The organism is Paenibacillus hemerocallicola, assembly GCF_006265175.1.
GTDB classification, from domain to species: Bacteria; Bacillota; Bacilli; order Paenibacillales; family NBRC-103111; genus Paenibacillus_AB; species Paenibacillus_AB hemerocallicola.
Map to the genome: position 1 here is coordinate 57672 of NZ_VDCQ01000018.1, position 57671 is coordinate 115342.

Annotated in this window: 38 protein-coding genes and 3 pseudogenes (1 of these 41 only partly in view); 17 read left to right on the forward strand and 24 right to left on the reverse strand. The window is 56.0% G+C overall.

The annotated features are described in order from the left end of the window. Positions 1–23: 23 nt before the first annotated feature. The 6 genes from FE784_RS14835 (at position 24) to FE784_RS14860 (ending at position 3834) form a co-directional block, all read left to right on the forward strand. Positions 24–761 (forward strand): SDR family oxidoreductase, encoded by a 738-nt coding sequence (locus FE784_RS14835; RefSeq protein WP_139602990.1) that lies wholly within the window; start codon positions 24–26, stop codon positions 759–761. Between the two features lie 153 nt (positions 762–914). After that, positions 915–1205 carry a hypothetical protein gene (locus FE784_RS14840; protein WP_139602991.1) on the forward strand — a complete coding sequence of 97 codons (291 nt, stop codon included), beginning with the start codon at positions 915–917 and terminating at the stop codon, positions 1203–1205. A 48-nt stretch (positions 1206–1253) separates the two neighbouring features. Continuing rightward, complete coding sequence (locus tag FE784_RS14845) at positions 1254–1631, forward strand: hypothetical protein (protein WP_139602992.1); 378 nt, start codon at positions 1254–1256, stop codon at positions 1629–1631. 195 nt (positions 1632–1826) lie between these two features. Then, on the forward strand, positions 1827–2645 hold the full coding sequence (locus FE784_RS14850) for a hypothetical protein (protein ID WP_139602993.1): 819 nt from the start codon (positions 1827–1829) through the stop codon (positions 2643–2645). 28 nt (positions 2646–2673) lie between these two features. Further along, positions 2674–3468: a hypothetical protein gene (locus FE784_RS14855; RefSeq protein ID WP_139602994.1), complete on the forward strand. Its 795-nt coding sequence runs from the start codon at positions 2674–2676 to the stop codon at positions 3466–3468. Between the two features lie 60 nt (positions 3469–3528). Continuing rightward, positions 3529–3834: a hypothetical protein gene (locus FE784_RS14860; protein ID WP_139602995.1), complete on the forward strand. Its 306-nt coding sequence runs from the start codon at positions 3529–3531 to the stop codon at positions 3832–3834. A 641-nt stretch (positions 3835–4475) separates the two neighbouring features. Here the strand turns inward: FE784_RS14860 and FE784_RS14865 are convergent. The 4 genes from FE784_RS14865 to FE784_RS14880 all read right to left on the reverse strand — a co-directional run bounded on the left by FE784_RS14865 (position 4476) and on the right by FE784_RS14880 (position 12745). Beyond that, positions 4476–5114: a response regulator transcription factor gene (locus FE784_RS14865; RefSeq protein WP_139602996.1), complete on the reverse strand. Its 639-nt coding sequence runs from the start codon at positions 5112–5114 to the stop codon at positions 4476–4478. A gap of 6 nt (positions 5115–5120) precedes the next feature. Continuing rightward, entirely contained in the window at positions 5121–8285 is a 3165-nt protein-coding gene (locus FE784_RS14870; RefSeq protein WP_139602997.1) for an ATP-binding protein, read from the reverse strand. Between the two features lie 19 nt (positions 8286–8304). After that, positions 8305–8919: a C40 family peptidase gene (locus FE784_RS14875; protein ID WP_139602998.1), complete on the reverse strand. Its 615-nt coding sequence runs from the start codon at positions 8917–8919 to the stop codon at positions 8305–8307. 895 nt (positions 8920–9814) lie between these two features. Continuing rightward, on the reverse strand, positions 9815–12745 hold the full coding sequence (locus FE784_RS14880) for a TIM-barrel domain-containing protein (protein ID WP_139602999.1): 2931 nt from the start codon (positions 12743–12745) through the stop codon (positions 9815–9817). 237 nt (positions 12746–12982) lie between these two features. Here FE784_RS14880 and FE784_RS14885 point away from each other — a divergent pair, with 237 nt between their 5' ends. The 5 genes and pseudogenes from FE784_RS14885 to FE784_RS14900 all read left to right on the forward strand — a co-directional run bounded on the left by FE784_RS14885 (position 12983) and on the right by FE784_RS14900 (position 17877). Continuing rightward, positions 12983–14923, forward strand: a complete 1941-nt coding sequence (locus tag FE784_RS14885; RefSeq protein WP_176706226.1) for an alpha/beta hydrolase family protein — start codon at positions 12983–12985, stop codon at positions 14921–14923. 29 nt (positions 14924–14952) lie between these two features. Beyond that, positions 14953–16299 carry an ABC transporter substrate-binding protein gene (locus tag FE784_RS14890; protein WP_176706227.1) on the forward strand — a complete coding sequence of 449 codons (1347 nt, stop codon included), beginning with the start codon at positions 14953–14955 and terminating at the stop codon, positions 16297–16299. Positions 16300–16341: 42 nt separating this feature from the next. After that, positions 16342–16464, forward strand: a pseudogene (locus FE784_RS42840) (hypothetical protein); the annotation flags it as partial. Further along, positions 16454–16699 (forward strand): annotated as a pseudogene (locus tag FE784_RS42845) (DUF6807 family protein); the annotation flags it as partial. The pseudogenes FE784_RS42840 and FE784_RS42845, both read left to right, overlap by 11 nt. Before the next feature lie 248 nt (positions 16700–16947). Beyond that, positions 16948–17877, forward strand: a complete 930-nt coding sequence (locus FE784_RS14900; RefSeq protein ID WP_139603003.1) for an AraC family transcriptional regulator — start codon at positions 16948–16950, stop codon at positions 17875–17877. 71 nt (positions 17878–17948) lie between these two features. Here FE784_RS14900 and FE784_RS14905 read toward each other — a convergent pair whose 3' ends face one another. The 7 genes from FE784_RS14905 to FE784_RS14935 form a co-directional block, all read right to left on the reverse strand. Beyond that, positions 17949–19928 carry a hypothetical protein gene (locus FE784_RS14905; protein WP_139603004.1) on the reverse strand — a complete coding sequence of 660 codons (1980 nt, stop codon included), beginning with the start codon at positions 19926–19928 and terminating at the stop codon, positions 17949–17951. 28 nt (positions 19929–19956) lie between these two features. Further along, positions 19957–21303 carry an ABC transporter substrate-binding protein gene (locus FE784_RS14910; RefSeq protein ID WP_139603005.1) on the reverse strand — a complete coding sequence of 449 codons (1347 nt, stop codon included), beginning with the start codon at positions 21301–21303 and terminating at the stop codon, positions 19957–19959. 226 nt (positions 21304–21529) lie between these two features. Continuing rightward, the gene (locus FE784_RS14915) at positions 21530–21928 is read right to left on the reverse strand and encodes an SGNH/GDSL hydrolase family protein (RefSeq protein WP_139603006.1); all 399 of its coding nucleotides are present in this window, start codon (positions 21926–21928) and stop codon (positions 21530–21532) included. A gap of 574 nt (positions 21929–22502) precedes the next feature. Beyond that, positions 22503–22694 (reverse strand): hypothetical protein, encoded by a 192-nt coding sequence (locus FE784_RS14920; protein ID WP_139603007.1) that lies wholly within the window; start codon positions 22692–22694, stop codon positions 22503–22505. A 161-nt stretch (positions 22695–22855) separates the two neighbouring features. Beyond that, positions 22856–31261: a DUF8202 domain-containing protein gene (locus FE784_RS14925; protein WP_176706228.1), complete on the reverse strand. Its 8406-nt coding sequence runs from the start codon at positions 31259–31261 to the stop codon at positions 22856–22858. 767 nt (positions 31262–32028) lie between these two features. Beyond that, positions 32029–33627 (reverse strand): MATE family efflux transporter, encoded by a 1599-nt coding sequence (locus tag FE784_RS14930; RefSeq protein WP_139603009.1) that lies wholly within the window; start codon positions 33625–33627, stop codon positions 32029–32031. Between the two features lie 176 nt (positions 33628–33803). After that, complete coding sequence (locus FE784_RS14935) at positions 33804–35900, reverse strand: family 20 glycosylhydrolase (protein ID WP_139603010.1); 2097 nt, start codon at positions 35898–35900, stop codon at positions 33804–33806. A 68-nt stretch (positions 35901–35968) separates the two neighbouring features. On the opposite strand from FE784_RS14935, the gene FE784_RS14940 reads away from it, so the two are divergent. Next, positions 35969–36787, forward strand: coding sequence for a helix-turn-helix domain-containing protein (locus FE784_RS14940; RefSeq protein ID WP_139603011.1), 819 nt, complete (start codon positions 35969–35971; stop codon positions 36785–36787). 4 nt (positions 36788–36791) lie between these two features. Here the strand turns inward: FE784_RS14940 and FE784_RS14945 are convergent, their stop codons facing one another. The 5 genes from FE784_RS14945 to FE784_RS14965 form a co-directional block, all read right to left on the reverse strand. Beyond that, positions 36792–38087 carry an ABC transporter substrate-binding protein gene (locus tag FE784_RS14945; protein ID WP_176706229.1) on the reverse strand — a complete coding sequence of 432 codons (1296 nt, stop codon included), beginning with the start codon at positions 38085–38087 and terminating at the stop codon, positions 36792–36794. A gap of 324 nt (positions 38088–38411) precedes the next feature. Beyond that, positions 38412–40661 carry a helix-turn-helix domain-containing protein gene (locus FE784_RS14950; protein ID WP_139603013.1) on the reverse strand — a complete coding sequence of 750 codons (2250 nt, stop codon included), beginning with the start codon at positions 40659–40661 and terminating at the stop codon, positions 38412–38414. Continuing rightward, positions 40658–42304, reverse strand: a complete 1647-nt coding sequence (locus FE784_RS14955) for an extracellular solute-binding protein (RefSeq protein WP_139603014.1) — start codon at positions 42302–42304, stop codon at positions 40658–40660. Before FE784_RS14955 ends, FE784_RS14950 begins: the two co-directional genes overlap by 4 nt. Positions 42305–42417: 113 nt before the next feature. After that, on the reverse strand, positions 42418–43707 hold the full coding sequence (locus FE784_RS14960; RefSeq protein WP_139603015.1) for an ABC transporter substrate-binding protein: 1290 nt from the start codon (positions 43705–43707) through the stop codon (positions 42418–42420). A gap of 25 nt (positions 43708–43732) precedes the next feature. After that, entirely contained in the window at positions 43733–45115 is a 1383-nt protein-coding gene (locus tag FE784_RS14965; RefSeq protein ID WP_139603016.1) for an ABC transporter substrate-binding protein, read from the reverse strand. 360 nt (positions 45116–45475) lie between these two features. Here FE784_RS14965 and FE784_RS14970 point away from each other — a divergent pair, with 360 nt between their 5' ends. After that, on the forward strand, positions 45476–47239 hold the full coding sequence (locus FE784_RS14970; RefSeq protein ID WP_218103777.1) for a glycoside hydrolase family 55 protein: 1764 nt from the start codon (positions 45476–45478) through the stop codon (positions 47237–47239). A 385-nt stretch (positions 47240–47624) separates the two neighbouring features. Here FE784_RS14970 and FE784_RS41915 read toward each other — a convergent pair whose 3' ends face one another. The 4 genes and pseudogenes from FE784_RS41915 to FE784_RS14985 form a co-directional block, all read right to left on the reverse strand. Then, entirely contained in the window at positions 47625–48365 is a 741-nt protein-coding gene (locus tag FE784_RS41915) for a hypothetical protein (protein WP_246132030.1), read from the reverse strand. Beyond that, positions 48359–48658: pseudogene (locus FE784_RS42850) on the reverse strand (hypothetical protein); the annotation flags it as partial. The pseudogene FE784_RS42850 and the gene FE784_RS41915, both read right to left, overlap by 7 nt. A gap of 98 nt (positions 48659–48756) precedes the next feature. Further along, on the reverse strand, positions 48757–49662 hold the full coding sequence (locus FE784_RS14980; RefSeq protein WP_139603018.1) for an AraC family transcriptional regulator: 906 nt from the start codon (positions 49660–49662) through the stop codon (positions 48757–48759). Between the two features lie 363 nt (positions 49663–50025). Next, positions 50026–50922, reverse strand: a complete 897-nt coding sequence (locus tag FE784_RS14985; protein WP_139603019.1) for an AraC family transcriptional regulator — start codon at positions 50920–50922, stop codon at positions 50026–50028. Positions 50923–51134: 212 nt separating this feature from the next. Here FE784_RS14985 and FE784_RS14990 point away from each other — a divergent pair, with 212 nt between their 5' ends. The 4 genes from FE784_RS14990 (at position 51135) to FE784_RS40875 (ending at position 54666) form a co-directional block, all read left to right on the forward strand. Next, positions 51135–51899: an AAA family ATPase gene (locus tag FE784_RS14990; protein WP_139603020.1), complete on the forward strand. Its 765-nt coding sequence runs from the start codon at positions 51135–51137 to the stop codon at positions 51897–51899. A 223-nt stretch (positions 51900–52122) separates the two neighbouring features. Then, positions 52123–53685 carry a sigma-70 family RNA polymerase sigma factor gene (locus tag FE784_RS14995; protein WP_139603021.1) on the forward strand — a complete coding sequence of 521 codons (1563 nt, stop codon included), beginning with the start codon at positions 52123–52125 and terminating at the stop codon, positions 53683–53685. 52 nt (positions 53686–53737) lie between these two features. After that, positions 53738–53881: a hypothetical protein gene (locus FE784_RS40870; protein WP_176706231.1), complete on the forward strand. Its 144-nt coding sequence runs from the start codon at positions 53738–53740 to the stop codon at positions 53879–53881. A gap of 200 nt (positions 53882–54081) precedes the next feature. Then, on the forward strand, positions 54082–54666 hold the full coding sequence (locus tag FE784_RS40875) for a hypothetical protein (RefSeq protein WP_176706232.1): 585 nt from the start codon (positions 54082–54084) through the stop codon (positions 54664–54666). An 875-nt stretch (positions 54667–55541) separates the two neighbouring features. Here FE784_RS40875 and FE784_RS40880 read toward each other — a convergent pair. The 4 genes from FE784_RS40880 to FE784_RS15020 form a co-directional block, all read right to left on the reverse strand. Further along, a complete protein-coding gene (locus FE784_RS40880; protein WP_176706233.1) occupies positions 55542–55766 on the reverse strand; it encodes a hypothetical protein in 225 nt (74 codons plus the stop codon). Between the two features lie 235 nt (positions 55767–56001). After that, positions 56002–56427, reverse strand: a complete 426-nt coding sequence (locus tag FE784_RS15010; RefSeq protein ID WP_246132031.1) for a RidA family protein — start codon at positions 56425–56427, stop codon at positions 56002–56004. After that, positions 56424–57557 carry a hypothetical protein gene (locus FE784_RS15015; protein ID WP_246132032.1) on the reverse strand — a complete coding sequence of 378 codons (1134 nt, stop codon included), beginning with the start codon at positions 57555–57557 and terminating at the stop codon, positions 56424–56426. Before FE784_RS15015 ends, FE784_RS15010 begins: the two co-directional genes overlap by 4 nt. Then, positions 57554–57671 carry the end of a creatininase family protein gene (locus tag FE784_RS15020; protein ID WP_246132033.1) on the reverse strand. It continues 665 nt past the right edge of the window, so only the last 118 of its 783 coding nucleotides appear in the window; its start codon lies beyond the right edge, outside the window; the stop codon is at positions 57554–57556. Before FE784_RS15020 ends, FE784_RS15015 begins: the two co-directional genes overlap by 4 nt.

Here is a 57671-nt window from a genome sequence, read left to right on the forward strand (position 1 = left end):
GGATTTCGAAGGGAGCAGCGGGAATGAAACTTGCGGAGCATACGGTGCTCATTACGGGTGGCGCCTCGGGCATCGGTTTGGCGCTTGCCCGGACCTTGACGCGGATGGACAATAAAGTGATCGTCGTCGGTCGGGACCGCGGGAAGCTGGCGGACGCGCAAGAGAATATACCGGGCCTGACGGCCCTGTCTTGCGATATCGGATCGGAGGAGCAGCGCGAATCGTTGGTGTCCTTGCTCGAACGGGACTATCCGCGTCTGAGCGTGCTCGTCAATAATGCGGGAATTCAATGCCATAGCCGGTTCGACTCCGCTCCGCCATCCTTGGAGACGATCGCCCGGGAGGTCGAGATCAACTTCATCGCCGCCGTGCGGCTCGACGCCATGCTACTTCCCCTCTTGCGGCAGCAAAAGGAAGCGGCCTTGATCCATATATCGTCCGGCCTCTCCATCGCCCCGAAGGCGGACGCTCCCGTCTACTGCGCCACGAAGGCCGCTCTATCCAGCTTCGCCAGAGCATTGCGTTATCAGCTGGAGCATACCCCGGTCCGCGTATTCGACGTGCTCGCCCCGCTAGTCGACACTGCCATGACGGAAGGTCGGGGCCGCGGCAAAATAAGTCCCGAAGCGTTCGCAAGCCGACTCGTCGCAGGCTTGGCGGGCGATCGCTATACGATGCGCATAGGCAAGACGAGACTGCTGTATGCGCTTCATCGACTGGCGCCCGGCCTGGCCTATCGGATCATGAAAGACGGCTTGTAGCGACGGGGGAAAATAGGATTTGGGTTGGATTTGCGTCTCTTCCATCTTCAGGTATAATTTGGGATGGGCAGCTTGCCCCCTATGATATGGAAAGAGGCCTTAGCGTATATGGCCCGAACTGCTCCGCATTTTCATTGGATGAGAGGATTCCCTGTGATAACTAAAGTAAACCAAGTAAGTCTTGATGATTTGGAAAAGATTAACCCTTCGGATATTACTCCCGTATTAATTGAAAATAAAATAAGCGATCCAAAGCTCGATCTCTTGAGAAATTTGATTAGAAGAAATGACGAGATCAAAATCGCTTTGGTCGTTGACCCCGCTGTTGTGAAAATGGACGGGGAATCGGCAAACTTGGAAATCGTCAAAAAACTTGGGAATGTAAAATATGTAAGCCTATTGTGTTTTGCTTCCGAAGCACTTGAAAGCCTAACAGAACTATAAGGTATCGATACGCTGGTTTCTTTTACAGGATTTTGAGTTTTCCCCAACATGAGAAAGTTCAGTTTCAGCCATGCCAAGGGAATGCAGTCATTCGATTTTATTTCAACGTTTAAAAGCCTGGAAGAGCTGTCGGTCGGATATACTACAAAACTCGTTAAACTTCCGCAGGTGGCGAATCCGAAAAAAATCATAAGCCTTACTTTGATAAACACGCCCAAATTCAATGATATGGAAGGAATTCTTCAATACGAAAATCTGGAGAAATTCGTAATGAATGAACATACGGTAATTCCATTTGAAGAAATAACCAAGTTGGAAAAACTGAAAAAACTGAAGAAGGTTTACCTGAATTTCAAAAAGGAAAGCGACCATCGGCTATTTGAAGAACTGGTTCATAGAAACGGCTGGATCAACAATAATTTGTAACGGTATGCATAAAGGAAGCGGTCAGCTCTTGCATGCAAATAAGCCGGGCGTAGTGAATTCCCTACGTCCGGCTATTTTTATCTCCTTCCGCTTCATGACCTCCCCTGACTTTTCCATGACCGAAGCATGACCTCCGGTCACTACTCTCTTCGCGCAGCTCCGCTTATGATTTGAACAGAAGGAGGTGAATCAAACATGATTCCCGAAGGAGAATCGGCTAATGCCGTCTCCCGTATACCCGGCCCGATGGATCTGACGGAGAGGCTCGGCTTGATCGGCGCCGTAAGCCTTCGCTATCCCGAACTGACGGGGATCGCTCTCTCAGGGGACGCGGAACCAGCCGCGGTCCGGGCCGACAAATCGTGCGGCTCCTCCCATGTATGCGCGGGGAGTCTGGTCTCCATCGCCGCCGGTATTTGCGACGAGCATCGGGATGACGTCCTCGATTCCACGCTGTTTGCCCAATTTGCGGCCAACGGCCGTTATCAGAGGGATACCCAAACCGATCAATGGTACTCGGTCTATGTCCAAACTTTAAATTTGCTCGGTTGGAATACGGTCGGATTCCGCTTTCAAAAGTACGCGCATTTGCCGGAACAATTTCAATTGTACGATACGATTCTCGAGCTGACCTCCGGCCTATGGACCAAAAGCGCGCAGGACAGCCTGACTGCCATGCTTCGGGCGCTCGGCGGCCTCAAAAGCACGGATCGTCGCATCCAACTGTTGGGCGGAAGCTCGGTCGCCGCGAGCGCGGGCAATTTTCAGCTGGGAGTCGCGGAAAATGCCAAGAGCGATCAAATTCAAATGCAGACAATGGCCGTACTCTTCAATAGCCAGGGAATCCCTGCCGATTTTTTATTCGATCGATACACGGCCGCTTCCATGAATTTGTTCGTGTCGTCGCAAACGATGGCGCTGAACGACAACATTTACAGCCGCATGAGAAGCACCGTCAGGAGCAGGTTGAATACGCAAATTAGCCAATTCATCGTTACGATTCCATTAAGCTGATCCAGCGAAAATTACGGGAGGTATCATTATGAAAATTGCCGACGTACAACAATCGATCGCATTCATTCAATCCGTCAAGCTGTCGATTCCCGACCTTGCTCCGCTTGCCTTGACAGGCGCGAACGCTGCCGGGAAGCCATCCATCGCTCAAGATGAGCACGGCAAAAAAGACTCTTCGGCCGATATTACGGCCGGGAGCGTAATCTCGTTCGTAAGCGGCGTATCCGGGCAGAACCGTCAGGACGTGCTCGATTCCACCCTGTTCGCCCAATTTGCGGCCAATGCCAGCGCGAATCGCGAAACGGACGCGCAAGCCTGGTATAGCACTTATTTGAACACGCTCGGGGCTTTGGCCTGGACCTCCCAAGGCTTCGACTTTCAGCAGTATAGCGTATCCAGCAGCTCGTTCCAGTTGGACGATGTCGTGCTCGATATTGTGAAGGCGGCATTTACCGCCGACGAATACGCCGTCGTCAAATCAAGCATCGATGCGCTGAAGAAGCTGAAGGACGACGACGGCCGGATCAAGCTGTTCGGCCATAATGCGGTCAGCAGCAATGCGGGCAATTTCCAGATCGGCGCGGTTACGGAAACGAACGGAGCGCTGGCGATGCATACGTTGGGCGCTTACTTCAGTTCCTCCGATACGCAGACCGACTTCCTGTTCGCCCACTACAAAAGCTCCAGCACTACGATCTATAAGGGCGTCCAGACGATGACTCTGAACGAAAGCCAGTATGCCAACGTCAGAGACGCCGTGCAGAAAAGACTCGGCAAAAATATCGAGGATTTTGTGTTGAACGTACCGTTGTCCGTTAACTGAGTATCAGCTTCCGGATGACAAGATACGTAACCCTACTTATTCATAAAGGAGATGCAGCGCATGCATATCGCCAAAATGATTCAATGCCAAACTCCGAGCGGCGCGAAAATAGCCGTCAACATTTGCATCACGGACAGCGCCTGGGGCAAATGCAACGATGATACGCAGAAGGGCGTGCAGCACATTCTGGACAATGAGCCGATTCAGCTGCTGGCGCAGGGCGGCAAAGGAAACGGCATCAAATACGAAGGCGCCTACTGGGTATTCCATACCCAAACGAAGCAGCGGCTTGCCACAACGGAAAATGTAAGCTGGGACTCGCTGCCTCTTCAAGGGCTCACGTTCGATAAAGTGTACAATCATTAAGGCTGACGAAGCCGAAAAGAAACGCTATTCCCTGCCGGAATGAGGCGGTACAAGCGGTGGCGCTCGAATTCGTCCCCGGATTTTCATCGAATCGGGACCTATTCGATCCGAAAGAAAATCCGGGAACAGCGGGCGTTCGGTGACACACATTCCGAGCTCGGAGCGGGGCGATGCACCGACCAACCTTCCTTCCGAAAAGTCGGTGAATCACTCGAAGTAGCTGGAAAATACGAGGCTGTTGAAAAAGTCTGCAAGGAGAGGAAGCGCCGGGGACAAGAGGTGGGGAATGCGCTCCACATCCGTTAAAATCGTGTTGTTTTAAGATTTTAGCGATTACAACACGATTTTAAAGTCAACCGCTTCGCTTTCCGCACATTTCCCCCACCTCTTTTTGTATGACAACTCTCTCTTTTTGACTTTTTCAACAACTGGAAAATACGCAGTTATTTTTTGGGGGGAGTGCTTGTAGTCCGTTGTTAGCTGGAAAATGCACAGTTATTTTCGCCCATTTTCGCCCATTTGACCGTTTGGTGGTGCTTTAACTGCATGTTTTCCATCTATTTCTCTTAATTTCTCTTTTACCTGTAATTAACTGTACCATTTCCGTTTATTTTGTGAGAACTGAACATCTGCTCTTCCGCCTACCGTATGCTTTTTAACATCGTGATCGCTTTCGCGCGATCGTTCGTCCCGAGCTTCTCGTAAATGACGCTGATATAATTTTTTACCGTCCCTTCGGTCAGGTAAAGCTCCCCGGCGATTTCCCGGTTGCTCTTGCGCTCGATGAGCCGCTCGATCACTTCGATTTCCCGGGGAGTGAATTCCTCCGCCAGCGGCGTGACGGCACCGGCCGACATCTCTCTCAGACGCCCGGCCAGCTTGGCCGCAATCGCCGAAGGGACGAAAAACTCCCCGTTGTCCGCTTCCCGGATAATCGACACCAGCTTCGCCGCATGCAGATCTTTCAGCAGAAAGCCGCTCGCGCCGTTCACCAGTCCGTCTACGATGTACTGATCTTCGGAGAAGGTGGTCAAGATGAGAACGATCGTGTCCGGGTAATCGTCCTTGATTTTTTTGGTGCTGGCAATGCCGTCCATCACGGGCATTTTAATGTCCATGAGCACGATGCGCGGACGCCATCGCCCAACGGACTCGTACGCTTCCAAGCCGTCCGAGCAGGCGGCGACCACCTCCATATCTTCTTGCATCCGGATAATCGCGACTAACCCGTCACGGACGATCGCTTGATCTTCGGCAATGACAATCGGGATTTTTCGCATGCCCGCTTACCTCCTTTCGATCGGAAGGATGATTTCGAGCCGGCAGCCCGTCACCCCGTCGGTGCCGATGTGGAATGTGCCATGCCAGCGCTCCGCTTGCCGCTTCATAGCGGTCAGACCGAGTCCGAGCTTGCCAGGCTTGTAGGGAAGCCCGTCGTTCTCCAGTACGAACTCGATATGACGGCCCGTCTGCCTTAACGCAAATTTGAACCACTTGCATCGGCCGTGACGGATGCCGTTCGTTATCCCCTCCTGAAGAGCGCGGTAAATCCATTTTTCCTGCTCGGGCGGCAGAGCGGGCGCGATAGGTTCGATATGTCGCTCAATGACGACTTCCGCGTATTTCTCCGTATCCTGAACGAGCTTGATCAACGAGGAGAACAAATCCAAATCATCCGATTGCTCGTACAGCATATGGACGGACTGGCGCATTTCCCGTAGCCCTTGGCGAGTCAATTCGCAAGCCGATTGCAGCTTCTCCGCCGCCGTTCGGACATCCTTTTCCGTCATCATCATCGCGACCTCCATCTGTACGATCGAAGCGGTAAGCGTATGTCCCACTTTATCGTGAATGTCCCGCGCAATGCGGCTTCGTTCCTCCAATACGGAAATTTCCGACAAGGCGCGCGCCGTTTCCCGCATTACGGCTTCCAATTTGTCCGTCCTAATCGTCAATTCCTTCTCCAATGAACGATTCCACTGGGCCAGTCGCAAATGCATGCCGATCCTGGCCAAAAGCTCCCGCTTGTCGGCCGGCTTCGGGATATAGTCGTTGGCTCCCAGCTCGAAAGCCTCGGTCAAATCGGCGATCTGGTTTTTGGCCGACAGGAACAAGACGGGCATCTCCCCCGAATTGTATTCGGTTCTGATCTGACGGCAAATTTCAAAGCCGGAAATATGAGGCATCATAATATCGAGCAAAACGATATCCGGCTTAACCCCTTCCCGAATCCAGCGGATAGCCTCCAGACCGTTGCATGTTTCCATGATTCGGTATGTTCCGCCAACAAAGTTGACGAGCACTTGAATGTTGATCGGATCGTCATCGACGATCATGACGGTAGGCGCTTCCGCCTGCCCGTCCCGCACGGGTTTCGCCGCCGGCGCGGGAACCGCTGCCGCTGTCTCTCCTTCCATCTCTATTTCAATCTCTTTTTCCGCCGCTACCTCCGACGCTGCGGGGATTTCGTCAGGCTCCGGGTGAAGCTCCTTCGGCGGAACGGCCGACGGCAATGTAAAGGTGAAGACCGAGCCTTTGCCTACGGTGGAATTAACCGAAATGCTGCCTTGCTGCAATTCGACCAGCTGCTTCGTAATCGCAAGTCCGATGCCGGTCCCGCCATGACGCTCCATCACCGAATCCAATTGCTCGAACGACTCGAAAATCCGGTTCAGTCCGCTTTCCGGAATTCCTATGCCCGTATCCGCGATCTGTACGGCGACATACGTGTCCCCTGGCTGTGCGGTCACGCTTATGAAGCCTTCGTCCGTAAACTTGATCGCATTGCCGATCAAATTATGCAAAATTTGCTGCATTCTATTCTCGTCCGCATGGACGAACAAGTCGACCGGGACGCGATTTTCCAGGGCAAGCCCCTTTTTGGAAGCGATCGGCTGCAGCAGCGCCAGTACAAGCTCCGTCATTCTAGCGACGTCCACCACGACCGGCCGGATATGGAGATCTTTATTTTTGAGCTTGGCAAAATCGAGAATGTCGTTGATCAGATGAGACAGCCGGCTGCCGCTCGTCCGGATCAATTGAAGCATCCGCTTGGCCTGAGGGGACGGTTCCCCCAGCGTGCCGTCCAGCAAAGATTCGGTTATGCCGATAATGCCGACGAGCGGAGTCCGCAGCTCATGCGACGTTTTGGCCAGAAATTCGTCCTTCAGCTTGTCCAGCGACAGCAATCGTTCGGACAACCGCTCGACTTGCGCAAACGATCTGGAGAAGCGGATCGACAAAATGACCGATTGCAAAAAGATGACGAAGAGCACCCCGTATTGCAGCAATGCCGGAGTCGGGATTACGGTCAGGCGCGACAACATATCGTTCAGCGCGGCCAGCAAAATGACGATAAAACCGGCAAGAAACAAATATGCCCCGTCCTGACGGGCCCGCGCCGCCCGAATGACGGCGTAGATCGAGTAAAGCATGAAGAGCAGCGCCGCGATTTCGAACGGCAGCAGCGTTATGTCGTACACGCGAATGCCGCTCATCGCTACGAGCAAAGCCAATGCGGTACAAAACCATTGCATAAACCGCGCTATCGATTTGGCTACGTGGGACGGAAACAAATGATAGATAAACGACGCGAGAGCGAACAGCCCGACATAAACGGTCAAATAAGACAGCTTGGCCCACCACGCCCAGGAAATGCCCGGATAAAGGTCGATCGCGAACCTGGAATTCGAGAGCAGGGTGCGGACGGCGATGCACAGACAAAACAGGGAGAAATAAAGCGGGGACTTGTCCTTTCGCCGCAGCGCATACAAAATAACATGATAGCCCGACATCATGAGCAGCGCGCCGAAAACGAGACAGTCCTCCATCACTTCCCGCTGCTTCATCGCATGGAGCCGCTCCGTTGTGCCGATAACGAATCCGCTGACGAGCCCGCCTTGGGGATTGTTGAAATTGGACAGCTGGATCACCATCTCGATCCGGTCGCCGACCGGGCCGATGTCGATGACCGAAGAGGAAGCGAACCGCGGCACTTCCTCTTGCCGGGTATGGCCGGGCTGGCCGAACGACCGCACCGGCTTGCCGTTCACCCAGATGTTGGCGGCGGAATAAGCATAGATCAGCTTGATGCCCATCTGCGCCTCGCTGCGATTGCCGGTAATGACAAGCCGGTAGGTGGCATAACCGTAGCGCGGCAAATGGCCGCCCTCCGCCGCATATTCGCTCCAAAACGAGGGCACGCCGATGAAACCGGTTATGGGCGGTCGGGAGTTCAGGAAATCATTCGGCGCCAGAAGCCGGTTCCAATACAACTCCCACTCCCCTTCAAGGGGAACCGGACCGTCCGAAGCCAAATCCCACTCGGACAAATTCAATACCCCTTCGCGTACCGAGGGGGGAACGGAGCCCCCGTTCGCCGCCTGAGCCTCCGCCGCTGTCGCAAACAAGACGATAAAGACGATCAGACCGGACATCCAGAAATGCTTCATATCCGCAGCCGGTCAAGCCTCATGGCGTTACCAGCATCTCCTCGCCCCAGCTGGCCCCGTTTTGCAGGCGAATATGGCCCGGCGATGCGAAATCCTTCGGTTCGTAGTCGTTGGGAACCCGTTCTTCGGACAGCAGCCCCATCCGGATATAGGTGGCCGCGACCAGCTTGCTGCAGAAAAAATCCGCATAAGACGTTTTGATGCCGACCTTCCCCTCCAACACCTCGAAGTACATTTTGGCCTCGCTGGGAAATACGGCATCGTGAACTTCGCCGATAAACGCGTTCAAGGCGTCGATCATCTCCGGGGAACGCTTAACGTTCAGCTTTCGGATGGCGAACAACGTATCCGTATTGTTGCTTACATCGGTCGCAATCCGGTCGATCAGTCGGACAAGCTGCGGACCCGTCTTCTCGACGTGGAACCGGACATCCTGCAATTGATCGGCCGTTGTCGATTCCCAGAGCAAATTTTGCCCGTCGGCCGTACGTACGACCATGCCCACATGCGACCATTGACAATCTTCCAGTTTTTCGACAAGCCGGCTTCCCGCCACGATCCCATGGCAAAATAAAAGATCGCCCGTTTCCAGTTGATCCGCAATTTGACTGTATGCAACCTTGTTGAGTTCCATTACGTTCCCCCTTCATCAGATTAGGATTCGACCACTCGCCTCTCGAGTGGATGATGCGATATCTCCCGCCTTTCCGCCTGTATTTTCCATTATATCACAGCTGCGTGAACTATCGCGCCGCCTAATGAAGGACGGCAGCCAAAGTCCGCCATCCCTCTGCGAGTAGTCTCATTAATTATGCTATAGCGGCGTCCGCGATATCGTGCTGCTCGTCATAGCCTTCGCCGGCAAAGAAGTGAGGATCGAGCAGTTGGACTAAGAGAGAGAGTGTGTGAGCTTCTCCCCCTTAAAGGCCGGTGGACAACTCGAGCGAACTGGAATACATGCAGTTATTTTGGTGAAGACTTGCCTGGCTGCCGTAGTGAACTGGAAAATGTACAGTTATTTCGATCGTTTACGCCCATTTCTCGGTGTGATGGCAATTCACCTGCATATTTTCCAGTTATTTCAGCAAATTTCGCGTTTTTCCTGAATATAACTACATATTTTGAGGCTATTGAAAAAGTCTGCAAAGCGAGAAAGCGCCGGAGACAAGAGGTGGAGGAAGGCGCTCTACATCCATTAAAATCGTGTTGTATTTAAAATTTTTTTACGGTTACAACACGATTGTAAAGTCAACCGCTTCGCTTTCCGCACATTTCCCCCACCTCTTTTTGTAGTGCAAATCTCTCTTTTTGACTTATTCAACAACCTGATATTTTACAGTTAGTATATGGGGGACGAGCTTCCGTTGGCGTAATTCCGTCGCTCTGCTTGGAGTTCATCGCCGCCGTTCCAAAAGTAGCGCGCCAAGCCCTTTCGCATCGCGCGCAGCTCCCGGCGCCGGTGTTTTACTGCATGATTGCGGTCGATCGACCACATGGCGACTGCTTCCCGACACGATAACGGTCGCGCCTCACTCGCGCTTCGGCTTGAAGCCCACCGGAGGGACGCCCCAATATTTGCTGAACGCCTTGGAGAAATTTCCGGCATCCTTGAAGCCGCAACGGGAAGCGGTCTCGTATACCTTATGGCCCGCTTCGAGCAGCTTCTTGGCCCGCGTCATCCGGATCGTCATGACGTAGTCGGAATAGGCGGCTCCGGTTTCCTTCTTGAACAGGCGGCTCAAGTGAAACGGGTGCAGGGCGAATCGCTCGGCCATCGTATTCAGCGACAAGTCCTTGTCCGGCTCGCGCTCGACGATGGCGACCAGCTCGCGGACGACCGGATGCTTCGCCGCAGGGCGGCGCTCTTCGGTGTGCCGGACGAGCCGTCCTAGGAGCCGCAGCAGCAGCTCATACCCTTGCTCGGGCGATTGGAGCTGCGCCAGCGCGGCCGTCGTATCCGCCGCTCCGCCGAATACGTCTCCGGCATCCCATCCGCTCCGCTCCGCGTGCCGGACGATCAGGTGGCAAGCATTCATGACATGCAGCGGCCAGATCGCGCTCGACGACCCGGTCTTCATTTTCGCCCTCCACCATGCCGCGAGAGCCGGTTCCGCATTATGCAGCACGCCCGTGTCCAAAGCGGCGACGAACGCTTCATCCGTTCCGTCTTCTCCTCTTCCGACGCCGCCGTCGACCGGCACTGTTCCGGAGCGACTTACGGCGGCGGGAATGCGCTTCGGCGGATGCACGATTTCGACGTACACTTCCGATTCCCCGGATCCGGCCTCTTCCACATGCAGTCTCACCGTTCCCGCAAGCCGGTCGTATCGCCAGCCGCGGAACGGATCCGCTTTGATCCTCCTAGTCTGATCCGGACGGCGCTGTCCGCCCACCCGGACAGCCGCGGGCTTGCCCTCCATATGGACGATCAGCTCGTAGCTGCGGTTGCGGACCATACCGGCATAAGCCCCCTCGCGTCGCGAAATGCGCACGGTCGTCGTCTCGCGGTTCGCCTCGCATAGCATTCTCGTTCGGGCGAAACCTCCGTCCAAATAGTCGAAGGTGGCTCCGTCGTCCTCGTATAGCACAAACTCGCCGAGCGGGCCGGGGTAAATATCCAGAGTAAGCGTCTCTACCCGCAATTGGCCGATATAGTCCATCGACGGCCACATCGGAACGATCGCTCCGGCGCGTACGAACAGAGGGCCGCCCGCTCCCGGGGGAGCGGTGTAGGCGATCCACTGCGGACCGCTGTAGCGCTCCCCGGTCCAGTAGTCGTACCAGTTCCCTTCCGGCAAATATACTTGATCGGTATACACGGCAACCAGCAAGGAATCCCCCAGCATGTATTGCCGGCTCAATTCTCGGCAATTCCGGTCATCGGGATACAGGAGAGGCATGGCGCGGGTAATCGGCATCCCGGTACGGGCGGCTGCATGCGCCGCCGAATACAGGTAGGGAATGAGACGATAGCGCAGCCGGGCATACCGCTGGAACAGCTCCTGCAGCGGCTGCTCCAGAAAATCCGGATGATGGAAATGATCCTGGCTGTGGATCCGCGACCATGCGAGCAAAAAATCGGAATGAATGCCCTCGCGGGTAATCAGGTGCATATTCGTCGACGCGTTGGCATGACCGGACAGCCCGTAATTCAATACGGCCGCGATCGCATGTCTGGCGTTATAAAACGTGCCCGCCGTACTGGCGACAAACTGCTGCATGCCCAAATAGCCTTTTTCCATATGAATGACCGGCCGCTTGTTCGTCTGCCGGCGGAAGCCGAGATGCATCTGCTTGCCGAGCAAAACCGGATACAGATGGTGAAGCTCCGCGCTCGTCATGCCGTTGCCCCATATCCGGTCCGGATGGCTGAACATCGGGTTTTTCATGCTGAGAACGAAGGCGGATATGCCGTCATCGACAAACTTGCGCAAATGATCGTACCACGCCTCCTCGGGTTCTTCGCACTCCCCGTCCGTTTTGTCCGCGGCCAACCGTTCCTCTAGCAAGGTCAGATCGTAATCGCAGCCCAGGGTCAGGCTGAGCTTGAAGCCCTGCTTCTGCAAGATGCCGATAAACGAGACTTGACGGAGAAGATCGTTCGTGCTCGTCGGGAACCGTTCCGGATGCCAGCGCTTGGCGGTCGAATAGTCGTTGACCGTCTCCATCCAATCCGCGCTCAGGCCGATCAGGTCGCAGGGCGTTCCGGACCGGCGAAATTTGATCGCGTCGTCGAGCACATCCCTGGCGCTCGACTTTACACGCGGGCAGAAGTTCAGACCGTACATCCAGATCGGCAACAGCTGCGGCTTTCCCGCAACGTCCGTATACGCTTCGAGCAGTTGGGCGTAGCCGGTTCCGACGAATAGAAACAGATCCAGCTCGCCCGACGGCCCTTCTATACTCAGAATGTCATCGGTCGCGGCGCCGATGTCGAACGTATGCCGCCACGTCGTATTCACCATGACGGCCCATCCCCCGGAGCTCATCAGAAAAGGAATGGGGGCGCTCGCCCACAAATCCTGCTCCGCCCACATCGGCACGCGCAAGCCGCGCCGATCCAACTGCTCGGGAACGACGTTGCCGAGTCCGTACAAGGACTCGTCGGCATTCAGCGAGAAGCGCGCTCCGAACCCCCCCGCCGAGCCGGACCAGGGCGGACAGCACGTGCGAAGCCGCTCCCTTCCGTCCGGACCGTACAGACGCAGCTGCCCGTCGTTCCCGTCGATTTGCAGCGTTGCCCGCCCGGCCCGTATAGTCGTGACGTCACCGCATACAACTGAGAGGCTCTCGTCTACCGACTCGGTGATAGCGTTTACAATTCGATACCGGATCAGCGGCGACTCCGGGAAAAGCCCCGTATCATTCATCCGAATCCGAAAGGTGCCGGAAGCGACTGCATCCGCCACGATCCATCCCCCGTTCTCCAACGAAATCCGGGCATCCGTCACTCTGTCCATCTCCACGCCCCCTTGGCGTTTTCCATTGCTTCCATCATAACATGCCGGCCAGAAAAATGTTATCGAATCACATGAAATAGCGATGCCAAATCAGTTATCAATTCACATCCGTTCGTTATGAAATACCATATACGAGACATCTCCGCATCTTCTATACTTGGCTTACCGCGGTATAAAGATATCGATTACCATTGCGGGGTCTTGAAAGGAAGGGAAGAAAAGGAGGGAGCGAGCCCAATGCTGCAAGATTGGGAGCAATTTCGAATCGGCATTCATGATGTAAAAGACCAGTTGAAGGATTACGTGTACGGCCATTCTTTGAAAGCGTTTGCGGATGGAGATCAAGCGCGCGATGCGGTGGCAAATACGGAGCAGCTGGAAGCCCGCCGACGGCATATGCGCGAGCTGCTGCTGGCCGGAATCGGCGGCCTTCCGACCCGGGATACGCCGCTTCGCCCGGTCACGACCGGAATTGCGGAGCGAGACGGCTACCGCATCGAGAAGGTTATTTTTCAATCCATGCCCAGCGTGTACGTGACCGCTCACTTGTATATTCCGGACGGCCGCGTATCGCCGGGCGGAGCGGTACTGTTCGTATGCGGCCACGGGCCGGAAGGCAAGCTGTACCCGAGCTACCAGAACGTATGCCAATGTCTCGTGCGCGCCGGACTCGTCGTGCTGGCCATCGACCCGATGGGACAGGGCGAGCGGCTTGGCTATCTCGACCGCGGAGACGACCGGCCGTTCGCGCGGCGGGTAGCGGAGCACGAGCATGCGGGCGTGCAGTGCTGGCCGCTCGGAGACGGACTGGCGCGCTATTTCATCCACGATATCGTGCGGGCCGTCGATTATTTGAGCTCCCGTCCCGAGGTCGATCCGGCCAAAATCGGCATGACGGGCAGCTCCGGGGGAGGCACGCAAACGGCGCTAGCGATGATCTGCGAGCCGCGGATCGTCGCCGCCGCTCCCGGGACGTTCATCATGAACCGGGAATCGTATTTATTCGCCGGACAGGCGCAGGACGCGGAGCAAATATGGCCGAACATGTCGGCTTGCGGCTTCGACCATGAAGATATATTGCTCGCCATGGCCCCGCGCCCGGTCATGGTGCTCGCCGTCACCGGCGACATCTTCCCGATCGAAGGCACGCGCAGGACGGTAGAGCGAAGCAAACGGTTCTGGGACATGTACGGCTGCGGCGACCGGTTGCAGCTCGCGGAGGACGAGTCGCCGCACATGTACACGATCCCGCTGGCCCGGGCGGCCGCCTCGTTCTTCTCTCTCCATCTGCTCGGCCAACCGATCGAGGTGAATACCGACGGACTCGTCACGGAGGAAGGAAGCGACGTATGGTGCACGGCGAGCGGGCAAATTGTCGACGATTATCCGGACGCGCGGAAAGTGTACCACGAGAACGGCGAGCGGCTGGCTCGACTGGAGCTGGCCCGCGAAGCATTGCCCGAAGCGGAGCGGCAGGCGAAGGCGCTCGCCTGGCTCGGCGGCCGGATACGCGATCCGCGCCCCGTCTGCGACCTGAACCCACGCCATCAGCGGATCGGCTCGTGGCAAGGACTGACCGTGCAGAGCAGCATCTGGTGGTCGCAGCCCGGCTTGTTCGGCCACGGCTTCCTGTTCGCCGCCGCGAACCCGGGCCCGGCGAAACGTCCGCTGACGATCGCGCTATGGGAGGATGGCACGACACGGCTGCAAGCGCACGAAGACTGGATACGCGGCCGCTGCGCCGCCGGGGAGGCCGTTCTCGTATTGGACGTCGTCGGCAGCGGAGCGCTCGCACCGAATGCGATCAACGGCAAGCCGCTGCGCGGCGTATTCGGCACCTTGCACAAGCTGAATATGGATTTGCTGTGGCTTGGCGACAGTCTGGCCGCCTTGCGCGCCTACGATGTGCTGCGTGCCGTCGAGTTTGCCCGCCGCCTGAACGACGTAGACGCGGCGAGAATCCGCCTGTATGCCGAGGGGCGTTTCGGCGTATACGCGGAATGGGCCCATGCGCTGCTTGAGGCGGATACCGTACCGCTGGAGATCGCACAGGAATGGGAATCCGTCGCCTCGTGGGTTCGCTCGGAGTACTACGACAATACCGGCATCGGCGAATACGTGTTGCCCGGCTTGCTGCGGCATTGCGATTTGCCGGACTTGCGGGGATGGCGGAAATAAGAACCATATTCAATCAGGGGGGAATCACGATGCTTGCCAAAAAAATGTCCGGAATCGCTCTATGCCTCGCGCTCGCTGCAGCGGTTACGACCGCCTGCGGCCGGGGAGACGCGGCCCCGCAACCAAACGCGGGGACCGAAGACGCCGCGCGGGAAGCGGCGAAGAAAGCGGCGGAAGGTCCCGCGGAGATCGTCTTTTACACGTCCAACGGGGACTCCGAAGAAAACTTCAACCGGCTGTACGGCGACGCGCTGCGCAAAAAGTTTCCGCAATACACGATCAAGTACATTTTGAGCGGCGCCAAGGGCCAGTCGCTGGAGACGCTGCTCGCTTCCAAAACCCGGTTCGACGTCTTCATGCAAGGTCCGGGATTTTTCGAATCTCAAGCGTATCCGGCCAGCATCCAGTACGATATGACGGCTCTGATCAAAACGCATCAACTCGATTTAAGCCGTCTGGACCAGGCGTCCGTGGAATACGTCAAGCAAAGCTCGGAGGGCAAAGCTTATTTTCTGCCCATTCAACTGGAAGGCATGGTGCTTTACTACAACAAGTCATTGTTCGACAAATTCGGCGTCCCTTACCCTACCGACGGCATGACCTGGGAGCAGATGTGGGACAAGGCGAAGCTGCTGACGCGCAAGGAAGGCGGGGTGCAATATTTCGGCTTCGGCACGAACTCGAGCACGATCCAGGGCATGAACCCGCTCTCCATTCCGCTCGCCGATCCGAAGACGGATACGCCCACGATCAACAAGGATGAGCGGTGGAAACGGTTCTATGACTATTTCTACGAGCAGCCGAACAAATTGCCGGGCTATCAGGATGCGATTCAGGCGATCAAAGGCTTCCCTACGCTCGATATGTTCGTCAAGGACCAGACGGTAGCGATATTCGCCTATCAGTCCGGGCTGATCAACGTCTGGGAGGAGCAGCTGAAGGCCTTGAACTGGGATATCGTCGCGCTGCCGCCAATGCCCGGACAGCCGGGAGTAGGCAGCATGGCGACGCCGAAGCTGTTCGGGATTACGTCCATGGCCAAGGACAAGGACGCGGCGATGATCGCCATCCAGTATTTGCTGTCCGACGAGCACCAGAAAGAGCTGGCGCGCAAGGGCATCACGCCGATCGTCACGACCGATGCGGTCAAGAAGGAGCTGGGCAAGGACTCCGTATACAAGGACCGCAACTGGAATGCGCTCATGCATTACAAGTTCGCCCCGCTTGCCCTCAGACCGGCTTATTACTCGCAGCTCAATGCGATTTACCAGAAGCATTTCAAAGCGGCCTCCCTCGGGCAGACCGATCTGAACAGCGCGCTGCGCGCCGCCGAGGAAGAATCGGTCAAAGCGATCGCCGAGTTCAAGAACAAATAAACGAGAACGAATTGCCAACAAGCAGTATAACCGGAATAAAGGTTGATCGATCTCGATTTCGAGATTAAGGCGGATCAAGACCGGGTCGAACTCGGAGCAACGAAAGAGGCCGGCCCGCTCGGAATCCGGGTCGCCGAGTCGATGAGGGCGGAAAATGGCGGCACGATCGTCAACGCTTTCGGCTCTGTCGGGGAGGGAGAAGGAATGCTGGGGGCAACGGGCGCCATGGTGCGATTATTATGGCGAAGCGGGGGGCATAACGCTTGGCATCGCCGCCTTCGATTATCCGGAGAACGAAGATTTCCTTTCCCGACCTATTGGCAAGTTCGCGATTTCGGCCTGCTGGGCGCGAATAACTTATATTTTTCCGGAGGCAATGTTCCGTAAAGGTCAATCGATCCATTACAGGCACCGCTTCTATTTTCACGAAGGCGATACGTCCACGAGCAAAGTCTCCGACAAGTATCGAGATTATATTCACCCGCCCGAGTATCGCTGGTCATCTCCTGGACGGAAATCTCTCCTATCGCGCCGTAATCCGAGCAATGCTCCGGACACGGCCTTTTCTTTTCCGATTTTACGACTTATTTGCAAATATATGTTACCATCGAAGCAAGACTGCGGTAAACCGGTCAGGGGGCGCTTGAATTGGCCAACGGGAGCGAAATCAGAGGTCGAAGACAGTATGCGCTTCAACGCGAGTTTTGTATCGACAAATTGTATACGTTTCACTACTACGAGCTGTCCAAAAGCTTTTATACGAAAGGGGAAAAGCACGATTTCTGGGAATTGGTCTACGTGGACAAAGGGAAGCTCGAAGTGTTTACGGACGACCGGCATTTCGTGATGACGCAGGGCGATATGACTTTGTATCACCCGAACTTGCATCACAAGGTCAGTGTCGAGCAGGCCACCAACCTGATGATCGTTTCCTTCGATATGACGGCGACGTGCATGTCGGCTTTGGTCAATCAGACCTTTCGTTTGACCCGGGAGGAGCGCTTTATACTGACGGAGATGCTGAAGGAAGGCTATGAAGCGTTCGACCCGCCGATCACTACATTATTCCAAATGTATTTGGGCAAAAGGGGGCAGTCGGCGTTCGGCTGCGAGCATCTCATCATGACCTATCTGGAGATGATGATCATCAAGCTGCTTCGCCGGGTGCAGTCGATCGAGGCGGGGGCCGATTCCATACCGCTGATCATGAATATGAATCCGACCGGACAAGGCTTGCTCGGCAATATAAAGTCCTACATGAAAAGCAACGTTTCGGAAAACTTGTCACTGGACAGCATCAGCGAGAAGTTCTACATTAGCAAAACTCGCTTGAAAACGCTGTTCAAAGAAGACGTGGGCATCGGGGTTATGCAATATTACAATCATTTGAAAATCGAGGAAGCAAAAACGATGATCCGCGAGGAAGCATACACGTACACGGAGATTGCCGAACGGCTCGGATACAGCAGCTCCCACTATTTCTTCAACACGTTCAAGAAGGCGACGGGAATGACCCCGACCGAATATGCCCAAACCGTACACTCGAAGATACGACGGCATGCCGAAGCGGTAAAGTAGCCGTATATGCGGATGGAACGGCAGAAGCCAAGACCGGTGCAAGTCTTGGCTTCTGCCTATTCGGGATCGGATCACAATAAATGAACGCCCTCGACCCGAATGTTGTACTGTCCGGAGACGGTTCCGTTCAACACGGTTTCCGCTTGCAGGATGGAGCCGGCCGGAACATAAGCAGCCGCGTTCAGAGCCGTGGCTGCCCCCGGCGCGGCCCGCATGCTAACGAGTTGTGCCGGATTGCCGACCCATCCGACCGAAAAGTCGGGAGTGCCTCCCGCAGGAGCCGCCGTCGGGGTGACGATGATTTTTCCGACGATCATGCCCCGGTATGGCGACTGATCGAACGTGTGAAACTGCCCGGACTCGACGTTCAAGGTCAAACCGCAGCTTAACGGATAGATCGCGTTGCTCAGCGTGTCGATTACGGCATTGTTCGAATAATACGCCGGGCTGGCAACGCGAAACTCCGGGCTGATCACGGTGTTGTTCCCGGATATGATAATCGCGGAGTGCATGGCGGCCGGGATCGATTTCACGACGGTCATTTTGCCTATCGTACAATTATGGCCTTTGACCAAAATGCCGGTCAGCTTATCCACTCCGGCATGATCCCCTCTTGCGACCAGTGTCAAATCGTCCACATAACAGTTGGTGGAGCCGGTCCACAACGCGACGGCGGAGCAGGCGGTATCCCCGTTCTGCAAAGGCCATGCCGTCAAGTTCATCCCCCAGCCGTCGACCGCAAGTCCCTTCACCGCCACTCGGGGCGTGCTGTTGAACGCCGCCGCATAGCGGGCCGCGCGGATGACCTGGTTGTCGATGAAATGCGCATTCATCCCGTGCTGGGTGCCGAATCCCGTTACGCAGTCGATAGCGGTGCAGCCGACGATCCGGTTCATCCACGTGCCGTCCCGCAGCTCTTCGGGAATGTTTGTCGACTGCTTGATCTGGAAAGAAGAATTGCCCGCCGTCCCCATATATTTTTCGGCGATGCAGCCGGAAATCTCGCATCCTACCGTACCGTTCATATCAAAGGCGTGTCCGGAATGATCGTAAACGTAACTGTGAAGCACCTTTTGCCCGGTCGTCTGCTCCCAGCTCCGATTCGTTACAATGTCGCCCGATTTGTAGCCGGGGCCGATCAGGACGAAGCCGAATTGGTAATGATCGAGCCGGCATTTGTCGAAGCCGCTGTTTTTGCTGCCGATCGACTCCCAAGCAAACGGCCTGTGCGTCACGCCGACGCCTTTGCCGCCGATGATCCAAGTGTCGTCGCATTCATAGAGGAGCACGGGCAAATCTTTGCCGTTCTCGACAATGAGGCCGGACAAGGTCATGTCCTTGCATCCGTTCAGCCGCAACGTGACGAGAATGCCCGCCCCGACGGCATCCTTCGCATCTTCGACCCGCATCCCTTGGATGGAGCCGCTGCAGTTGTCGAACACGGCGCTGTCCGCGTTATCGTGGACGAACACGAGCCCCGCTTCCGGACCAAATTCCGCGTCGATCGCCGCATCGGATACGGAAAACGGCCTGCATGGATAAGTGCCCGCGAATCGGACCGGAAATCCCGAAGCGAAAGCGAAGGCTACCCCGTCGGTAGGATCGGGGCCGACCGCTCCCAAGGCTTCGGCGCGGATTCTGCCCAAGACGATCGTTTCCCATCGCCCCGGCGTCCCGTCACCGCCAAACGGATCGTGCACCGCGCCACTTGACGGCTTCGCGCTGTCCGGCACCCAGCGCAAAAACTTTTCTCCGCCGTCCCCTGCCGCTCCATAACCGGCTATAAACACGATGCGCCCCGGCGTTCGAAGGTTCGGTGGCAAATCGAGCAGCTCCTCTACCGAATCCGCAACGAGAATAAGCTCGGGGAAGCCCGCGCCTCCGTTTCCTCCCGGGCCGTACATGTGATGGGTAACGGTTTCCATGAACGAGCTGGCTTGCGCCGGCCCGTCTCCTCCGGACAAGATGCCGCCTGCCGCCGCGGCGACGCCGGTCATTCCGATCGCGGCCAGCAGCTTGCGGCGCGTTATTCGGGAACTATCCGCCGACATAGATATTCCTCCCCCGTATTCGTAATGATTACCTTTTAGCCTCATCCAGCAATTTCTTCACTTCTTCCTCCGCTTCGCGAAGAGCGGTATTCATATCTTTCGAACCGGTAATCAACTGAAACGGAACATTATTCAGGACGTTCTGCACTTTCAGATTATATTTCGAATATGCAGGAAGGGCCGCGTAGTCGTTGTAATAGACCGCCTTCCAGTTTTTGTCCTTGTATTCGGATTCCTGTCCGTAGGCGTTTCTGACGGCTTCATCTTTAATGACCGGCATCATCCCCCTTTTGGAAAATTCGTCCTGATTTTGTCGGGATACGAGAAAACGAATGGCGTTCATCGCCGCTTCTTTCCGCTTCGAGATCGAGGTAATCGCCAATGTGAACGGGGCCGCGGCCATGCCGAGCTTCGGTTGTTCCTTGAACACCGGAAGCGAGACAAGGTCCCAATCGACATTTTTCATCTCCAGCGTAGTGAACGGGGTCTGCGAATTGTACACGAACATCGCCAAATCTTGACTGTTCGTGAAGTCTCTGATGTTGGGCAGACGTTTCAATTGAAACGACTTGCTCTTGTACGCTTCCTCGGCGCCCGGTGCCAGGAAATACGTTTGAATCAGCTTGCTCCACGCCTCATGCCCGAATGTCGGTTTATCCGTCGCAGGGTCGAGATAAGGCTGGGAGAGCTGATTGCCGCGAAACATGTGCGGAGGGGACGCGGAGAAGCCGAGAATTTGTTTGTCGTTGTCCTTGCGGGTAAGCTTGCGAGCCATCGCGGTCGTCTCCTCCCACGTCATGCCGTCGATCGGATAAGGGACGCCAAAGCGATTAAAAATCATTTTGTTGTAGAACATAACCTGAACCATGTTCGTTACCGGAAGCGCATACAACTTACCATTGCCGGAGAGGCGGATACCGTCAATCAAGGTAGGCTCGAATTGGCTTATATCGATTTGCTGCGTTTTGACCAGCTCCGCCATGTCGTATTCCAGCTTATTCTCCATGATCAATCCAAAAATATTGGAAATGGATGAGAATAAAACATCAACCGGCTGGTTTTGTACAAGCAGTTCTTCCAGCGTTTGCCCCTTTTTGGACTGAATGTACGTGATCGTATAGTTCGGAAATTTCTTCCTCAATGCGTTCCCGAACAAATTGTCGAACGCTTCGGGCGGATCTCCCGTGTTGGAGTGAAAGACGAGTTCGACCGGCTCGTCGTCCAGATTGGCCGCTTGCCTGCCTTGGCCGTCGGAGGCAGGCGGAATAGCAGGTTCGGTCGTGCCGGACGAGCCGCAGGCCGATAAGGCGATCGATGATGCCAAGACGGCCCAAGCGAATCGAAACGGCTGGAAGCGATGGGTGACACGGGTCATGGCGACCCCCTCCTTTTTCGTTATGGCGAGTTGCGCAACTCTTCTTGTAGCGTAAAGGAAAAGAAAGGAGATTACACTACGGAAAAGGACCGTATTTGTGCAATTTCAGTCCCGGTTCGCAAACGAACAAAAACAAAAACAAAAAGGCAAGCCTGCGCTTACGCGCAAGCCCGCCGCCAGATATTCGGCACTATTCGTTATCCCTTATGCAAAAGCCCGACCGGATTTATGGAGTGCGAGCGTCGTCCCGTAACAGAGCGGCTAACGGCAGCCCCCGATCCCTTATTTCCTTGATAACAAGCTTGGCTACCTCCGTCGCACCGTACTCATTAAAATGGGAATCGTCCTTCTTGCCGTCCGGATAATTAGAATGCTCGCCCGGCGCAAGCCACAGAAACAGCCTTCGCGTCCATTCCTGGCCCAGTCTTGCGAACAGCGCTTCGCTAGAGGCGTTCAAATCTACCACGGCAACGTCCAGTTCGCGGCTCAGTTGTTTAACCGCTTCGACATATTCGGGCAGCGTCCGTACGAGATGCCCTTTCCCGTCAAACAGACATTTGCCGACCGGCGTGAGCAGTACGGGGATAGCTCCATGCTTGCGGGCGGTCTCGACGTATCGGGTCAAATACTCCCCCCGCCAAATAAATGGTTCGCTGTACGCTCGTCATCGGCATCTCCCTCCCTCCTTATCCTTATCCTTATCCGTATTTGCAATTAAGCGGATGAATTTCCGAGATTACGACGCAATCCTTACGCGTTGGCGAAAAGGAATACGAAACAGGTTGCGCAACTCCTCTTGTAGCGTAACGGAAAAATAGCGAAATGACACTCGACAAAAAGTCCCCATTTGTATAATTTCAGTCCGGATTCCGCAGCCGTTCCTCGCTTTTTGCAAAAACCTAATGGAAACGCCTCCATTAGTTGCAACAACCCGTTAGCGAAAATAATAACGGAACGCTTTTCCGCTAAGATCCCGATTTCCGCGACGCTTCCGAGAATAGCGGCACAGAGCTCCGTTATCTCCACTTTTCGGTGTGAAAAATCTCGTAAACAGCGGAATAACGGAACGCTGTTCCGCTATTTTGTTGTCGCCACCGGTATTCAGGCAAATAACGTACTCGAGTTCCGCTATCTGGCACCTTCTGTCTTCTACCAGACTGCCATTTTCGAAGCGGACAAAACGGGAGTAGGCTCCCGCATTAGGAAAAAAGTTTATCGACGTGCTTCAAGGATGAGCGACCGCGATTTAGCGCAAGCTCCTTCTCGATAAACAAGTAGGAGCAGACGAGTCCGATCTCGGGGACGGCCCGCAAGGTATTCCAGACGTTCCGGATTCTTGTCAGGAGCTGGGCCAGAGCCAGCCTCTCGTCGTCAACTAGTATTGCACGCATGAAATGATCTCCACCCCGGTACAGCCGTTTTGCGGGATTTAGCGGTTCCCGTCTCCATTTATCATGCTTATTTCGCGCTGCCGTCGCGAAAAAAACAGCCACCGCCGGCTTAAATCCGCCGGCAGTGGCGCTCGTGCATGCAAAAATCAATCCGTCATGCCTTAATCAATCAGTTTCGTCGTTTGCAGCAATCTTCTCATCAACGCGGCCGCTTCCGCACGCGTCATGCTGTCCAGCGGCTTCAGCAGCTGTCCGTCGCTTCCTTCGACGAGTCCGACCGCAACCATCCGGGCCACGGCTTCTCTTGCCCATCCCGAAATGTTGGCGGCATCGCCGTAAGGCTCGAGCAGCGCTTCGATTTCCGCCCCGCTCAACGCATTTTGCGGCGAGACCAAGCTGTAGGCGCGAGAGATCATGGCGATGCCTTGCTCTCTCGTAATCCGTTGGTCGCCGCGGAACAGACTGTCCTCGTACCCGAGCACGATGCCGAACTCGCTTGCGATCGTTACCGCGTCATGATACCATGCAGCTTTCGTAACATCGCCAAACATGTTTTCGGTCACGTTTTGGCGCATCAAGCCCATTCCCAGTGCAACGATCGCCGCAAATTCGGAACGGTTCACGTTGCGGTCCGGCGAGAACGTATTGTTGCCCGTCCCGGCCAAATCGAGTCTCGCCGCAATGTCGTTCACGGCGGCTCTCGCCCAGTGGTTTCTGACGTCATCGAAATCTTGCGGGTTCCAGATGACGGAATAAGTACCGCTGCTGCGCAAATCGTTAATCATCGCATAATAGCGGCTATTGATTTTCGTTACGACTGTCGGGACGTGAAACATCGTTCCGTCCGGATTGACGATTACGCCTGTCGTGATCCGGTTCGGATCGATCCCGTCGGGCAGAGCGATATATCTTACGCCATACCCATTCAGTTCGCCCGCTCCGACTGTCTGGCCTTTGTAGCTGTAGCTCAGCTCCAGATCGACCGGGTCGACCAGCAGCTCATAACCTTGTCCTTTCGCCTTATCCTTGGCGGTGCCGATCAACGCGTCGGATGCCCGCTTGATCCCGACATGGACCTCGATATCGCCAAACGGTGCATTGTTCCATTTCTGAGAGGCCCCATTCAAGTCCATCTGGCCGCCCGGAACCGGATAAATCGCGAGATGATTGCCGACTTCGAGACTTGACCCGCTGTCCGCCAGGCGTTTCACCTGCGCAGCCGTCAAGCCGTTCACTCCGACATCGCCGTCATTCGGAACCCGGATGGAGAGCTGTTGTCCGTTGCTTTGCGATAAAATATCATTCAGCTTGGCCGGATCGATCTGAACGGTCGTTTGCGTGCGACCCGCAGTTTGTCCCGCCGTTCCTGTTGCAAACGGAGCTTCATTTCCGTTCACGTTGGTTGCAATATCCGCCGATTTGCCGGATCCCGTGCCGGTTCCGGTAGTTCCGCCATTTCCCCACACGGAGGAGCTTGCTCTTGTTACGGTAATCGTGTATTGACGGAATTTTCCATTGCGGTCCGTGACTTGAACGACGAATGTGTTGTCGCCGACGAACAGTCCGTAATAAATGCTCTTCGCTCCACTCGCAACCGGTGTAAAGCTTTCGCCTCGAACACTGATTTCAATAGTCGCATTCGGATCGAGCGCAACCGGCGTCCAGGATAGCTCGTTAACGCCGTTGGATACTCTCATCGTATAAGCGCCGGTGTCCGGATTGAACGCCGGTTCGAGGTTTCCGCTCGAAGGCGTTAGCGAGACGAGCTTGCTTGTCGTACGCATGATTTCGATCGTATAGTCGTTTTTGTTGCTTTCCGGATCCGTCACTTCCACCTTGACCGTATTGAGGCCTTCCTTAAGCGGAAGCTTGCTCCAATCGGCTTCGGCCGCCGGTTGTCCGTTCAAGGATACTTTGATCGTGCTGTTCGGGGTATGCGCCGTCGGCACGATACCGACTCCATATACCGCATTCGATACGACTCCCGCATAGTTCAGGCTTTGGTTCGGATCGAATGCCGGAGACAACGCGACCGGCTTGCCGCTGTCGGCCTCGAAGACAGTCAACGCCGAAAGCTTTGCTCCCCTTGCAACGATATTTTTGCGGGCCGCGTCCAAGGCATCCCGTGCCGCATCGACTTGCTGCTGCGTGGCGTTCGGGTCGTTCAGAACGGCCTCCGCTGCGGCAATCGCCTGCTTCAGCGCGGCCAAGCTTTCCGGCGTATAATCGGCATCCCGCAAGTTCTCGCCTTTAACCTCGTTTACTTTTGCAAGCAGAGCCGCTTTATTGGCCGCAGGTACCAGCGCCGCGATTGCCGCCTCGAGCGATGCCTTCGCCGCATCGACTTCGGTCTGGGTTGCGTTCGGCTTCACCAATACGGCCCGCGCGTCGGTCAATACGACTTGCAGCGCTTGCCAGCTGTTGGCCGTGTAGACGGCTGCCGTCACCCCGGATGCCTCAGCTTCTTTCGCACGTAATCCGCTCAAATCGACCAATGCGCCTCTTGCCGCTTCCAGCTTGGATAATGCTTGTCCGAGCTCGCTCTCGGAAGCCGGCGGCGTACGATTCACCAGCGCCTCGGCTTCAGCGAGCGCTCCGTTCAAAGCTTGCCAGCTGTCTGCCGTATAATCGCCCGGCTTCAAAACTTCGGTACTGATTTCACCTTTAACGGCATTTACTTTGTTTTGCAGACCGGGAAGCGTGCTGCCAAGTCCCGCTATGGCCGCTTCCAATGCCGCTTTGGCCGCATCGACTTCGGCTTGCGTCGCATTCGGGTCGTTCAGTACGGCATCGGCTACGGACATAGCCTGTTGAAGAGCCGCCCAGCTTTCCGGTGTATAGTTCGCTTCCGTAAAGCCTTTCACTTCATTTGCTCTCGCCAACAGCGCGGTTTTATCCGCTCCCGGCACCAATGCCGCCCTTGCCGCCTCAAGCTCCGCTTTCGCCGCATCGACTTCGGCCTGCGTCGCATTCGGATTGGACAATACCGCACGCGCATTGGTCAGCGCTTGCTGCAGCGCCTGCCAGCTGTCTGCCGTATATTGGCCGGCCTGCAAATTCTCGCCGACAATCGCCGCTTCTTTCGCGCGCAGCTGGCTCAAGTCTACCAATGTGCCTCTGGCCGCTTCCAGCTTGGCCAACGCTTGTCCCAGCTCGACCGCCGTCGCTTGTGGCGTGCGGGCAAGCAGAGCTTTCGCTTCATCCAATGCCCCGGTCAGCGCTTGCCAGCTGCCTGCCGTATAATCGCCCGGTTTCAGGCTGCCGAGCGTAATTTCGTTTTGAACCTCGTCCGACTTCGCTTTTAGCTTGTCGGCTCCGGTACTCAGTCCTGCACGCGCGGCTTCCAAAGCGGCCAATGCGGCATCGACTTGCTCTTGTGTCGAGCCCGGATTGTTCAATACCGCTTCGGCGTTTGCAAGCGCATTTTGCAGTACAGCCCAGCTGTCAGGCGTGTAGTTCGCTTCTTTCAAGCTTTTGACTTCGTTTATTTTCGCCTTCAGCAAATTCTTGTACACTTTGGCGAAAGTGAATGTGGAGCCGTTAGCCAGCATGCTGCTGTCGATCGTAACTTGATCCGCTGCATCCAGCTTCATGCCCGTATTCGCTCCATCGATGACGAGATAGTACAGAACTGCCGGATTCTCTGCTGTCGTATTCAGCTTCAAAGTGATGTTCTTGTCCTGCCATTTCGTTTTCTCGACTTTAAATACGCGGTTCAACTGCTTCAGCGTATGACCCGGGATCTCCAGTACACTTTCTTCGTACTTGGCTATCGCCCCATTGTCGCTGAAAGTGAAGAAAGACATATCCGCATCGATCGTGTTCGCATTAAGCGGGTTGGTCAGCTGGATCGCATCGCCCAAGGCGATCGTGACGAGCGCTTCCTTATCCTGCGACTTCGATTGCTTTTGCAGCAACTCGCTGCCGTCGTCCCGGCCGATGCCGGTAATCCGGTTGCCGAAGCCGGCGTTATTGCCCGCCGTCCACATCGTATCGCTGCCGTTGCTTGCCACATAGTTCGACTTCCCGCCATTCAGCGTCATGCCGTACTTCAGCGCCAAATAACTTTCGACCCGCTGCTTCTCGAGCGGAGTATTGCTCGCCGGGAACAGCACGATTTCGGCGATATCCCCTTTATAATGAGACCAGTTGTTCGGACTTCCTCCGCCGAACGTACCTCCTATTACAGGAGTGAAATCGATTTTGTTAAACGAATTGTCTCCCGCAACGGTTTGGGCCGTTCCGTTCAATTTGCCTTGTGCAGCAATGTCTGCGGCAGCGTCGAACGATGCCATATAATAGCGGGAAGCGTCCTTGAAGGCGAAACCGCGATACTTGCTGTTCCCCCCGTTGCCGATATACGTTTTGCTGCCCCACTTCGTAAAGATGCCTACCCCGTAACCGCCCGCGCGAGGCGCCGCCGATCCGACGATCGTCCCGTCCTGCTGCTTGTATACGGCATATCCGTCCTGATACGCAATCGGCGTATCGCCCTTTAAGTACTCGTTCGGATTTTGACTTGGCGTGGTCGTATTGTGCAACGTCACGGCCGGATTGAAGTTGACTGCGTCCGCTTTAAAGGCAGGTGCGCCGTTTACGGTAAATTGGTTCGTACCCGTCTGATCGGTCCAGCCGGTAAGCTGTCCCGCTCCGTCAGCCGCAGCGTCTTTATCCGCCTTGATCCACAAGGAAGCGCCGTTTACGCCGCCCGGAGCTTTCGATTGCACGTTGGTCCGCGCGAATGTGAAGTAGCTGCCATCGGCCAGATCGGAGCTGTTGATCGTTGCTTTTCCGTCAACGAGCTGTGCCGTTTTCAACGTCCCGGTAAAGCCGGAGTCGCCGCCGATGATGACATAATTCAGTTGACCGGCTTGCGTGCCGTCGAGCTGCAAGGTGACATTGCCATCGTTCCAGTTCGTTTTGTCTACCTTGAACGTGCGCGCCATCCGTGTCAGGTTCGTACTGGCGATAAACGCGCTATATGCCGCATCTCCGCCGTCATCGCTGAACGTCAGGAACGAGCGGTCGTTCGTAATGGTGTTGTCCGGATACGCTTCATTGGAGGCTTTGATTTCATTGCCTGCGGCAATGGTCACGAGCGCCCCGCTTTCCTGCGACTTGGATTGTTTTTGCTCCAAGCCGCTCGCAGTATCTTTGCCGATACCGGTAATGCGCTTGCCGTATCCGGCGTTCTTCGCAGCCGTCCACATGTTTGTTCCGGTCGTACCGTTGAAGTTGCTGGCTACGTAATCCGTCGCGCCGTCGTTCAGCGTCAAGCCGTACTTGAGCGCCAAGTAACTTTCGATCCGGCTCCGTTCATCCGCCGTTGCCGCGCTGTTCAATACGATGACTTCCGCAATATTGCCTCTGAGATAGTTTTCTACTGTCGCATCAACCTTGCGGTTTCCGATTTGAGGAATACCTGTCATAGCGGCGCCTGTTGAACCTGTCCCCGCACTCAGACCATTCTTCCGCATCGTATTAGGGAACGAGGCCGTCCAAAGTCCGTACTCCCCATTCTCTGGCGCACCTGCTTGCAAATAAGTTCCATTGCCGTTACCCGCATACAGACTGCCGCCGATTGAATCAAAGAAATAACTCCCGTAGCCGTCGCCGGCAAGATCGGTCGGCGCTATAGCGGCTCCCCGATTGGTGTCTTTCGCGCCATTCCATGCCGTAACCGTGTAGGCCTCGACCATCGTAACGTTTTGATCGCCCACAAGGCGGGCATTGCCGTTGAAAGCAACCACGGGGTAAAAATTGACGCCCGCCGTCAGATAGCTCGGCTTTCCGGGCAATGCTCCATCGACAGTAAATACGGCATCGCCGGCCTTGTTCGACCAACCCGTAAGCTCGGAACCGTTCCCGGCAGGAACCGCATCCTTCGCTTTCAGCCAAATGACCGGCTTGTTGGTTACGCCGCCGGGAGCTAGGGTAGGTGCTTGTACTTTGGCGAATGTAAAGTATCCATTCGGCAGCACGACGTTGTCGGCTACAAAAGCGTCGCCGCTTTCTTGAACCGCGATTGCCGCAGCGGTTGCAAAGCCCGCATCGCTGCCGACAAGCAGCTTGATCTCGCTCGCCGTCGTTCCGGCCGGAAACGCGCTCTTCGCGATGCTAAACTGGACCGCGCCGACATTGTTCGTGTTCTGTACTTTCCAGACGCGCTCGGCAGGCTTCCAATAGCTGCTGTCCGCGATTTGGATCGTTTGGCCGAACGTTGTCAGCGTCTTGCCGTTGTCGCCCCAGATCAAATACTGCTTGTCCATCGGGAACGACGCCGCATTGTCGGAATTGGTCGCCGCGATGGCGTTCAAGCCGACCGTAACTTGCTGCCCGCTGTTCGTGCTGTGGCTTTGCCGTTGGTTCAGCAAGCCGGTGTCATCGCGGCCGATACCGGCGATATTGTTTTTGTACGCCGAGTTGGCCGCTGCGTCCCATACGACGCCAGTGCCGTCGGAAGCGATGTAATTGCTGAGCTGGCCTTGCGCTTGATCGATCATGTATCCGTATTTGAGTGCCAAATAAGTGCTTATGCGTTGACGCTCGCTGTCGGTGAGAACGCGGTTGTACACCATTACATCCCCGATTGCGCCTTGCCAATTCTCGCTCAAGCTGCCTACGATCGCTCCGACCCTTGCGCTGGAGCCGCTAGTATTCCATGTAGTCATCTGCGAGCTGTCCAACAGCCCCATCCTGCTGTACAAACTTGCCAGTTTGCCTCCCGCGTTTCCTTCCCACATTCCGAACAGCTCGTTCGGGATACCTTGCTTCCAGAACCCGTCAGGACTTGCGTAAGGTGCGCCATACCCGCTCAACGCTCCTTTGGTGCCCAGCTGCATCATGCCCATCATACTATTCGGAGAACCGGTGCCCCACGAAATCAAATATTTATTGGCACTTGCTGCCGCCGTTTGCCCTACGGCTACGATCGTCCTCGGAGTCGTTCCTTGCGGCAGCTTGTTTCCTTGAAGATCCAAGTATTCGTTGGCGCCGTCGAACTTGACAACCGGGTTGAAATTCACATTGTTCGCCGCATTGTTGTAATATACAGGCTGATTGCCGTTCACGGCCTGGACCGCATGGTTGTCCGTGCCGCTCAAATCTTTCCACTCGGCTACGGCCCCGCCGTTCGCGACGGTTGCGCCAACCGATGCGGGGTTGAGCCACAATAGAAGACCGCTCGCCACTCCGCCGGGAGCCTGGACAGGCGCTTCTTCCTTGGCGAACGTAAAGTAGCTGGTTGCACTCAGGTCGCCACTGTTAATAGTAACTTGACCCGTGGCAGAAAGCTGGTATTTGGCGCTGGAGCTGTCAAAAGTACCATTGCCGCTGACCAGCAAGTGGGTTGCACCTGCCGGGGCCGCAGCGCCCAGTTGGAACGTAATCTGTTTGCCCGCCCAATTGCCCGTCTTGGTTGCTTTGAACACCCGATCCATACGTTTGATATTCGTACCGGCTACGGCTGTTTGGTATGCGGTGCTACTGCTGTTGCCGTTATCGCCGAAGATCAGATAATCTCCATTGTCGATAATGCCTGACGCAATACCTTGGTTGGACGTTTGAATGGCATTGCCCGCCGCAATCGTCACAAGCGCTCCCGTATCCTGGGACTTGGACTGTCTTTGATTCAGCGTGCTTCCGGAATCTCGACCGATACCGGTAATCCGATTTTTATAGTCGGTATTGGAGGCAGCGGACCAAACCGTCGTTCCATTGCTGTCCACGTAGTCCGATCCGCCGCCATTCAAGGTTAAGCCGTATTTCAGCGCCAGATAGCTTTGGATCTGGTTCCGATTGGAAGCGGTGCTGCCGGAGAAGACGATAACTTCCGCCAGCTCTCCATTGTAGTTATAGTAATTTCTACCGCTGGATCCCTCTTTCGTTCCGCCGATCAATGGCGTAAAGGAGAATGTCGAATAGTCGGGATCGGGTAAATTCCGTTTGTCTCCTGTCACTGTCACCGTATCCGTGGTCCCGCTGGCATCATATTCAACCAATTGATAACGGGATGACTCCGCAGCGGGATAACTTACGGCTTTAAATTGACCATTGATGTGGCCCAGATAAAGCCCATTGCTGTCTACCGCAAATAAGGCGGCACCATGCCCGCTACTCCGGGTGGTGGAACCTACGACCGCCCCGCTATTTCCTGAGTCGGCTTTAAAAACCGCATACGCATCCGCATAGGTTATCTGCCCATTGCCGAGCAAATATTGACTCAGTTGACTGATCGCATTTCCCGTATTGGTAAACGTCACAACCGGATTAAAGTTAGTTCCGGCGACTTTGTACCCCGGACCTCCATATACGTCAAATTGGACCGTTCCCGCCTGATTGTCCCACTTCTCCACACCGGGTCCTGCACCATAAGTCGCTGTGGTAACACCTTCATCCGCTTTCAGCCAGAACTCGGCGTTGCTTGCCCACGTCGGAAGGGGACCGCCAGGAGCAGCGGCAGCCTCGCGCGGCGCTACTACGTTGGATAAGCTCCCGGCTGCCATCGTAAGGACCAGCATCTTAGAGAGCTTTTTCTTCCAGCTCCTTTTTATGTCTGCCATTGCCATTCTTTCCATCCTCCAGTTTCTTTGCAATTCCTTCTCGCATTGTATATGGAACGGTTTTCCTTGCCTGCAACTTCCGATTGTCAGTCCAAACGGCTGCTCATACCTGTATACTCCTTTCATCGCTTGTACACTCAAAATCTTTCATTGGACGACAAAATCGGCAGATGTCTACTTCCCGCAGTTACAAGAAAGTATAGCAAGGGCACCTATACGAAACATATACAGGCTACTCGGCCTGGCGATGCATAGCTTCAACCGTTGCCATCGCTCCCCTGGACCGAAATGGTTGCCGCCCTGCGAAGAGCCCGCCGGTAAGTGTGATAGTGATTTCTGCAATACCCCTTGGCGTAGTGCTTTGCGGGGCATCCCTTTATGTGACATCGCCTCGGCTTTAATGATCGTGGCCGTCCCATTCGAACGTTGCCCCTTCCTTCAGTCGTCTGATCCGTATATTCGCTTAACATAGCAAACCTGCCTATACCGAAACTATACAAGGATAGAACGGGCAAAAAAGTGCCGATCGATGGCGAATGGCGTGTCTTGCATCCTGCGCTCTGCTGCTGCTGGCCGGCGACCGGATACTGGATACCGGGTACACGCTCGAGCAAATAGCGGGAATGTCGGGCTTCCACAGCTATTCTTGTTTCCACCGCGCCTTTTGCAAAAAAAAATCGGCCTCACTCCGAGCGAATACCGGAGCAAGACCGAGATAGTCAATTAGGCGCAATTTCCGCCATTTATACAAATGCAGCACTTCATGCTCGAGATCACACCCGCAACGTCTTCCAAGCTCCCTTCTTGAACCGGCTCAGGATCAGAAACGAGCGAACGAACTGGTCGGCCGCCGCGGCGAGCCATATGCCGTACAAATCCATCTTGAAGCCGTATACGAACAGCAGGCTCAGCACAACCCGGAATCCCCATACCCCGATAAAGGTGGAATACAGCGGATAGCGCGTATCCCCCGCCCCGCGCAGCGCCCCGCTCAGGATGAACTGGGTCGCCTGGGACACCTGGATGCAGCCCATAATGCGGATCGACAGCGCGCCCTTCTCGATAATTTCCGGTTCGATCGTGAACAGCTTCATAATTTGCGGTGCAAAAATAATAAACCCGACGCCGATCAAGCCGGCGACGTAAGCGCCGATCTTACGCACCTGCCATCCGTATTTCTCGGCGAGGTCCGGCTTCTGCGCGCCGAGCGCCTGGCCGACGAGCGTAGAGGCGGCTATCGCGAACGCCATCCCCGGCATGAACGAGAGTCCCAATATCGTGAAGGTGATCTGGGTAGCCGCCACCGCCATCGTCCCGAGACTCGCCGCCACTTTGATAAAGATGAGCATACCGAGCCGCATGACGATTTGCTCGAGCGCCGAGGGGAAGCCGATTTTGCCGATCCTGGCGATCATGGCCCGATCGAACCGGAACAGATTCCTAAGCGACAGCCGCACTTTGAATTTGCCGCTGAACATGACGGTCGTCACCCATGTCATGGAGACGAGCTGGGCGACAAAGGTGGCGACCCCCGCTCCCGTGATACCCATCCCGGAATAGCCGCCGATCCCGTAAATGAGCGGAAAACCGATCACGACGACCAATACGTTGGCGACGACGTTGATCTTCATCGGGGTACGCGTATCCCCCGACCCGCGCAGCGTAGCCGAGAACGACATCGAGATCGTGGTGAAGCCGATCGACAAAAAGATGAACTTCGCATAAGAGAGCCCGTGCGCCACGACCTCCTCCGAGCCGCCCATCAGACGCAACAGGTCGGCCGCGAACGAGTAGCTGAAGGCAATCATCAATACGGACAGCATAATGTTGAGCAGGAATGCCTGCCCGGCCGCCCGGTCGGCTTCGTCCAGCCGGCCCGCCCCGATCGAACGGGCGACGATGACCGTCGTGCCGACGTTGAGCGTGGAGAATATCGCCAGAAAAAGAAAAAAGGGCTGGTTGGTCAAGCCTACCGTCGCCACCGCTTCGGGACTCAGACGCCCGACCATAATCATATTCAGCATTTGCGTAAAATTCGCCAGCATCATCTCGACAAGAGAAGGACCGGCCAGACGGAAGATCGACTGCCGGACCGCCTTCTTGTCGTCCGGGTCGACGAGAAGCGCGTCGTCGGTCCGCCGCTCGCCTCTGTCCGTCGTTTGTGCGGCTGCCGGCGCTTCACGGGACGCGGCTGCCTCTTCCGATACGCCTTCCCGCTCCGCCTCATCGTGCTCACTTTCCGGCCCGCGGCCCCGCGTTGCATGACGAAGGTCGCTCCGTTCTCCGCTTGTCGGCACCGTCGGTTGCCGACGTCCCTCGTCGTCCGCTTTCATCGGTCCGCCTCCGTTTCCGTCATCCAGTAGTCGTTCCATGTATGCATGCTGCCGATTGCGCTTTCCAAAGGCATGTTTCGTTTAGCATAACCGCAGACCCGCATGAAGTACATGGACAAAAACTTCATAATAACCGGATTATCTTTGCGCGGAACGCGGAAAAACCGTTCCGCCGCCGGTCGCTTGACCGACAGACGGGACGGTTCGGACTGAGTTCACAGCCAATCGGCGCGCGACAGTTCGGCCTCTCCGCTTAGTACGGCCCGATCTCCGGCAAGACGCTTCAACTGCTCCATCTGCACCCGGATCGCTTCCCGCAAAAACATATATTCCCTCCAACCGACATAAACCATGTAACCGGGCAAAACCTCCCGCATCTCGACCAGCAGCGCATCGAGCTTATCCAATTCCCGCTCCAGCCGCCCCCCGATGCCGGCCAGCCCGCTCCGTCCCGCAATCGGACCGTTAGCGATCCGCTCCTGGTCACGGACCGCATCGGCAAGCCCGAGCAGCGCATCGATCAGCCCGACCACTCTCCTGCACTCGAACCGAATGACCTGCAATTCGTATTCCCTTCCCGATACCGCGCTTCCCCGCTCGAACGACAGCAGCGCATTGAGGGCCAGCGCCCGAGTTACCCTATACGCTTTATGAGTCCCGTCCGTAGCCAGCACGCTGCGGATGATTCTGGCCGGATAAGGGCGGGCGGCATCGGAATTGCCCGAGAAAACGCCAATCTCCAGCAGCAGGACAAACGTGGAGGAGTACTGGAACAGCTTCCGCATATCGCCCATCCCTCCGGCCCAGTGCTCCGCTTCGTCGGACACGATCCATTCGGCATACTGACGATCGAATTCGGATGCGTCCCGTTTCCGCGTATTCCAGCTTTTCTCCGCCAAATAGGCCGTGTTCCGCCGAAAGGTCGGCGAATACAGCGCGTAGGCTAACGCGCCCTGGAACGATTGCTCCACTCCTTCGTTGACCCGGTTCTCCACATTCTCCACGTAATCCTGGTAGAACATGCCCGGCAAATATCCCGTGCTCGGCGCCATCCAGCCTTCCGCACCGCGAACCGCTTTGACCGAAAACGCGGGCATCGTATAATTCCACCACTGAATGACGATTTTCCCGGCAAGTCCGTGCCGTTCCAGCAGCTCTTCAAACGACTCGTCAAACCCGGTCAGGCTTTCCGCCATATCGTGCCAAATGATGACCTTGTCCATGCCGTTCTCAATCAAATATCCGCCTATTTCCACCAAATAGAGCTCCAGCAGCCCGCGTGGAGAATAGGCTGCCAAATCGACGCTGCTCCAACCGGATATTTCGTCCATGCCGATATGAAACCAAGTCTGCCCATACGGCAGCATGTACCGATCGATGACGCGCTTGAACATCCGTTTCAGCATGGGAAACGTGTCCGGATGGGTCAGCGAATAACCGCTGCCCGTCGCTTCGCCCTTATTATTGATCGCCGAAATATGCGGGTACAGCCGAGGCAGCAGCAGCGAATGCCCGGGCCCGTTCAATTGCGGCACTACGCGGATGCCTCGTTCCACCGCATAAGCTATAAGCTGCCCCAGTCCGTCGTTTTCGTACAGAGCCGGACGGTACGTCTTGGTCGCCGTTTGTTTGGTCAAGGGATCGAAATAATGGATACGTCTATCCGGCAGTCGCTCCGGATGATCGAGAATCGGCGCAAACAAAAATTCGGAGCGGCTGTTGGCGTCCGTCGGGTAACGGCTGGACCAGCAGCCGTATATCCCGACACTGAGCGTATTAAGCTTGAAGGACACCATCTCGTCGATCATCGCCTTCCAGTCCGCCAATTCCATTAAATCGGAGCCCCAGAAGCATTCTGCGAAAATCCCCCGCACCGATACATCCGGCTCGTCCTCGATCGCCGCGAGGGGCAGACTTAGCAAGTCGCAGGACGTCTCGGGCTGCAGCAATTGAATCAGCGTTTGTACGCCATGCAAAATTCCTCTTGGCGACCCGGCAATGCTCATTTCGTGGCAATCGGATACGAGGCTGTATCTCTCCGTTTCCGTTTCAGTCCCTGTTTCAATAAGCCGAATTCGATAGGGAAGCTCTCCTTCCGCTCCATCGCTTATATCAGCCTCACTAGGACGTACAAGTACCCTTCCTCTCCAATGCTCCCCTAGCCAGGAGGACAATTGGCGCGCAGCAGATTGCGTCACGGAGGCCGGCCGTGTCCCCGCTTCGATCGTTACGGTCCGGCTGTTGTCAAGCGGCCGCTTTCCGTCGTAGCGCATCCGCTTCGGCGCCGGTATCAGGGTGGGAATCGTGTTCAACAGGTCGTCTTCCTTTCGTTTTTGATTTATAATTCGTGTACATACACGGATGTCAGGAGATACGGGCGATGAAGCAATATTCGATCGGGGAGCTGTCTCCCCATGTCCATATCATAGTCAGATGGAATAACAAAAAGCAGTTTGTATACGATAGAGAACCGAATGAGACTTGGACGCTTTTCATTCCCGAGAGCGGAAGCTTCCTGTTCGAAATAGGCAGCCACCGGGGAACGGCGACGTTCGGCGATCTGGTGCTCTGCCCTCCGGACGTGCTGATGGAGCGGGAAGTCGTAACCCCGCTCACTTTCCTGGCTATTTATTTCGATTTGTACACGCATGGCGGACACAAGATTGAGAGTGAACATGAACTGCTGCCCGATGCTGCCGGCAAATGCGTCGTGCAGGATACGCAGCGGCTGTCTTCCACTTGCGAATATTTGAAAAAGGTAATCCATCAAAAAGATTCGGTCAGCGTGTACCGCAGAAACTTTCTGCTGCAAGACTTGTGGCAATTGTATGCTTGGGAATCGAATTCCGCGTCGCAGGACAAACAAAAGCTACCGGTTGACCCTTTAATGCGCCAAGCGGAGAGCCTTCTTCGCGAAGCCAGCTCCGCCTCCTTCGGCATGAAAAACGTATCGGGCGAGCTCGGCTTAAGCGCCGTCCAGTTTACGCGCCGCTTCAAAGCGGTATACGGGATGACGCCTTCCGACTACGTTACTTCCCTTAGGCTCAGTCGCGCCCGCACGCTGCTGGCGGAGACGAAGATGACGCTGGACCAGATTGCTCAGAAGTGCGGATACGAGAACGGGCTGTACTTGAGCCGGATCTTTTCCAAAAAGATGAACATCAGTCCGTCGCAATATCGCAAAGCCCATTTCATGTAAACTTTTATTTCTTTTTCTCCGCATCGATCATTTTATTGATTTCTTCTTCCGCACGGCTCAGCGCCGTATTGACGTCGATCGTTCCTGCCGCATAATCATTGAATCTCGCTTTGGCGATAGTCTCGGCCTTCGTTCGGTATTCCGAAGCCACGGGATACTGCACGGGCTTGCTCTTGAATATGCCCTCCACATGCTTGCCCTTCAGAAAAGCCATATCGGCGCCGAAAGCTTTCGCCACTTCGGCACTTTTCAAGGTGGAGATGCTCCCCGACTTCGATCTTAGGATCTGAAACGATTCCGAGGTCAATACGTCGAGAACTTGCAGCGCCTCTTTCTTATGCTTGCTTGCCTGAGTGATCGTACCGACATAAACGCTGGCATTCCCGAACGTATCGGGTTTCTCCGGAAAGCCGGGATATTGCGCCACATCCCATTCCAGCCCTTCCTTCTCGGCCGCTTCCAACGCAGAGAAAATATTCAGGTGACCGACCATCGCCAACGTCTTATCCTTCGTAAATTCGTTTAAGACGGCTCCTGCCGGCTTATTGCCGGGGATGGAATAAATCGTCTTCACCAGCTCGAAAACCTTTTTCCACTGATCGTTGTTAATGGCGGCTTTCTCCGTCTTATAGTCAACCGCGGCAAGCGACAACGGCTGCGATATCCAGATGATCCCGCTCCCCGGATCCAGCCCGCGGTACTGCGTACCGCCATCGAATCGGGTTACTCTTTTTCCGAGCTCGACCGTCTGCTCCCACGTCATCCCGTCCTTGGGATAATCGATCCCGAACTTATTGAAAATATTTTTGTTGTAATAAAGGGCGTGAAACGTAGTTTCATAAGGCAAAGCAAACAATTCATCGTTCGTTGAAGCAATTTTGACATCGGCGATATAGTTCGATTCGAAACGGTCCAGGCTGAACTTGTTCTCCTTGATCAATCCGCTCATATCGTACAACAGGCCCTTGGTGCGATAGGAGCTCAGATTGCCGTTAAAGGTGAAAATGACGTCCGGAACCGTGCCTGCGATCATCAAATTGTCAAGCGTGTTTCCGTCCGCGGGACGCATCATGTTCAACGTAATATGCGGATATTTTTTCTTCACATGCTCGGTGAGCAAGTTATCGAATAATTCGTTGTACGTTCCGTCGACGGCCGCCGTAACGGTCACCGGCTCAAGCTTGACCTCCTTCGGATTGCCGCCGCCATCCGCATTGCTTCGGGCCGCATCCTGACCACCACAGCCCGTAATCAGGGCAATTCCAATCAACAATGACGTTGCGTGCTTGATCTTTACCATGGCTCCCCCCTCCTCGTATGTGTATTGCTTATATTGAGAGCGCTCCCATGTATCGTATAAAAAAGCTCTACCCATGCCTATGGATAATAACGTCATGTTTCATGCACTTCGTTTCAAGGGCGAGGAACAATCGGTCAAGGCGACCGTCGAATTCAACAACAAAAAGCGCGCAAAAAATACCCAAAGCTGCCGGGGAGCATGATCCGGCAGCCTTGGGGTCGGCTGTTTCCTTGGCGGAAGGACGAGACGGAACCGGCCGTCGTCCCCCATACCCATCGTATTCGGTTATTTCCGGCGCATAGCCGGCGGTCGTACGCGGCGCGCCTACGAACGGATCGTTCCGGCCCCGTCTCCGGAAGCCGCACCCGCTTCCCCGCCTCCTCTTGAGCCGCGGTACTCCAGGGGAGTGACGCCTTCGCGCTTTTTGAATTTGCGGAAAAAGTTATTCGGATCGGTAAGCCCGACTTGCTCGACGATGTCTTTGATTTTCAAATCGGTTCCGATCAGCAGCTGCTTGGCCTTCGTCATACGGATTCCGTCCACATATTGCATGAGCGGGCTGCCGGTCTGATCCTTGAAATAGCGGGATAAATACGAACGCGATACGCCCAGCCTGTCGGCGATCCCTTCCGAGGACAAGCTCCCGTCGGCATAATGCTCGTCGATGAAGGCGAGCGCCTGCTCCAGCAGGCCGGCATTTTTGCTCTCCTTGCGGGAGGCGATATCGTCGCATACGCCCCGGCAAAACTTGATGACCGCCGACTCCAGCTCGGCGATCGTCTCGAACCGGGTCGCGAACAGCTCCGTCAAGCTGGCCGCCGCTTCCTCCGGCAGTTCGATGCCCGATTCGGCAAGCGTCTTCATAATCGTATGGACGAGATCGAACGAAAGCCGCTCCCCCATGTCGACATCCAGCGGCTGCCCGGACAGGCTGGCGACGATTTCCCGTATCCGCGAGTCGGCTTCGTCCTTGTCGCCTTTGCGAATCGCCGCCGACAGAAGCGGGTGAAGATCGAACGGATACCGGTATCGGCCCGGTTCGTTTTCCCGCAAGCTCGCGTAGACGAACGTTTTCCCTCCGCCGAGCAGGTAGCGGCTGCGCGCCGCGTAGTTGGCTTCGAGATACGATTTGTAGAGCAGGTCGACGTCCCCGCATATGCAGCCGATTCCGGCCGTAAACGTGAAGCGGAAATGCTGCTCAAGGAAGCCGTTCGCTTTGTCGGTCAGCTCCTTCACCTGCTCGACGCCGCAGCTCTCCTTCAAGTTCAATACCAGTATGATGCCGCCGGGCTCCATCCCTTCCAGCGTGCTGCCTTGACCGAGATCGCCGGAAAGCTCCTCCAGCACGTTTTTCAAGCTGAGCGTCATGACGGCCGCTCCCGGGCGAGCTCCGCCGACCGGGATGCGCCCATACTGCCCGTAATGATCGATCAGCAGCTGAACGACGACAAAGCGGCCATACGGGAAATCCAGCACCGGTTCGAAGGGCGGCGCCGTTTCGTCCGACGTCTTCGATTTTCCGCGAATGAGATCAAGCAGAGCCTTTTCCATGACGATCCGCGACTGGCTCTTGATGACGGTGTGCAGCTTCCGCTCGGCCCGGTATTGGCGCGCGCCGAGCACGAACGACAGCAGCACGCTGACGAGCAGCACGCCGAGCACGGAAACCGCGAATACGTCCCTGCTTCGGATGACCGGCCCGAGCGCCCGTTCCGCCGGCAAAACGCTGACGAACGCCCAGCCGTTATAACCCGATACGATGCGGGTGACGAACAGCCGCTCACCGTCAAGCGTTACGGTTCGCACACCGTCCCGGGGCAGGTCGTCGGGCAGCCGGGCAAGCAGCGAAGCCGCTTCTCCTTCCTTGCCGCGTTCCGCCGCGTAAGCGATCAGCCGTCCGCGGTCGTCGGCGATATAGGAATAGCCCGCATCGTTTTTCAGCACATTGCGGATCATGCCGCTCCATTCCCGCTCGTCGATCTGAAACAGGATGACTCCGTAAGGCCGGCTTGCATTCAACGGGAGCGGATACAGGTAAGTGGCCCTGTTGCGCGTCTCGACGCCGTTCAGCGTAACCGGCTCCAACGGACGGAGAAACGGCTGACGCAGCTGCCCGAACTCCGCCTGAAACGAATCGCTGTCCCAGTGCGCGTACCGGTAAGCCTCTCCGAAAAAGGAATCCAGCTCGTACATGCCGCTTGCGGCATAAATACGGTCGCCCGACTTGCCCCGGAAATAAACCGCGATCTCGCCGGCAAAGCCGTTGGCCGCCTTGAACTTGGCCAAGCTTCGCACCTTCTGGCCCATCCGGTATCCTTCGCTGGCCGGAACGTCGGACACGAGATCCGGATCTCCGGCAATCAACTGGGCGATACGGTTCATATCCATCATGCGCGCATCCGTTACATCCCGCACCTGCTTCAGCAACGAGACGGACGTTCCGGCGATTTCCCGCTCCATCGAGCGGAAGAACGTCCCGTACACAACGATCCCTACGACAAGCAGCGCGACGCATACGAGCGCGATGTAAGACAGTACGTAACCGGCCAGCCCCCTTCCGGCAAAACGGATCATGGCTGTTCTCTCCTCGAATCATGCATGGCAAACCGCTTGTAAGCGGATGCATAAATCGCCATGTAGCCTGTCAGTCCTTTTCGGCGCAGCGACACCTCATAGTCGTCCCACGCTTCGAACGATACCTCGCCGGTAATGAAACGATCGCGCATCTCGGCGACATAGCCTTGAATGTCCGCGCTGTAGGCGATCATCAGATCGTTCTCGTCCGGCGTATACGTAAAGTCCGGCCACACTTCGGCAGGTAGCGCCGACTTGAGCGATTCCGCCCCGTGCAGTGCCGAAGCGGACGACTCGGCCCCCATAAACGTGGATTGTCTGACTATGCCCGGGTATTCGGCGCGCGGCCAAATCAGGAATCGGCCGATCATCCGCTCCGCCTTGGCGTCGTCGCCTTTTCCCGCCACGGCTTCGGTGAAAGCGAACGTCCCTGCGGGCGTCGATCGGTACGTTTCGTTTTCGATTCCCAGAAAAAACAGCCGATTCCCTTCCTCGCCATAGAAATAATCGGCCCAGCGGATCGCCGCTTCCGGATAACGGTTCGAGGAAGTAATGGCGAAAGCGCCGGCGCGATGCAGCGGATGGGTCACCCCGGCAAACAGCCGATCCCCGCGAGGTCCGGCGAGAGCGGCGGCCGCCGTATATTCGCCTTCACCGGAAGGCGGAGGGCCGTTGCCGACGAAAGCGCCTACGTTCCCTTCGCGGATCAGACGCAGAAATTCGTTTTCGTTAATGGCGAACAGTCGGTTGTCGAGCAGCCCTTCTTCGTACAGGCGGTGCATAAATTGCAGCAGCTCCTTGTATTCCGGGCTCGTCGGGATAAACCTTAACGCTCCCGATCTCGGGTTCACGTCCACGAACGGATGCTCCGCGCCCCGATTGCCCAAACCCCATGCCCCTTTGAGCACAAGCTCCAAGGAGTCGATGTCCTGCACGAGCAGCGCGGTTTCATCATGCTTGTAGTTGCCGTTCATATCATGGGAAGCGAACCGCTTCAGCAGGCGGTACAGCTCTTCCGTCGTTTCCGGCGGCTTCTCGCCGAGCTTGGCGAGCCAGGATCGGCTCAACCACAGCTTCCGGCCGGTCAGCATGGAACCGAATTCCGGATCGTACAGCATCGGGAGCGAGTAAATATGGCCGTCCGGCATAGTCATCCCGCGGCGCACATCCGGATAACGGTCCAGCAGCGCTCCGAGAAACGGGGCTTCGCGGTCGATCAGCTCTTCCAGCGGGATCAGTACGCCCGACGCGCCATAACCGACCAGCTCGAGCGGGGACAGCTGCGTCCCGTACAAGACGTCCGGCCACTCCTCCGAGCCGCGGGACAGCAGCAAGTTGCGCCGATCCGCGACCTCCGACGCCGGGACGGTTTGCCAGTCGATATGGATCCCGGTCAGCTTCTCGTAGCTCTGCCACAGCCGCAGACGGCTCCAGTCGGAGGCGACGGCCGGGGAGTAGCCGGCGAACGCTTTTATGGTAATCGATTGCTCTTGTTGAAAAGGAACGCTCTCCGTTTCGGAGCCTTCCCGCTCCGCAGCGGGTTTTCCGTTCTGCCATGCCGCCGTCATGCCAAGCGCACAGACCCCGACGAGCAGAATGACCGCCGTCGCCGCCAATCCGGTCTTCCTGGTTGTCGACTTCATGCCCCGCCTCCAGTCCGTCTAACGCGTGTCGCCCCTATTGTAACGGATGATTGCAGGTTTGTATATAGGGTCGGCTGACGGTTCTCCGGACGAAGCCGGCGTATCCCCGCTTCCTATTTCGCCGCTTGCAAAAGCTTGTTCGCTTCTTCGTTCGCCGCCCGAAGCGCCGTATTGACATCGACCTGTTTATTGTAGTAGTCGACAAAATGCTTTTCCAGTATCGTGCCTACTTGCCCGACGTATTTCCCGCGGTTTTTCAAATCGACGGCATGGCTTTTGAAAATGCCGGTAATATTTTTTCCTTTCAGCTCCGGGATATCGGCGCCGAGCTCATTATTGAATTTCGGGTCCTGCATGGCCGTCTGTCTGGCCAGCTTCCGCGCGATCATGGACTGCATCTCGTCCGATACGAACGCCATCAATACATGCATCGCCGCATCCTTATGCTTGCTCGTGCTCGTAATCGCGAGCGAGCCGGCATTGACCTCGTCGAATACGTTTTTGTGTCCGGGCAAGCTCGGATATTGGACGACGTCCCAATTCATGCCCGACTTTCCGGCCTCGGCCAGCAGCGTCAGAAGATTGACCGTAGCGAACATGGCCAAATTCCGGTTTTTGAGGAAGCTGTCGTTTCTCACCGTCGTAAACGGTACGGGCGCCTCGTTCCCCGGGATCGAATGAATTTTGTCGACCAGCTCGAATGCCTGCTTCCACTCCGGCGTCTCAAACGTCCCTTTCATATTCCGGGTGTCGTACAGGGAAGCTCCCATAATGCGTCCGAACCGCTGGATGGCGTATTGCGCCAATCCTTGATATTGGGTTCCACCTTCCTCCCGGGACACTTTCCTCGCCAGCTCGATCGTCTCGTCCCAAGTCATCCCGTCTCTCGGGTATTCCACGCCGAATTTATCGAAAATATCTTTGTTGTAGTATAAAGCGATAAAGTTTTCCCAGAATGGAAGTCCGTTCAGCTCATCCGCCTTGGTCACCCGATGGGCGTTCAGGGCGACCTGATCGAGCCTGCTCAAGTCCACCTTGTACTTTTTGACCAACGGGGTAATATCGGTCAGCAGATTGAAATCGAGATACGAGTCGATGTTCCCCGTATGGGTAATGATAATGTCCGGCGTATCGCCCGTCGTGACCAAATTTTCGATTTTTCCGGTTAATTTTTTGATCGTAATGTGCGGATACTGCTTCATGGCCAAGGCGTACATCATATCCAGCTCGGCTTCCGGCAAGCCCCCCGTGCTCAGGATCGTAATCGTGACCGGCTCCGTATTGACCGCGGCTTCCTGAACGTTCTCCGGCGCCGGCGCGTTCGCCTGCTTTCCGCCGCATCCCCCCAAGAAGGCTGTCGCCGCCACTACTACGGATAAGACCAACCCCGACTTCTTGTACATCGTCTTTTCCCCCTAGTAAGCTTGATTATTTTTTCCCTAGCTGGGTGCCCAAATAGCTGTTGATTTGCTCGTCGGCATCGCGCAAAGCCGTATTCAAATTTTTCGCGCCCAAGGCGTAATCCTTGAAATTGCTCACCCCGAATGCTCTCGTATCCGAATAATATTTCGTTCGAATCGGCGCGGGGATCATCCGGCTTTTGAAAATGCTTTCTATCCGCTTGCCCTTTACGAAGTCCATATCCGATGAAAAAGCCTTCTTGAAGGCCGGGTCGCGAAGCGGCGACAACCGCGCCGTTTCCTTGGTCATCATAAGCTGCGCTGCGTCCGAAGTAACCGCCTCCGCCACGAGCATCGCGGCGTCTTTGTGTTTCGCCGTAGGCGGAATGACGAGAATGTGCGCGTCCACATCGGTATTGACATGCGGAGCGCCCGGAATGCTGGGGTATTCGGCGACATCCCAATCCAGCCCTTTGAACGTCGCGTCCCCAAGCTGGTCGAACAGATTGACGGTCGCCATCATGGCTACGGTGCCTTGCAGAAAATCGGCGGCTCCGTTGCCCGCGTTGACGTCCTTCACTTCGTTGCCGGGAATCGTATAGATCGTCTTGGCGATTTCAAATACCGTCCTCCAGCCCGGGTTCATCATATTGGACTTCATCGTCTTCATATCGGCGTAATCGAGCGCCGCTTGACGGGCGATCCGGCCCACTCCCTCCGGGTCGAGTCCGCGATACGCGACGTCTCCCTCGCGTCGGGAAAGCTTCTTCGCGATGTCGATCGCGTCATACCAGGTCATGCCGTCCGAGGGGTAGGGAACGCCGAACTTGTCGAACACCGCCTTGTTGTAATACAAGGCCGTAAAATTAACCGCGTAGGGAAGCCCGAGCAGCTCGCCCTTGTCCGTCCGCAGCGAATCGAGAATGGCGCCGTCGAACCGGCTCAGATCGATGCCGTGCTTGCGGACGAGAGCGTTTATGTCGCCGACCATGGCCTTGTCGTAAAACTCCTGCAAAAATCCGTTATGCGTCTGAATCAAATCGGGTATGTCGCCCGCGGCGAACGTATTGGCCAAATAGCCGCCCATCCGATTGACCGTAATATGCGGATATTTTTTGCGGACCGGCTGTACGACGATTTTGTCGAAATCGGCATCGGTAAGCGGCATCGCCGGGTAAAAGTCAACCGTTACCGGCGACGGGTGCGCCGGGGCGGCTCTGTCCGGCGCGGTTGGTCCCGTTCCACCGGACGGCGGCGGTCCGTTCGCCTCCTCCTTCGTTTCGCAGCCGACGGCAAGCAGTACACACAACAGCAAGCCCGACAGCCCCGCCAACTTCCGCACGGTCCGGCTTTTTCTCATCCGTTTGCCTACCCGCCCTCCTTCCCTTATCCCGATTGTTCCGCTTCTCATACGCAATTCCCCTTTTCTCCCGATACAAAAGGCCCGGTGCGGACGGAATCCCCGATTCCATAATGGCTGTTCCGGCGCCCGATCGTACAGTCGCAATTTGTGTTTCGCACTTTCAATTTGTTACGTTCCCCTATTTCTCGCGGATTGTGCCGCTTGTTTTACGGAATCGGACAAGGAAGCCTCTTATGCAACATGGTAACGCATTCCGGATGACAAGACACTGTAACTTTTTGAATATGCGAAAGACGAATTGCAAGTATACGTCCGGGCACCGATGCCGCAATGTTAAAGGAAGAGAGGCGGATCGTTCTCGCAATGCCGATTGTCGTCGATGCGCCTTTACGACAAGGAGGGAAAATGATGCAACCATTGGACACGGACAAACAAATAAGCCGAAGAAAGCTTTTGGCGGCGATGGGGGTCGCCGGTGCGGCGGTATTGGGTTCGCAGTCTTTGCTGCAGACGGGTTTCGCGGATCCGAGCGTAACGGAGAGCGTTTACGGCACTTGCTGCGACGGGATTGAGGAGCGGATCGACGCGTTGCAGCAGGATGTGGACGGGCGTGGATTACATGCAAGCGGATTTGGCGCGGCAGGGGACGGATTGACCGACGACACGGCGGCGATTCAGGCGGGAATCGATTTTATCGCGTCAAACGGCGGAGGAGCCTTGATTTTGAGCGGGATTCATCTCATTACGAATATGATCGACTTGAAGAGGCAAGTCGCTCTTTATTTTGTCGAGGGCGCCAGACTGAATTTGAAAGCGAATACGAAGGCGTTGAACATGCAGCAGGATACGGCCCTGTTGGGAAAAGCGTATATTTATATCGATGTAAGCAACTATACGCAGTCCGCCTTGTACCTCAATGCCGCATTCGTAACCGGCGTGTCCTATCAATATGCCTATATCGAGACGCTCCGCGTCGAAGGCAACGTGCTGAACAATACGGGAAACGGCATTCATTTCGACGCTGCTTCCACCCCATCCAGACTAAGCTTCGTCAGGTTCAACAATTTGCGGATCCGGGGGTTCGGCAAAGGGATTTTCATGGACGCTCCTCCCCATGCCGGCGATACGGTCAATTACAATTACATAACCGGAAATATTATCAACAATGCGGTGATCAGCGATTGCGACTACTACATTTATGGAACGGGCGATCATGCGGCGCTCAATCAAGTGGACGGGAATACGTTCAACAATGTGCAGCTGCAGTACAACACCCGTTGCAAAGAAATGATCCATCTCGAAGGCCGGGGCAATATCGTGAACGGTTTCGTTTGGGATGCGGTCAATAAAAATTGCCTGATGGTCAATTTGACGGCGTCCTCCAGACAGAACCAGATTTTTCTGAACTTTTTGGACGGCAGCAACTATGTAGACGCGGGCCAATACAATTATTTGAGCTTGCGCGACCTGAACGGGCACAAGATCCCGTACAAAGACAAATTGACTTATTTGCCGAGCGGCGATTATCGGAAATACAACGGGGACTACGAAGATATGTTTCATGCCGCTCCCGTACTGCACGAAGTATCGGTCGTAAGCGGAGCCGAATATATTTCGGGCGGGGCTCTCGACAATGTCTTTCAAGGAAAGAACAATCAATATTTAAGGCTGAATTTGGCCGGCGGGAACGTTTTTTCATTCGAGATCGAGTTTAACGGCAACCACTTTTACGGCAACGCGACCGATTATGTGACCGGCGGCATCGAAAATGTCGGGCTGTACTTCATGTACAATCGCTGTCCCGAGCAGATCCGGCTGGACGTGACCGATCTGGACGGGATCGTGTACACAACCGTACAAGATATGCAATATATGAGATATTTGCCCGCTTACATGTTGAGAAGCAATGTGTTGAACGGGCTGATGAAAGGGGTACGCAAAATCAAGTTTACGTTTACCGGGCAATATTCCAGCGACGTGCGCCTGGGCCGGGTGTTCGGCCATTCCTACTACATCGGCGGAAACAAATATTTGGCCAATAGCGGCGATTTCGTCGCCGGGGATTTGACGTTTATCCAAAACGGCCATGGCGTCGTGCTCACTTCGCCCAACGGAAGCAGGTTCAAGCTGAAGGTGTCCGACAGCGGAGAGCTGACCGCCGTCGAGATGTAGGAGGCGTTCCTTAACCGCGGCACCGCGCCGGCCAAACCCCGTTTCCCGCCGGCAAAAAGCACGACGGCCCGCAATCCGCTAACTTAACGACACGTCCTCGCATATAAAGGAACGGTTCTCCGTTATAGTACCGATTTCCGCGACTTTTCTAAAAATAGCGGAACGGCGTTCCGCTATACCCGATTATCGGGAAGAAAAGTGTCCGAAACGGCGGAATAGAGGAACTCGTTTCCGTTATCGGTCCGTCGTCGGCGGTATTCCGTGAAATAGCGTACGCACGTTCCGCTATCGGACAACCAGCCTTTATAAGGCTGCCATATGCGCATGATGTTGTCGTTGAACAAAAACAAGCGGTCGTAACTGTCGACCGCTCGCGCGCTTGCCGCTAAAAATTTCTCGACTCCTCGAACCAAATGTTTGCCCGCCTCGTGAAGGTTACGATTTTTCTGCCGGCTGTTGCATCGCCTACGACATCGGTCGAGCCCTTCAGCCGGATCTTGCTGTCGTCGTTCACGATCGTCGCTCCGGGGAACAGCCGGACGAACAAACGCTGGCCGTTGGCGCCGTCGACAAAATCGGTAATCGTGGAAGCGTCGCCGATCGCGATATTCGGACCGCGAAATACGGTCGGGGTCGAACCGGTTGCTACAAGCTCGCGCGTCGCGTCCTCGAAGCCGACCGCATCGGCGACGCGGCCGAAGGCGGCCCGGCCGATATTCGAATAATAGCCCGCGCCGGACAGATAAGCTCCGCCGATTCCGTTCACAACGACAGAGCCGGGAACAAGCCCGGCCGAAGCGGCATACGCGTATATCCAGTGCGACCGCGACGAGCCGCGCACGGTCTCCGCTCCGCCGATGCTTAGTTCCCGCAGCGCCTTGCTGCCGAATGCCGCGATCGAGATCGCGGCAGCCGTGCCGCCATGCACGTTGCCGCTAATCGACCCGACGTACGTCTCCGCCGCAGCCGCTATGCCGCTGCGGCTCTTCGTATAGATCGCCCCGGCGGGAACCGGCGCAACCCAGTCCGTCTCGATGCCGATGTTGGCAGCGAGCCGCCGTCGATGAAATTGTTCCCGGTTACGGTAGAGTATTTGACCTGGGACAAGTACACCGCGTATTTCCAATCGCCGGAAATGGAGTTGCCTGACACCGCGATCCCGGTACCGTCCTTATATACTTGGATTGCCGCATCGTCGGTATTTTCCAGAGACGAGACATAAGACGAGATGACGTTCCCCTCGACGACGATCCGCTCGCAGTACCAGGCGATGTTGACGGCGCTCGACCGGGCGTTGTGCAATTGGTTGCCGCCAATAGTCACGCGTCTGCAAGCCGGACTTAGATTGATATTGCGGTGCGAGGAGCCGTTAATCGTGTTGCCGCTTATTTCTCCGCGAACAAGACCGCGGACATGGATGCTTTACCGACTGACGGCGCCGTTTCCGTCGAAAGGAGCGCTTTCCACCTCATTATATCGGCGGGGGATACGATGGACCATTGCCGATACAGACCGCCTTATTGGCGATTTGGACTTGGGCGTATCGTCTCCCTGTATTTGCCCGGCGGGCAGCTCGCTTCGCGCGTGAACAGCTTGGTGAAAAAAGCCGGGTCCTCGTAGCCGACCAGCTCCGCTATGACCGAGATTTTCTCGTCCGTATCGGCCAGCAGCCGTTTCGCGTGATCGATCCGGATCCGGTGCAAATAATGGATGACGCTCGTTCCGATATGTTTGTTGAATTGCCGGTTCAGCTGCCTCTCCCCGATATGGAACAAGTTCGACAGCAGGGCAAGCGTAATTTTCTGATTGTAATGCCTCTCCACGTATCCGCATACGCGGCGTACCAGAAGCTCGCTTGTGGAACGGGCTCCGGAATGCTCGCCCCGCGTGTCGTAGTGCCGGGACAGCAGGATGAACAGCTCGACCATCTTCAGCCGGACGAGCGACTGGAACCCGGAATGGCGCCTGCCCATTTCCCGCTCGATTTGTTCCAACAGCTCCATCGCTTCCCTGGCCGCTTCCCCCTGCAGATTGAGCTTATGGTGAAAACGGGCTTCCCCGTTCAAAAACGGCTGTACGTAGAAGAAATCGAGCGAATCGGACAATTGCATCTCGTGCAGCAAAGAGCTCGGGATAAAATCGGGCTGAAACAGACAGTTTACGATTTCGATCCGCTGATTGTCCTTCAGAGCGTATTCGTGCATTTCTCCGGGGTTGATCATGAAGACGTCGCCCGCTCTCAGGTCGAAGGCGGCGTCCTGGATCAGGTGCGTCGCCTGCCCGTCCATGACGAAAATGAGCTCCACGAATTCGTGGACGTGCCAGCCCGGCGTATTCAGACTGTTATGTCCATTGCGTTGTATCCAGAACGGAAAATCGCGCGGATGCGAATAATGGACCATGAGCTTCCTTTCCAATTCCAACGGCGGCACCTCGCTTTCTTATTAGCCCCATCATATCACATGTCCGGTCCGTGCCGGCGTAAGGCTGAAGCACCCGGGATTCGGGCATAAGCGATGCCGATTCCGACAAACCTTTCCCAAATGACCGGATCGGCGGCACCCATGACCGATTCGCCAATCGCTCCCGCCGGGCGTTCGTGCTAGTCTGGTGCTGAGCATGCGGATTGGGTCCGGCCGACCGGTAAATTAAGTTCATTTTTTTGTTCCGCGTTTCCATGTTCCTCGGCTGGGTTGCGTGGACCGTCCTTTGCTCCAGCTACGGGTTACGTACTCCTTGGTCCGGATCATTCGCCGCCTTCTGTTCGGCAATGTTCCCGGCATTCGTCATTCCGGCCGGACATGCCGGCTGTCCTCCCTGTACTTTCCCGGAGGACAGCCGGCTTGCCGGGCGAACAATCTGCTGAAGAAGGACGTATCCTCGTAGCCGACCATCTCCGAAACGACCGCAATCTTCTCGTCCGTATCCGCCAGCAGCCGCTTCGCCTTCTCCATGCGGACCCGATGCACGTATTCGATCACGCTGCAGCCGGCATGCCGATTAAAGTACCGGTTCAGCTGCCTCGCCCCGATATGGAACAGCTCCGTCAGCACCGGCAGCGTCAGCTTCTCGGCGTAATGCCGCTCCACATAGCCGCACGCCCGGCGGACGAGTACTTCTCCCGGCGCAGCGACGTCCGCTTGGTCTTTCCGTTCGCTGTAATAGCGGGACAGCAAAATGAACAGCTCGATCATCTTCAGCTGGATCAACGGCTGAAACCCGGAGCGCCGCCGGCTCATCTCCGCCAGAATGCCTTCCAATATGCTCAGTGCGGCGGAAGCGTCGGAGCCGCGCAAGTTCAATTTGTGATAAAAGCGCGCCTTCTCGTGTAGAAACGGCTGGACGTAGAAAAAATCCATCGCATCGGACACTTGCAGCTCGCCCAGCAGCGAGGTCGGAATACAGCCCGGCTCGAACAGGCAGTTCACGATTTCGATGCTCTGGTCCTCTTTCAGCGCATAACCGTGTGCCTCTCCGGGATTGATGACGAATACGTCCCCCTCTCCCACCTCGTAATAAATGTCCTGGAACAAATGCGTCGCCCGCCCTTCTACGACAAAGATCAGCTCCACGAATTCATGAACGTGCAGCTCGGGCACATCGAGGACATCGTGACGGTTGCGCTGGATCCAGAACGGAAAATCGCGCGGATGGGAATATTCCTTCATCGATTTGGTATACATGGACGACCCCGCCTCGCCTTCGGTTCGCGCCCTCCGCGAGGTTGACGGCGTACGATCCGCCTCGCCACCCTTTCCAATCTCGCCAGCAGGGCAATCTCTACGGAAAGCGTATCCAATAGGCCGCGGAAATGCAACCCGTACTTGTTCATAGTATACTTATGGCAAATGCGCAAGCCGTTCGGGCGAAGCATGGCGATAGGAGCTGATGAACTATGATTACCCGCGATTCCTATTTGAGGTATGTCGAATTGGACAGGCCGAGCGTGCCCTCATTCCGGCAATATCCGTTCAACCTGGCCTCCATCAAAGATCTCGGCAGGCTGGACCTCCATCCGAACGTCACTTATATCGTAGGCGAGAACGGCATGGGAAAATCGACGTTAATGGAATCGATCGCCGTAGCCTGGGGCTTCAATCCCGAAGGCGGCACCAAAAACTTCAATTTCTCGACGCGATCCACCCATTCCCCGCTGTACCGGCATATTCGGCTCGGTCGAGGGGCGCAGAGGCCCAGAGACGGATTTTTCTTTCGCGCGGAAAGCTACTACAATTTGGCGAGTCATATAGACGAATTGGACAGCGAATTTTCTTTCGGCCCCCCGATCAAGGATTCCTACGGCGGCAAATCGCTGCACGAGCAGTCTCACGGCGAATCGTTTTTCGCGGCGTTCGTGCACCGCTTCGGCGGGCAAGGCTTGTACATATTGGACGAGCCCGAGGCGGCTTTATCCCCGCTTCGTCAAATGGCCATGCTGTCGCGCATACGCGAATTGGTGCTCAAAAGCTCCCAGTTCATCATCTCGACCCATTCCCCCATCTTGATGGCCTATCCCGATTCGATCATCTACAACTTGACTCCGGAAGGGATCGAGACGAGAAGCTTGGAAGAAACCGACCATTACATCATTATGAAGCAGTTTCTGGGCAACAAGGAGAAAATGCTCCGCGAGCTGTTCGACGGCGGGGATAACGTATAGCGGAATGCAACTCCCGCATGCTGCGGGGCAAGGCCGGTGCGGGTTGACCCATTCGGCGTCCCGTCCGACGGCGTCCTTCTCGGTTGCGCTGGCACTTAAGTCGTTCGAAGCGCGCTTGACGGGCGTAGTTACAGTCGCACGACGGTTGCTTCCAACCCCCGATACGTAACCTTTTCGCCCTCACCCGGCACCTATAAGTAGAACACGGAAAGGAGCGAAGAACGTGCTTCAGTGGATCGAGGCTGCCCGACAAGGCGACCGGACTGCATTTGAACCGATCGTCCGGCAATTCAAGACCATGGCCTATGCGGTAGCCTATGAGAAATTGCACGACCCCCATTTGGCCGAGGACGCGGTTCAGGAGGCGTTTACGGAAGCGTTCCTGCATGTGGGCAAACTGCGGGAGGCGGATGCTTTTCCCGGGTGGTTCAAAACGATCGTCGTACGGCAGTGCCATCGCCTTCTGAGACCGATGCGCCACCGGACGCTGCCTCTCCATGAAATAACCGAATTGGCCGAGGTACGGGCGGGCTTGGCGGAAATCGTGGAAGCAAAAGAACTGCGGCTGCTGCTGCATGCCTCCGTCGCGGCGCTGCCCGCCAACATGCGGGTGGCGGTTCAATTGTTTTACTTCTACGGATACACGCTGCAGCAAATTTCGCAATATGTGGGCACTCCGGTCCCCACGCTGAAGAAACGGCTCTTCGATGCCCGCCGCAAGCTGAAAGGCACGCTTCCCGTGGCCGATTGCGTCACCGTGTTCAACCATTTGCATGAAGGAGGAAGAAGGATGCTGCATATCGTAAACGGAGATTCCGTAGCGGATAAGCTGAAGCAAGGCGTCGTGCAGGGCGATATTTTGGTATGGAGGGAGGTATATCCCGCCGGCCCCGTATTCGTCGATATGTCCGACCCGGAGAACCGATCCGCGCGGGCCCGCTATTTGGAGCAAACGATGGGAATTCCCATTGAGGAATACGTCAAGATCAGCGAGACGCAGGAAAAAGAACTCGAACGGTTTCGCGCCTATGACGAAATCGTACTCTGGTTCGAGCACGACTTGTTCGATCAGACGATGCTAAGTTATTTGCTGAATTGGTTTGCCAAGCAATCTCTCGGAAAGACGAAGCTGAGCCTGCTGTGCATCGGCGCCTATCCGGGGATCGAATGCTTCCGGGGGCTGGGACAGCTTTCCGTTCAGCAAATGGAGACGTTGTCGGGCACCTGGCAATCGATCGGACGGCGGGAATTGGACTTGGGCGGCGCCCTGTGGGAAGCCTACGCTTCATCCGACCCGACGAAGCTGACGGACCTGCTGCAAGGCGATACTTCCGCGCTGCCGTTTGCGCGGGACGCCTTCGAGGCCCATCTGGCGCGTCTCCCCTCCGTCCGCGACGGACTCGGCCTTGTCGAACGGACTACATTGGAGAAAGTACGCGGCGGTCTGAGCTCCCCCGTGGAGCTGTTTCGGCATGTAGGCAATGAACTGCACGTGCTCGGCATGGGCGATTTGGAATATTGGCGCTATTTGGCGAGGATGTCGCAAGGTCCGCATCCGCTGCTGCATATGGAGGGATTTGCGGGCTTCCCGAGCTTCGGCGGCAGCGAGCCTTCCTTCCGCGATTGCACGATTACGATGACGGAGCTGGGAAATCGGATTTTGGACGAAAAAGAGGATTGGCTCGCCTTGCAAGGCATAGACGAATGGTTCGGCGGTCTCCGTCTGCAGGGACGATCCGTCCCGTGGCGGTGGGACGAGACCGGGAAAAGGGCCGTCCGGATGTAATCGGGGTTATGCCACACGGGTACGAGGACCGCTTTCGGCGGTCCTATTTCGCATGCGGCTCGTTGCCGTAATGGTCGACCGCGAAGCTGCAAAAGATGGCTATATACGTCCGGAGCTGACGGAAGAAGCGGCGATGCTGTACTTTACGATGTACAATAACGAGCTCGGACGGCTGGTCGGCGTCCTCCGATCGTGACCTTATCCAATGAAATATCGATCAGCCGCTGGATTTGTTTTTTACGACCGGTCGGGAGGGTATATTAGTTAGAGCAATGAAATATGGATAACGGTAAAATTTCATCGAATAAACAAATTGGTAGCCATACTTTGCACAATTAACTATTGGCGATTGGAACAAATTAGGGTTTGCGCACGTCTAGTAGCAGAGGTGATCCTATGGGGAAAAGAACGGCAATAGCGTTCCTATGCTGCATGCTCGCGATAAGCGCGTGGCTGCTGGTCAAGCCGACCGCGGTGCATGCCTGCTCCTGCGCCGGGCCAAGTCCCGTACAGGACGATTTGAACCGGAAAACCGCAATCTTTGCGGGTAAAGTAAAAAGCGTGGATAAGCCTCGGGGCGGCTTGATCCGTTCCTCCGCCGACCCCGTCGAAGTGACGTTCGAAGTGACGGACGTATGGAAGGGGGAGCTGCGCTCCGAAACGAAGGTGTATACGGCTATGAGCGGAGCTAGCTGCGGATACGAAGGATTCGCCGCAGGTCAATCTTACATCGTGTTCGCCCACGGATTATCGGATCGGTTGGAAACAGGCTCTTGCGAACGTACGAAGCTTCTTGCGTCCGCATCCGAAGAGTTGGCAGCCTTGGGCGCGGGCTACAAACCGACCGGGAGCTTGGAAAGCGACGGAGACAACAACCGGGCGGTCTGGGGAACCGTACTGGCAGGGGCCGCCCTTGCGATAGCCGCCGTCGGGCTTGCCGTCTCCTTCAAGCGAATGAGACGAAGCGACGACAGCCAGTAGCAAACAACGATGCGGTTGCCGAATGAGAAAGCGAACCTGACTGTAACGGACACCTTCGCAGATGGCAGGGCATGCGCTCCTTGCGGCTTTGCCATCTGCCACGCATGAAGCTTGCCCGAGACCGACTGCCGTCATGCAGCGAACCACCGCGCGCTGGGAGCCGCGCACGGTGCGGAGGAAGCCACCTTGCAACGCTCTTAGGCGTGAACGAATTGGACGCGCGTGGGGGAAAAGGGAAAACCCGTGGGCGAGATGCGGATAGCAGGATGAAGTGGCTTTGGCAGGGCGAAGTGGCTTTGGCAGGACGAAGTGGCTTTGGCAGGGCGAAGTAGCTTTGGCAGGGCGGAATCGCATTGGTAGCACGCGTTCGACAGCCGTCCGTCTTGCAGCACTATAACGCGCGAACTCCCCGCGAGCGAGCATTGTGAATTCGTTCACGAATCCGCGGATATGCCGTCGTATTCCGATCCACCGGCTCTCTCTCGACCCCCTGCTCTCTCCAGATCGCCAGCTCTCTGCAAACCGCCAGATCTCTCCAAACCGCCAGATCTCTCTCCAAACCGCCAGCTCTTTCCAAACCGCCAGCTCTTTCCAAACCGCCAGATCTCTCCAAACCGCCAGATCTCTCCAAACCTCCAGCCCTCTCCAAACCACCAGCTCTTTCCAAACCGCCAGCTCTTTCCAAACCGCCAGCTCTTTCCAAACCGCCAGCTCTCTCCAAACCGCCATCCCTCTCCAAACCGCCAGATCTCTCCAAACCGCCAGCCCTCTCCAAACCGCCAGATCTCTCCAAACCATCAGCCCTCTAATGGAAAATATGCAGTTATTTTCGGGTATGCAGCACATTTCTTGTCCTATAGCTGGAAAAAGTACAGCTATTTCTCCCGAATAGACGCTGTTGAACATCCTGACGAGAAATTAAATGTACATTTTCCAGTTAAACGAAGCTCACTAGCTTTGGTGATACTTTTAACTGTAGGTTTTCCATTTATTTCGAACAGAAGGGCAGTAGCGGCGTTGCCTGTTACTGCTGATATTGCTGCCGCTACTTCCACTACTTCCACTACTTCCACTACTTCTACTACTTCTACTACTTCCACTACTTCTACTACTTCTACTACTTCTACTACTTCTACTTCTACTACTTACTACTTCCGCTACTTCCGCTACTGCCACTACTTCCTCTTCCGGGTCCCTGCAATCACCGTTGCCATCCTAATCATCCGACCACGCTGTATAACTGGCCCCATCTAGCTGCCGTCGGAACACTGCATAACCATTCTACGCATAGTGACCCGGAAGTTTGTCTTGAACGCCAAACTTCCGGATCACGCATCAGTAGTACGTTTTATCCCCTACTGTCGTGGCGATAACGTCGATTTCGACCAGAAGATCGTAGTTCAGCTCGCAGTACACGACGGTCCGTGCGGGATAAGGCTGCGAGAAATAACTCCGGTACAGCTCGTTGAACGACGCGTACAAGCTGCGGTCCGACAAATATACCGTCGCCTGCACGACATCCGCCAGCGTCAAGTCCGCTTTGGCCAGCGCTTGCTCGAGGTTGCGCATCGTGAACTCCACCTGCGTCTTGAGATCGGGTCCGGCCACCGCCTTCCTCCGCAGATCGATGCCCCCTTGTCCCGATACGTAGACGGTACTGCCGCTGCGCACCGCCGTGGAGAATGGCGGCTGCTGCAGCACGCGCTCCGGCGAAGGCTCATTTCTATTCCGTTCCTCCATACTCATTCGCGATTCGTTCACTCCCCGCTCTCCCGGCCGTATCGGATTCGCAGCAGCGGCGTTTCGACCGGCTTTTTCGCATACAACGATTCCATGCCGTAACCGATCAATCCGGTGCTCATGTATACCCGTTCCATCGGAAAAGGCGACCGGCCGCTCACGACGAACGCCTCGATCATCTTGGTCAGCCTCTCGAAATGGCTGAACGGGCGCTTCTTCTCGCTGTCGCAAAGGGCGACCGTTACCCCGCCATCGTCCGACCGGAACGCATACCCCCACAGGTCGACGAGCTTCGGAAACTGGATCACGAACCCTCTTCCCCCGTCCTCGTATTCGACGGCGAACAATACCGTGCCCGACGCCAGCTCTCTCGGATGACCCGAAGGCAAGTCGGGATAGGCGCCAAGCGCCTGCAGCATCAAATCTTCGGGCCACTCGCCGCGGTCCATCGCCTTCCATACGTCATCGCCCTCAGCCGCCCATACGGATCGGACTCCCGTCTCCCCGCCGCGACGGCGCTCGGCGATCGATTGCAGCACCTCCAGCCCGTGATAGCCGTAAGCCTCTACCGAGGTAGAGTAGCTGACGACGAGCCATTCCCGCGCCGTTTCAAGCTTTGCCGGATCGTAGACCGGAACCGGGTCCGTATGAGGAATCGAAGAGCCTCCCATGAACGGAATGTTTCTTTGCTTAAGCTGGTTATACATCCATTCGGATTCATTCAGATCGTAGGACAAATGCTTGTCGGAGAAAATCGGCACTCGCAGACCGAGCACGTCCAGCGCCTCCAGCGTTTCCCGGAGCAGCCGGCAGCGGGGGTACATCTTCTGCCCTTTCTCGTTGACCGGGTAATCCCCGTGTTCGCCGATAATGATGACTCCGTCGATCGGGGAGCCGAGATGCGGCGCCCGCACCGCTTCGGCGATCGTCGAATAGATGGGGACGCCGCGGCGTGCGGCCATATCGCGGCTCATGTCGTTGTCCGGCACCTGGTCCGTATAAATCGAAGCGACCTCCAATACCGGCTCGTAATCGAAATCGCCCAGCAGCCGTCCCAGAATGACGTCCGCATGCGAATTGAAGCGATATTCCGTGACGATAACCGCCACCTTTTTGCGAGCATTTGCTTGTGCTAGTTCGCCGTCGGTCACAATTGCCCCTCCCCTCTCTCCATCGCCTGCACGGTGCGGACGATCCACCCGGATACGCTTTCCGCGATCGTTTGCAAATACAGCCGCCCTTTGTCCGCCGTCGCCCGGGTCGGA

Excerpts from the sequence above, each read along its gene's own strand:
- FE784_RS14985 (WP_139603019.1), bottom strand. The coding sequence starts at position 50,922 with ATGTATACCAAATCGATGAAGGAATATTCCCATCCGCGCGATTTTCCG.
- FE784_RS14930 (WP_139603009.1), bottom strand. The coding sequence starts at position 33,627 with ATGGAACGACTACTGGATGACGGAAACGGAGGCGGACCGATGAAAGCG.
- FE784_RS14990 (WP_139603020.1), top strand. The coding sequence starts at position 51,135 with ATGATTACCCGCGATTCCTATTTGAGGTATGTCGAATTGGACAGGCCG.
- FE784_RS14940 (WP_139603011.1), top strand. The coding sequence starts at position 35,969 with ATGAAGCAATATTCGATCGGGGAGCTGTCTCCCCATGTCCATATCATA.
- FE784_RS14890 (WP_176706227.1), top strand. The coding sequence starts at position 14,953 with ATGCTTGCCAAAAAAATGTCCGGAATCGCTCTATGCCTCGCGCTCGCT.
- FE784_RS14865 (WP_139602996.1), bottom strand. The coding sequence starts at position 5,114 with ATGCGAAAAATCCCGATTGTCATTGCCGAAGATCAAGCGATCGTCCGT.
- FE784_RS14960 (WP_139603015.1), bottom strand. The coding sequence starts at position 43,707 with ATGTACAAGAAGTCGGGGTTGGTCTTATCCGTAGTAGTGGCGGCGACA.
- FE784_RS14860 (WP_139602995.1), top strand. The coding sequence starts at position 3,529 with ATGCATATCGCCAAAATGATTCAATGCCAAACTCCGAGCGGCGCGAAA.
- FE784_RS14885 (WP_176706226.1), top strand. The coding sequence starts at position 12,983 with ATGCTGCAAGATTGGGAGCAATTTCGAATCGGCATTCATGATGTAAAA.
- FE784_RS14905 (WP_139603004.1), bottom strand. The coding sequence starts at position 19,928 with ATGTCGGCGGATAGTTCCCGAATAACGCGCCGCAAGCTGCTGGCCGCG.
- FE784_RS14945 (WP_176706229.1), bottom strand. The coding sequence starts at position 38,087 with ATGGTAAAGATCAAGCACGCAACGTCATTGTTGATTGGAATTGCCCTG.
- FE784_RS14920 (WP_139603007.1), bottom strand. The coding sequence starts at position 22,694 with ATGCGTGCAATACTAGTTGACGACGAGAGGCTGGCTCTGGCCCAGCTC.
- FE784_RS14875 (WP_139602998.1), bottom strand. The coding sequence starts at position 8,919 with ATGGAACTCAACAAGGTTGCATACAGTCAAATTGCGGATCAACTGGAA.
- FE784_RS14910 (WP_139603005.1), bottom strand. The coding sequence starts at position 21,303 with ATGACCCGTGTCACCCATCGCTTCCAGCCGTTTCGATTCGCTTGGGCC.
- FE784_RS14925 (WP_176706228.1), bottom strand. The coding sequence starts at position 31,261 with ATGGCAATGGCAGACATAAAAAGGAGCTGGAAGAAAAAGCTCTCTAAG.
- FE784_RS14965 (WP_139603016.1), bottom strand. The coding sequence starts at position 45,115 with ATGAGAAGCGGAACAATCGGGATAAGGGAAGGAGGGCGGGTAGGCAAA.
- FE784_RS14880 (WP_139602999.1), bottom strand. The coding sequence starts at position 12,745 with ATGGACAGAGTGACGGATGCCCGGATTTCGTTGGAGAACGGGGGATGG.
- FE784_RS14835 (WP_139602990.1), top strand. The coding sequence starts at position 24 with ATGAAACTTGCGGAGCATACGGTGCTCATTACGGGTGGCGCCTCGGGC.
- FE784_RS14855 (WP_139602994.1), top strand. The coding sequence starts at position 2,674 with ATGAAAATTGCCGACGTACAACAATCGATCGCATTCATTCAATCCGTC.
- FE784_RS14970 (WP_218103777.1), top strand. The coding sequence starts at position 45,476 with ATGCAACCATTGGACACGGACAAACAAATAAGCCGAAGAAAGCTTTTG.
- FE784_RS14870 (WP_139602997.1), bottom strand. The coding sequence starts at position 8,285 with ATGAAGCATTTCTGGATGTCCGGTCTGATCGTCTTTATCGTCTTGTTT.
- FE784_RS14850 (WP_139602993.1), top strand. The coding sequence starts at position 1,827 with ATGATTCCCGAAGGAGAATCGGCTAATGCCGTCTCCCGTATACCCGGC.
- FE784_RS40875 (WP_176706232.1), top strand. The coding sequence starts at position 54,082 with ATGGGGAAAAGAACGGCAATAGCGTTCCTATGCTGCATGCTCGCGATA.
- FE784_RS14955 (WP_139603014.1), bottom strand. The coding sequence starts at position 42,304 with ATGAAGTCGACAACCAGGAAGACCGGATTGGCGGCGACGGCGGTCATT.
- FE784_RS40870 (WP_176706231.1), top strand. The coding sequence starts at position 53,738 with ATGCGGCTCGTTGCCGTAATGGTCGACCGCGAAGCTGCAAAAGATGGC.
- FE784_RS14950 (WP_139603013.1), bottom strand. The coding sequence starts at position 40,661 with ATGATCCGTTTTGCCGGAAGGGGGCTGGCCGGTTACGTACTGTCTTAC.
- FE784_RS14845 (WP_139602992.1), top strand. The coding sequence starts at position 1,254 with ATGAGAAAGTTCAGTTTCAGCCATGCCAAGGGAATGCAGTCATTCGAT.